General features: G+C 52.1%; 52 protein-coding genes and 2 pseudogenes (2 of these 54 running past the window's edge). 26 read left to right on the top strand and 28 right to left on the bottom strand.

The features are described 5' to 3' along the window. Together CRO74_RS22690 and CRO74_RS22685 are read right to left on the bottom strand one after the other, a co-directional pair. A protein-coding gene (locus CRO74_RS22690) for a DNA polymerase III subunit (RefSeq protein ID WP_097129205.1) crosses the window boundary here: on the bottom strand, positions 1-866 show its 5' portion. The gene continues 250 nt to the left of window position 1, outside the view; 866 of the gene's 1,116 nt are visible here — the first part of the coding sequence; it begins with the start codon at positions 864-866; its stop codon lies off the left edge, out of view. A gap of 9 nt (positions 867-875) precedes the next feature. Then, entirely contained in the window at positions 876-2,072 is a 1,197-nt protein-coding gene (locus CRO74_RS22685; protein WP_097129203.1) for a GlmU family protein, read from the bottom strand. Positions 2,073-2,157: 85 nt separating this feature from the next. Here CRO74_RS22685 and CRO74_RS22680 point away from each other — a divergent pair, with 85 nt between their 5' ends. The 3 genes from CRO74_RS22680 (at position 2,158) to CRO74_RS22670 (ending at position 6,213) form a co-directional block, all read left to right on the top strand. Further along, positions 2,158-3,216, top strand: a complete 1,059-nt coding sequence (locus CRO74_RS22680) for a hypothetical protein (protein ID WP_097129201.1) — start codon at positions 2,158-2,160, stop codon at positions 3,214-3,216. Between the two features lie 104 nt (positions 3,217-3,320). Further along, positions 3,321-5,768, top strand: a complete 2,448-nt coding sequence (locus tag CRO74_RS22675; RefSeq protein WP_097129199.1) for an alpha-L-rhamnosidase-related protein — start codon at positions 3,321-3,323, stop codon at positions 5,766-5,768. A gap of 43 nt (positions 5,769-5,811) precedes the next feature. Continuing rightward, positions 5,812-6,213 carry an iron chaperone gene (locus CRO74_RS22670; protein ID WP_097129197.1) on the top strand — a complete coding sequence of 134 codons (402 nt, stop codon included), beginning with the start codon at positions 5,812-5,814 and terminating at the stop codon, positions 6,211-6,213. Between the two features lie 96 nt (positions 6,214-6,309). On the opposite strand, the gene CRO74_RS22665 is transcribed toward CRO74_RS22670, so the two are convergent. Then, the gene (locus tag CRO74_RS22665) at positions 6,310-7,203 is read right to left on the bottom strand and encodes a ChaN family lipoprotein (protein WP_097129196.1); all 894 of its coding nucleotides are present in this window, start codon (positions 7,201-7,203) and stop codon (positions 6,310-6,312) included. A gap of 82 nt (positions 7,204-7,285) precedes the next feature. Here CRO74_RS22665 and CRO74_RS22660 point away from each other — a divergent pair, with 82 nt between their 5' ends. The 5 genes from CRO74_RS22660 to egtD all read left to right on the top strand — a co-directional run bounded on the left by CRO74_RS22660 (position 7,286) and on the right by egtD (position 13,126). Then, positions 7,286-8,695: a sensor histidine kinase gene (locus tag CRO74_RS22660; RefSeq protein ID WP_097129194.1), complete on the top strand. Its 1,410-nt coding sequence runs from the start codon at positions 7,286-7,288 to the stop codon at positions 8,693-8,695. Positions 8,696-8,764: 69 nt separating this feature from the next. Beyond that, positions 8,765-10,426 (top strand): FAD-dependent oxidoreductase, encoded by a 1,662-nt coding sequence (locus CRO74_RS22655; RefSeq protein ID WP_097129192.1) that lies wholly within the window; start codon positions 8,765-8,767, stop codon positions 10,424-10,426. A 101-nt stretch (positions 10,427-10,527) separates the two neighbouring features. After that, positions 10,528-10,800 carry a UBP-type zinc finger domain-containing protein gene (locus CRO74_RS22650; protein WP_097129190.1) on the top strand — a complete coding sequence of 91 codons (273 nt, stop codon included), beginning with the start codon at positions 10,528-10,530 and terminating at the stop codon, positions 10,798-10,800. A gap of 113 nt (positions 10,801-10,913) precedes the next feature. Continuing rightward, on the top strand, positions 10,914-12,110 hold the full coding sequence (egtB, locus tag CRO74_RS22645; protein WP_097129189.1) for an ergothioneine biosynthesis protein EgtB: 1,197 nt from the start codon (positions 10,914-10,916) through the stop codon (positions 12,108-12,110). Then, a complete protein-coding gene (gene egtD, locus CRO74_RS22640) occupies positions 12,071-13,126 on the top strand; it encodes an L-histidine N(alpha)-methyltransferase (protein ID WP_245877958.1) in 1,056 nt (351 codons plus the stop codon). The genes egtB and egtD overlap by 40 nt, the downstream gene beginning before the upstream one ends. A 47-nt stretch (positions 13,127-13,173) precedes the next feature. Here egtD and CRO74_RS22635 read toward each other — a convergent pair whose 3' ends face one another. From CRO74_RS22635 to CRO74_RS22625, 3 genes are all read right to left on the bottom strand, one after another. Beyond that, entirely contained in the window at positions 13,174-13,989 is an 816-nt protein-coding gene (locus CRO74_RS22635; RefSeq protein ID WP_097129187.1) for a polyprenol monophosphomannose synthase, read from the bottom strand. 72 nt (positions 13,990-14,061) lie between these two features. Further along, positions 14,062-15,426: a protoporphyrinogen oxidase gene (gene hemG, locus CRO74_RS22630; protein ID WP_097129185.1), complete on the bottom strand. Its 1,365-nt coding sequence runs from the start codon at positions 15,424-15,426 to the stop codon at positions 14,062-14,064. Continuing rightward, on the bottom strand, positions 15,423-15,797 hold the full coding sequence (locus CRO74_RS22625; RefSeq protein ID WP_179830272.1) for a DUF4296 domain-containing protein: 375 nt from the start codon (positions 15,795-15,797) through the stop codon (positions 15,423-15,425). The genes hemG and CRO74_RS22625 overlap by 4 nt, the downstream gene beginning before the upstream one ends. 83 nt (positions 15,798-15,880) lie before the next feature. Between CRO74_RS22625 and CRO74_RS22620 the strand changes: the two genes are divergently transcribed. From CRO74_RS22620 to CRO74_RS32105, 7 genes and pseudogenes are all read left to right on the top strand, one after another. Then, positions 15,881-16,744 carry a DUF58 domain-containing protein gene (locus tag CRO74_RS22620; protein WP_097129182.1) on the top strand — a complete coding sequence of 288 codons (864 nt, stop codon included), beginning with the start codon at positions 15,881-15,883 and terminating at the stop codon, positions 16,742-16,744. Continuing rightward, the gene (locus tag CRO74_RS22615; RefSeq protein ID WP_097129181.1) at positions 16,744-17,736 is read left to right on the top strand and encodes a hypothetical protein; all 993 of its coding nucleotides are present in this window, start codon (positions 16,744-16,746) and stop codon (positions 17,734-17,736) included. The genes CRO74_RS22620 and CRO74_RS22615 overlap by 1 nt, the downstream gene beginning before the upstream one ends. Positions 17,737-17,740: 4 nt before the next feature. Then, positions 17,741-18,814 carry a vWA domain-containing protein gene (locus tag CRO74_RS22610; protein ID WP_097129179.1) on the top strand — a complete coding sequence of 358 codons (1,074 nt, stop codon included), beginning with the start codon at positions 17,741-17,743 and terminating at the stop codon, positions 18,812-18,814. Between the two features lie 47 nt (positions 18,815-18,861). Further along, positions 18,862-19,437 carry a ribonuclease HII gene (locus CRO74_RS22605; RefSeq protein ID WP_097129177.1) on the top strand — a complete coding sequence of 192 codons (576 nt, stop codon included), beginning with the start codon at positions 18,862-18,864 and terminating at the stop codon, positions 19,435-19,437. 98 nt (positions 19,438-19,535) lie between these two features. Continuing rightward, positions 19,536-19,745 (top strand): hypothetical protein, encoded by a 210-nt coding sequence (locus tag CRO74_RS22600; protein WP_097129176.1) that lies wholly within the window; start codon positions 19,536-19,538, stop codon positions 19,743-19,745. Beyond that, positions 19,742-20,068 carry a type II toxin-antitoxin system RelE/ParE family toxin gene (locus CRO74_RS22595; RefSeq protein ID WP_097129174.1) on the top strand — a complete coding sequence of 109 codons (327 nt, stop codon included), beginning with the start codon at positions 19,742-19,744 and terminating at the stop codon, positions 20,066-20,068. The genes CRO74_RS22600 and CRO74_RS22595 overlap by 4 nt, the downstream gene beginning before the upstream one ends. Positions 20,069-20,078: 10 nt before the next feature. After that, positions 20,079-20,171 (top strand): annotated as a pseudogene (locus tag CRO74_RS32105) (ribonuclease HII); the annotation flags it as partial. 153 nt (positions 20,172-20,324) lie between these two features. Here the strand turns inward: CRO74_RS32105 and CRO74_RS22590 are convergent. Continuing rightward, positions 20,325-22,496 (bottom strand): 3-hydroxyacyl-CoA dehydrogenase NAD-binding domain-containing protein, encoded by a 2,172-nt coding sequence (locus tag CRO74_RS22590; protein WP_097129173.1) that lies wholly within the window; start codon positions 22,494-22,496, stop codon positions 20,325-20,327. 42 nt (positions 22,497-22,538) lie between these two features. Between CRO74_RS22590 and CRO74_RS22585 the strand changes: the two genes are divergently transcribed. Both CRO74_RS22585 and CRO74_RS32100 read left to right on the top strand, forming a co-directional pair. Next, the gene (locus CRO74_RS22585) at positions 22,539-22,766 is read left to right on the top strand and encodes a hypothetical protein (protein WP_097129171.1); all 228 of its coding nucleotides are present in this window, start codon (positions 22,539-22,541) and stop codon (positions 22,764-22,766) included. Between the two features lie 235 nt (positions 22,767-23,001). After that, positions 23,002-23,211, top strand: a complete 210-nt coding sequence (locus CRO74_RS32100; protein ID WP_262508243.1) for a PIN domain-containing protein — start codon at positions 23,002-23,004, stop codon at positions 23,209-23,211. Here the strand turns inward: CRO74_RS32100 and CRO74_RS22575 are convergent. Next, the gene (locus CRO74_RS22575) at positions 23,208-24,416 is read right to left on the bottom strand and encodes an acetyl-CoA C-acetyltransferase (RefSeq protein ID WP_097129170.1); all 1,209 of its coding nucleotides are present in this window, start codon (positions 24,414-24,416) and stop codon (positions 23,208-23,210) included. The two genes, CRO74_RS32100 and CRO74_RS22575, sit on opposite strands and share 4 nt — an antisense overlap. Before the next feature lie 189 nt (positions 24,417-24,605). Between CRO74_RS22575 and CRO74_RS32095 the strand changes: the two genes are divergently transcribed. Together CRO74_RS32095 and CRO74_RS32090 are read left to right on the top strand one after the other, a co-directional pair. After that, positions 24,606-24,866, top strand: coding sequence for a response regulator (locus CRO74_RS32095; RefSeq protein WP_245877956.1), 261 nt, complete (start codon positions 24,606-24,608; stop codon positions 24,864-24,866). 173 nt (positions 24,867-25,039) lie between these two features. Next, positions 25,040-25,087: pseudogene (locus CRO74_RS32090) on the top strand (hypothetical protein); the annotation flags it as partial. A 64-nt stretch (positions 25,088-25,151) separates the two neighbouring features. Here CRO74_RS32090 and CRO74_RS31695 read toward each other — a convergent pair. Next, the gene (locus CRO74_RS31695; RefSeq protein ID WP_179830266.1) at positions 25,152-25,322 is read right to left on the bottom strand and encodes a hypothetical protein; all 171 of its coding nucleotides are present in this window, start codon (positions 25,320-25,322) and stop codon (positions 25,152-25,154) included. On the opposite strand from CRO74_RS31695, the gene CRO74_RS22565 reads away from it, so the two are divergent. Continuing rightward, positions 25,317-25,628, top strand: coding sequence for a sensor histidine kinase (locus CRO74_RS22565; RefSeq protein WP_179830271.1), 312 nt, complete (start codon positions 25,317-25,319; stop codon positions 25,626-25,628). The genes CRO74_RS31695 and CRO74_RS22565 overlap by 6 nt on opposite strands. A 33-nt stretch (positions 25,629-25,661) precedes the next feature. On the opposite strand, the gene CRO74_RS32250 is transcribed toward CRO74_RS22565, so the two are convergent. The 12 genes from CRO74_RS32250 to CRO74_RS22510 all read right to left on the bottom strand — a co-directional run bounded on the left by CRO74_RS32250 (position 25,662) and on the right by CRO74_RS22510 (position 40,720). Further along, entirely contained in the window at positions 25,662-25,796 is a 135-nt protein-coding gene (locus CRO74_RS32250; protein ID WP_262508245.1) for a hypothetical protein, read from the bottom strand. A gap of 264 nt (positions 25,797-26,060) precedes the next feature. After that, positions 26,061-27,068, bottom strand: coding sequence for a Hint domain-containing protein (locus tag CRO74_RS22560; RefSeq protein ID WP_097129166.1), 1,008 nt, complete (start codon positions 27,066-27,068; stop codon positions 26,061-26,063). A gap of 75 nt (positions 27,069-27,143) precedes the next feature. Beyond that, on the bottom strand, positions 27,144-28,718 hold the full coding sequence (locus tag CRO74_RS22555; RefSeq protein ID WP_097129165.1) for a flavin monoamine oxidase family protein: 1,575 nt from the start codon (positions 28,716-28,718) through the stop codon (positions 27,144-27,146). Between the two features lie 96 nt (positions 28,719-28,814). Continuing rightward, the gene (locus CRO74_RS22550) at positions 28,815-29,987 is read right to left on the bottom strand and encodes a pyridoxal phosphate-dependent aminotransferase (RefSeq protein WP_097129163.1); all 1,173 of its coding nucleotides are present in this window, start codon (positions 29,985-29,987) and stop codon (positions 28,815-28,817) included. A 348-nt stretch (positions 29,988-30,335) separates the two neighbouring features. Next, positions 30,336-30,791, bottom strand: coding sequence for a hypothetical protein (locus tag CRO74_RS22545; RefSeq protein WP_097129162.1), 456 nt, complete (start codon positions 30,789-30,791; stop codon positions 30,336-30,338). Between the two features lie 121 nt (positions 30,792-30,912). Beyond that, positions 30,913-32,901 (bottom strand): S9 family peptidase, encoded by a 1,989-nt coding sequence (locus tag CRO74_RS22540; RefSeq protein WP_245877955.1) that lies wholly within the window; start codon positions 32,899-32,901, stop codon positions 30,913-30,915. 128 nt (positions 32,902-33,029) lie between these two features. Further along, positions 33,030-34,298 carry an aminotransferase class V-fold PLP-dependent enzyme gene (locus CRO74_RS22535; protein ID WP_097129160.1) on the bottom strand — a complete coding sequence of 423 codons (1,269 nt, stop codon included), beginning with the start codon at positions 34,296-34,298 and terminating at the stop codon, positions 33,030-33,032. A gap of 89 nt (positions 34,299-34,387) precedes the next feature. Next, positions 34,388-35,773: a M20/M25/M40 family metallo-hydrolase gene (locus tag CRO74_RS22530; RefSeq protein WP_097129159.1), complete on the bottom strand. Its 1,386-nt coding sequence runs from the start codon at positions 35,771-35,773 to the stop codon at positions 34,388-34,390. A gap of 198 nt (positions 35,774-35,971) precedes the next feature. Next, positions 35,972-36,505, bottom strand: coding sequence for a hypothetical protein (locus CRO74_RS22525; protein WP_097129157.1), 534 nt, complete (start codon positions 36,503-36,505; stop codon positions 35,972-35,974). A 96-nt stretch (positions 36,506-36,601) separates the two neighbouring features. Further along, on the bottom strand, positions 36,602-38,620 hold the full coding sequence (locus tag CRO74_RS22520) for a plastocyanin/azurin family copper-binding protein (protein ID WP_097129348.1): 2,019 nt from the start codon (positions 38,618-38,620) through the stop codon (positions 36,602-36,604). A 52-nt stretch (positions 38,621-38,672) separates the two neighbouring features. Beyond that, positions 38,673-39,011: a tRNA-binding protein gene (locus tag CRO74_RS22515; protein WP_097129346.1), complete on the bottom strand. Its 339-nt coding sequence runs from the start codon at positions 39,009-39,011 to the stop codon at positions 38,673-38,675. A 17-nt stretch (positions 39,012-39,028) separates the two neighbouring features. Next, the gene (locus CRO74_RS22510) at positions 39,029-40,720 is read right to left on the bottom strand and encodes a hypothetical protein (protein WP_097129156.1); all 1,692 of its coding nucleotides are present in this window, start codon (positions 40,718-40,720) and stop codon (positions 39,029-39,031) included. Between the two features lie 150 nt (positions 40,721-40,870). On the opposite strand from CRO74_RS22510, the gene CRO74_RS22505 reads away from it, so the two are divergent. Next, positions 40,871-42,244, top strand: coding sequence for a PQQ-dependent sugar dehydrogenase (locus CRO74_RS22505; RefSeq protein ID WP_097129154.1), 1,374 nt, complete (start codon positions 40,871-40,873; stop codon positions 42,242-42,244). Between the two features lie 178 nt (positions 42,245-42,422). Then, the gene (locus CRO74_RS22500; protein ID WP_144035966.1) at positions 42,423-44,081 is read left to right on the top strand and encodes a hypothetical protein; all 1,659 of its coding nucleotides are present in this window, start codon (positions 42,423-42,425) and stop codon (positions 44,079-44,081) included. A gap of 27 nt (positions 44,082-44,108) precedes the next feature. Here CRO74_RS22500 and CRO74_RS22495 read toward each other — a convergent pair whose 3' ends face one another. Continuing rightward, positions 44,109-46,685, bottom strand: coding sequence for a TonB-dependent receptor (locus CRO74_RS22495; protein ID WP_097129151.1), 2,577 nt, complete (start codon positions 46,683-46,685; stop codon positions 44,109-44,111). Positions 46,686-46,938: 253 nt separating this feature from the next. Between CRO74_RS22495 and CRO74_RS22490 the strand changes: the two genes are divergently transcribed. Continuing rightward, positions 46,939-47,454, top strand: coding sequence for a hypothetical protein (locus CRO74_RS22490; protein WP_097129149.1), 516 nt, complete (start codon positions 46,939-46,941; stop codon positions 47,452-47,454). 57 nt (positions 47,455-47,511) lie between these two features. On the opposite strand, the gene CRO74_RS22485 is transcribed toward CRO74_RS22490, so the two are convergent. Both CRO74_RS22485 and CRO74_RS22480 read right to left on the bottom strand, forming a co-directional pair. Then, positions 47,512-47,856, bottom strand: a complete 345-nt coding sequence (locus tag CRO74_RS22485) for a winged helix-turn-helix domain-containing protein (RefSeq protein ID WP_097129147.1) — start codon at positions 47,854-47,856, stop codon at positions 47,512-47,514. A 48-nt stretch (positions 47,857-47,904) separates the two neighbouring features. After that, on the bottom strand, positions 47,905-50,031 hold the full coding sequence (locus CRO74_RS22480) for a hypothetical protein (protein ID WP_245877954.1): 2,127 nt from the start codon (positions 50,029-50,031) through the stop codon (positions 47,905-47,907). 135 nt (positions 50,032-50,166) lie between these two features. Here CRO74_RS22480 and CRO74_RS22475 point away from each other — a divergent pair, with 135 nt between their 5' ends. Then, positions 50,167-50,376 carry an alkylphosphonate utilization protein gene (locus tag CRO74_RS22475; protein ID WP_097129146.1) on the top strand — a complete coding sequence of 70 codons (210 nt, stop codon included), beginning with the start codon at positions 50,167-50,169 and terminating at the stop codon, positions 50,374-50,376. 161 nt (positions 50,377-50,537) lie between these two features. Here the strand turns inward: CRO74_RS22475 and CRO74_RS22470 are convergent, their stop codons facing one another. The 4 genes from CRO74_RS22470 to CRO74_RS22455 all read right to left on the bottom strand — a co-directional run bounded on the left by CRO74_RS22470 (position 50,538) and on the right by CRO74_RS22455 (position 55,132). Continuing rightward, positions 50,538-51,551, bottom strand: a complete 1,014-nt coding sequence (locus CRO74_RS22470; RefSeq protein WP_097129144.1) for a sterol desaturase family protein — start codon at positions 51,549-51,551, stop codon at positions 50,538-50,540. 221 nt (positions 51,552-51,772) lie between these two features. Next, positions 51,773-52,465 carry a deoxyribonuclease V gene (nfi, locus tag CRO74_RS22465; RefSeq protein WP_097129142.1) on the bottom strand — a complete coding sequence of 231 codons (693 nt, stop codon included), beginning with the start codon at positions 52,463-52,465 and terminating at the stop codon, positions 51,773-51,775. 59 nt (positions 52,466-52,524) lie between these two features. Beyond that, positions 52,525-53,910 (bottom strand): serine hydrolase, encoded by a 1,386-nt coding sequence (locus tag CRO74_RS22460; RefSeq protein WP_097129141.1) that lies wholly within the window; start codon positions 53,908-53,910, stop codon positions 52,525-52,527. Positions 53,911-53,986: 76 nt separating this feature from the next. Continuing rightward, positions 53,987-55,132 carry a helix-turn-helix domain-containing protein gene (locus tag CRO74_RS22455; RefSeq protein ID WP_097129139.1) on the bottom strand — a complete coding sequence of 382 codons (1,146 nt, stop codon included), beginning with the start codon at positions 55,130-55,132 and terminating at the stop codon, positions 53,987-53,989. Between the two features lie 334 nt (positions 55,133-55,466). Between CRO74_RS22455 and CRO74_RS22450 the strand changes: the two genes are divergently transcribed. Both CRO74_RS22450 and CRO74_RS22445 read left to right on the top strand, forming a co-directional pair. Beyond that, positions 55,467-56,723, top strand: coding sequence for a hypothetical protein (locus CRO74_RS22450; protein WP_097129138.1), 1,257 nt, complete (start codon positions 55,467-55,469; stop codon positions 56,721-56,723). Between the two features lie 31 nt (positions 56,724-56,754). Then, positions 56,755-57,378, top strand: the 5' portion of a protein-coding gene (locus tag CRO74_RS22445) for a DUF8832 domain-containing protein (RefSeq protein WP_097129136.1). Its footprint extends 1,074 nt past the window's final position; the window shows 624 of its 1,698 coding nt (coding positions 1-624); its start codon is at positions 56,755-56,757; its stop codon lies off the right edge, out of view.

Here is a 57,378-nt window from a genome sequence, read left to right as displayed (position 1 = left end):
TTCTGCTTTTCCTTGCTGAAACCATCAAACTGGTCGGCCTGTTTAACGAGGTTGATCAAATCCTGCCGGTAACAGGTGCGCATCCAGTCGGCAAACCAGATGTGCTGGTCGGTGGAAGCGGTGTCCCGCTGGCTTAGCTGAAGGGCTTCGGCCAGGTTCCCATCCGCCAGGTACGCAAACCGGCGGGCGGTGGTTTCGTCGAGGTTCTGGTGCTGGCGCAGGTAGGTCGCCACTTCCTCATCGGTAAACGCCCGAACGGCCACCCGCTGCGTTCGCGACAGAATGGTGATCAGCAGCTTGTCGGACTGGTTGGTAACGAGCAGAAAAAGCGTTTGTGCCGGGGGCTCCTCCAGAACTTTCAGCAGGGCATTGGCGGAGGTTATGTTCATCAGCTCCGGGAGCCAGATGAGCATAATTTTGTAAGCCCCTTCGTACGATTTCAGCGAGAGTTTTTGCAGGATATTCCGGGCTTCTTCGGCCGAGATGTTGCCCTGTTTATTGTCGGCCCCCATCGTTTCCAGCCAGTTAGGCAGGGTTCGATACGGGGTGGCGAGCAGAAACTTACGCCAGTCGGTCAGGTACGCTTCCGATGTTTTTCCCTTTGCCAAATTCGCCACCGGAAAAACCATGTGCAAATCGGGATGCACGAATTTCTGGATTTTTATGCACGAAGCGCACCGGCCGCAGGCATCGTCTGCCTGCTTGTCTTCGCAGTTGACATACTGCGCCAGCGCCAGTGCCAGCGCGAGGTTGGCGCTTCCCGTTGGCCCATCGAACAGCAGCGCATGCGCGAGGTGGTTACGTTGGACCGCCTGCAGCAAAAACTGCTTCGTTCCGTCCAGACCGATTATTTCGTTAAATAACATAATCTTGTATCAGCGGCCTAGAAGGGCTGCTGTTACGGTAAAAATATGTTTTAAAATCCCTTCTTCAACCTCGTCAAATTCCATACCACGCCGGATAAAGGCTTCGCGGGCTACCTGTACGGCTTTGTCGATTCGGTAGGGCGTAAAGCCATCGTCCGCGCCACCCCACGAAAAAGAGGGAACGTGCTTTGGCTGGAAACCACCCCCGAATACGTTGGCGCTAACGCCCACCACCGTTCCCGTATTGAACATGGTACTGATACCGGCTTTCGTGAAATCGCCCATCGTCAGCCCGCAGAAGATCCGGCCGGTGTCTTCCAGCTGGCCGGTGGCGTAGGAGTGGATCTTCACGTTGGTGTAATCGTTTTTCAGGTTTGAATTATTGACATTGGCACCCAGGTTGCACCATTCGCCAATGACCGAATTGCCCAGAAAACCGTCGTGCGCTTTGTTACTGTACCCGAAAAAAACGGAGTTTCCCACCTCGCCACCTACTTTACAAAAGGGGCCAATGGTGGTGTTGCTACGCATTTTGCCGCCCCAGTTTACGGTTGAGCCTTCGCACAGGGCAAAGGGGCCGATCATAACCGTTCCTTCGCTGATGGTTGCGTTCCGGCCGATGTAAATAGGGCCACCTTCCGCATTGAGAACGGCCGCCCGAATGGTAGCGCCGGGTTCAATAAATATATTTTCGGGGGCGTAACAGCGGGTAAACGGATCGGTAATGGGCGCTGAGGTGCGTCCGGCGGTCAGATTCACAAAATCGGCCCGGATCTGGTCGCCGTTTTCCACGAAGATATCCCACAAATTACGAACAATGGTAAGTGGTTCGGTAAACGTGCGAAGCGGAAAGGCGTCGTTCAGGACCGGGGCCTCTGTCAATTGGGTGTTAGTATGAATAGCCAGAATCAGGCCATCATGGGTGATCAGTCCTGTGTTTTCCGGCAGGTTTTGGATCGCTTCGGCCAGGGCCGCCGTGGGGCAGACCGCTCCATTCACATACCAGTTCTCGATACCGCTCTGTTGCGGATATTTTGTTTGAAGGTAAGGCTCAACTAAGTACGATGGTGTGTGACCCAGCAGACTGGCCCATTTTTCGGCCAGCGTTAAAATGCCAATACGAATACCAGCCACCGGCCGGGTAAACGTTAGCGGTAGTAAGGCCGTACGGATGAGCGGGTCATCGAATAAAACTAAATTGGGCATTGATTGTAAGAGGAAAACCAGGCGGCAAATATCTAACCTTAATCTGTAAAAAGAGAACGTATGGAAAGGTACTTTTACGAAAAATATGGATGCTCTATCTATCGACGCTATTACTCAACGGGTTGCTGATTTACAGGACGAAACAGGTCTGTTCGCGTCATCCCGCCATAATAAACTGGTTTTTTACCGGCGCCCGGATACCAATATTTTCTTTACAGCGGTGACGGTCTTTACGTTGCAAAATCTGCGGGCTACGCTATCCCCCAAAAGTCGGCAACGGGTTGAGGACATCACCGAACGGGCCACCAAGGCGTATGCTCTCTTTAAGAACAAAGATGGGTTGAATACGTATAATTTCTGGCCTACTCGTCCCTCACAGCATTTCTCCAACGGCTATATTTTTCGCCATTTCGACCATTTTCGCATCCCCGACGACATTGACGATACGGCCATGGTCTACCTGACAACCACGCCTACAGCGGCCGATGGCCTTTGGCTCAAAGCGAAACTGGCGCAACACGCGAACGGAAGCCGGGGACGGCAGATCAACAACACCTATCCCGAATACCGGCAACTGCGGGCTTATTCAACCTGGTTTGGAAAGAACATGGGCATTGATTTCGACGCTTGTGCGCTGACCAACATCCTGTACTGCATTTACCAGTACAACTTACCCCGCGATCAGCACGACGCCGATTCACTAACGTATCTGCGTGCCATTGTGGCATCGGGCCGGTACGTAGTGGACCCGTTTCAGTGTGCGCCCCACTACGCCCGAACGTCGCTGATCATCTACCACCTGGCGCGGCTGATGAACGCTTTCGACATCCCCGAACTGGAACCCATCCGCCCGCGCCTGATTGCGGATGCACAACAGCTACTAAGCAAGGCGAACAATCGACTGGAGCAAATTCTGTTGGCAACGGCCCTGTTCCGCATGGGCGAGCGACTGCCAAACGTGGACTTAGAGAACATTGAGCGGGATTTCGACACCTTTCACTTTTTCATTGCGGGATTGCTGACGGCCTACCAGCAACCCTGGTTACGTCGTTTCGCCGACCGCCCCCTTATGCAGATGCGCTGGCAGTGCGAAGCCCACTGCTGGTCGCTGGTGGCGGAATACGTTGTTATGTATGATGTATGATGTATGAGTCTGTTAGTCTGTTGAGTTAGGTTGCCGTGGGGAAAGCGGGATTAAGCGAACAAGGTATAAAGACGTAACTTTACGAACGCATAAATGAGCAATTTATGAAAACACATGGCCAATCGGCTTTACTTACTCTTCGTAAAAATAAACTTGCTACGGCTAGCTTAGCTGCGGTTGTCCTTTTATCAACCTGTAGCCAAAAAACAGCCGCGCAGCCATCACTTCAGGGGCTTTTGACGCAGGTTGAACATATTTCCGGGAAGAAAGAATACCTGGCATCGCCCTTTGTAACGGCTGGCAATCGGTTGTACATGGTTGGGCATCAGGACGGAAAATTCCCCGATCTGGGCTGGCACATTACGGGCGAGATGGGCGGAATCTGGGACCATCCCATCAAATTAATGGACGGATTTACAGCGGCCATAACCATTGGTCAAAAAGAGGTTTGCCTGGATAAAGCCGATACGTTCATAAACTATCCCTTTGCCAATAAGCACCTGTACCAACAGGTTACCAACGGGCTGGACATCGAGCGACTTCAATTTGTTCCCGACAACAAAGAGGGCATGGTGGTGGAATACACGTTCATCAATAAGCAATCTAAGCCGCTCACGCTACAGTTTACCTGGACAGCCCACACGGATCTGCGACCGACCTGGCTGGGCGAACGAACCAACATGGTCGATGCACCGGATCAGGCAACCTGGCAGGCAAAAACGCAGTCCTGGGTCGCTAAAGATCAACAGAATGACTGGTTCGTTGTGTTTGGCGCCAATGTGCCCGCCCGCCAGCACCATCAGAACAAATCCTGCAACTTTGTGTCGGCCGGGAAAGGGTGCGCAGCTTCGCTGGTGTACACCATCACGGTGCCCGCCAACGGGAAAACACAACTCCCGATTACCATTGCCGGGTCCTACAAATCGGCGGAGTTAGCCAATCGGACCTTCGCTGACGTTCAGAAAAATGCCTATGCGTATCTGGCAAGTAAAAAAGATCGGTACGCCACCATCGACCAGCTTGCATCGGTACAGGTGCCGGATAAAAAACTGGAGCAGGCATTTCGCTGGGTGAAATACAATACCGATTGGCTGATTCGCGAAGTGCCCGAAATCGGGCGGGGACTGTCGGCGGGGTTACCTGATTACCCGTGGTGGTTTGGGGCCGATGGCTGTTACACCCTGTCGGGTCTGATCACAACGGGGAATAAACAACTCGTATATGACTCGGTCGACCTGCTGAATAAAATCTCCGAAAAGGAAAACGGCAACGGCCGGATTATCCACGAAGTATCGACGAACGGCTCGGTTTTCAACCCCGGCAACTTAAACGAAGTACCCCAGTTTGCCAGCATGATCGCCGAAGTGTACCGATGGACGGGCGATAAAGGTTTTCTTCGCAAGTACTTTCCGACGGTAAAAAAGGGGATGGCCTGGTTGCTGGCCGAAAATGACAAAGACAAAAACCTGCTTCCCGACGGTTTCGGCATGATGGAAATACACGGCATGAACAGCGAGATGATCGATGTGGCGGTGTACACGCAGGATGCCTTTGCCAGTGCGGCCTATATGGCATCCGAACTCGGCGACAAAACACTGGCGATGGACTACCAGCACAAAGCTGATCTGTTAAAAACGAAAATAAACACCGATTTCTGGGTGCCCGAGAGCGGTTCGTACGCCGATTTTATCGGGACAAAAGCCGAGGCTCTGGCGCTTGTCGAAGGAGCCATTATTCGGGCGGATACACTACACAAACCCTGGGCCGTTGAGGAACTGAAAGCCACCCGGCAAAAGCTGCGCTTATTGCCCGAGGGCACCAAAAAAGGCTTTGTGCTGCACCATAACTGGGTGGTCAACACGCCCATGGAAACGGGTGTCGCCGATCCCGATAAAGCAGCTATCGCGCTTCGGACAGCCAGCAAATTCACAAACCCCTTTGGTGTGTTTGTGACCGGTATCGACCGTGATGAATCGGCCGGAACGGACGAGGGGTCGTTTACCTTAAACAAAAAAGTATTTACCTACACCGGGGCGGTGATGACCTTACCAACGGGTGTGGTCACGATTGGTGAGAACAATTATGGGCATCCCGACGAAGCACTGGGTTATTTGAAACGAATGACCAAAACGTTCAGCTATGCCTTTCCGGGTTCTATTTACGAAGTGTCGCCCGACTACGGCATGGTCACACAGGCCTGGAATATGTACAGTTATGCCGTCCCGATCGTCAAACAGTTTTTTGGTATTCGCCCGGAAGCGTCCCGAAAATTAGTTGTTGTTCAACCGCAAATGCCCAGCACCTGGGACAAAGCCAGCATTGAAAAAGTGACCGTGGGCGACAATATGGTATCAATAGGTTATGTCAAAGCGGGTGAGCAGTTGACGCTGTCCATTACCCAAAAACAACCGAACTGGACCGTGCGGTTGGCCTTTCCCAAAGGCAAGTACCGGAACTGGCTGATAAATGGTAAAACAGTGCCCGTAAAGAGCGATGCTGACGCTGATTTTGTCGAGCTAAAAGGAAACGCCATACGCGTAAGTCTGCAGTAATCTCCTGCCGTAAATAGACCCTAGTTACTAAACTATATCCTATATGAATATAAACTCATCTAGCGACATTGATGCGTACATAGCTGCATTCCCGGCAGAAATCCAGGTGCTTCTGGAGCAAGTGCGGCAGACCATTCTGGATGCCGCCCCCGATGCTGACGAGGCTATCAGTTACGGGATTCCTACCCTCAAGTTGAATGGAAATCTGGTTCATTTTGCGGCTTTCAAAAACCACATTGGTTTCTATCCGGCACCGCAGGGCCTGGACGCGTTCAAGGAAGAATTGTCTGGATACAAAGGCGCGAAAGGATCGGTTCAGTTTCCGTTCGATCAACCCCTGCCGCTGGATCTGATTGCGAAAATCACCAAGTTTAGAATTTCCCAAAATCTGGCAAAAGCAGACGCAAAAGGGAAAAAGAAACCGTCTGGTGCGGGTAAGGGCTGACGTGAGTGAGGTCTGTGTAACGTACCCATGGACTTCAGTCCGTGTTTTAACCATTCTTACACAAGTAAAAAACACGGACTAAAGTCCATGGGTACGTTAATACGTCTTCGTCATATCGGCGGGGATGGCCAGCACGAAATTAGCCAGATTGCGGTTGTCGGTGGCGGGTTTGTCGATGTCCGACAGCTCGACAGACGAGAGGGTGAGAATCTTTAAGTCGGGCTGTTTCTGGCGCAGGTACCACACAATGCCTTCGAAGTTTTTGGAGTGATAATCGCCGTTAAAATGCAGGAGCGTCTGGCCCGGTTTCCAGTTTTGCAGAATGAAATAAGCCATCGTCGCATCTTTGGTCGCCTGAGCACGGGCAAAATTGGCCATCATATCGGTTTGGCCGCTATGTGGGTTTGCTGCGCCATGTCCCTCGTTGCCGCCCATCATCTCCATCATAGCTTTGTAGCCGGGCAGCGTCAGGTCAACGTTTATGGGCAGGGGAGCCAGCTGGCGTTTAGCGTCGGCCGTGATGGTGTCGAGGGCCGTTAACCCCTGTCGGGAAACCAGACGGGCGTACCGTCGGGGTACGTTCGTGGCAATGAACGGAATGTGCTGTTCCCTGGCGAAATCGGTAATCGGTTTGTAATCCGTGTCGAAATTGGGCCACAAACGGGCTTGTGTAGCTAGTTCTTTGGCCGTAGTTCGTCCCTGCACGTAATCGGTGAGGGCGGTCTGGTTATCCGTCTCAAACATTTCGGCACCTAGTACCAGGTTACCTTTTTTAGCCGCCTGAAGGTCTTTTGTCAGTTGAAATTCAAGCCAGTGGCAAATAGGGTTGTTGTGAAGTTCGCCGAACAGCACCACATCGGCCTCCGTGGCCTGCCGCAGCAACTGGGCATACGTGGTTGTTTTTAGCTTTGGCGTATAAAGACGGTAGGCAGGCTTATCGGCCCGGAAAGCAACGCTCAGAAAACAGAGAAATAGGAGGGTGAAACGCATCAGGCAGGAAGTTCTTTGGCATTGCTGTAACCAATTTAAGCGGCAATTAGTTACTCGTCTGATCAGCAACGCCTTCTCTCTCATGAATTTATTAGAAACGCTGCAACAGTTTCCTGCCTTTGCGAATGTTCCCGATGAGCAGCTCCAATGGGTGATCGACCGGGCCGACGAAGAGGCCTATCCCGAAGAAACCGTACTCTATAAACCCAACGAATCGATCCATCACCTGATTCTGCTGCTCGAAGGCCGGGTTCGGATTGATGGCGGAGTCAACGGGGCCGCCGATGAAATTCTGACGTACGAACCGCATTCGCTGCTGGGACTGCTTCCGTTTTCGCGCATGAAAAGCATCTCCAACCGGCTGATTTCGGTAACGCCTATCAAGGTACTCAAACTCCACCGCGACAAGCTGCCCGAGTTGATTCATGCGTGTTATGAACTGACCGAAGCTATGGTGCATCAGATGACTACCCGCGTTCGGGATTATACCAAACTGACGCAGCAGAACGAAAAAATGGCTTCGCTGGGGCGCTTGTCGGCGGGGCTGGCCCATGAGCTGAACAACCCCGTTGCGGCCGTGGTGCGCTCGGCCGATACGCTCAAAGTACACATGCGGGCTACCCCCGAGGCTTTCAAAGCCATCATGCACCTCAATTTGACCGATGAGCAGGTCGACTCGGTCAATACGGTTTTCTTCAAAAAGGTAGACCAGCAGCGGGCTGTCGATGCCCGCCCCTTAACTCTGCTCGAACGAACCAGCCTGGAGGATGAAGTGACCGACTGGCTGGATGATAACGGGGTGGACGACAGTATGGATCTCGCCAGCCCGCTGGTCGATTATGGCTTTACGGTCGATGATCTGGACTGGATTCTGGAGAAGATCGGGGATGAGAATCTGGCGGGTGTAATTAACTGGCTGGTCAATAATCTGGTCACGGAAAAGCTGGTTTCCGACATCAGCGAAGCTTCCAAACGCATCTCGACACTTACGGGCTCCATCAAGAATTACACGCACATGGACCGGGGCGTGGGCAAACAGCAGATTCCGCTCGCCGAAGGGCTGAGGAGTACGCTTATTTTGCTGGATCATAAGGTTAAAAGCAAGCATATTCAATTAAATTTGACTATCGCCGACGATCTGCCGCCCGTCTGCGGCTGGCCTGGCGAATTAAACCAGGTCTGGACCAATTTGATCGACAATGCCATCGATGCCTTACCCGACGGGGGAAAACTCGACATCATCAGTCAAGCCGACCGGCGGCCCGATGGGTCGGAGTTTGTCGTAACGAAAGTTATTGATAACGGAAGCGGTATTCCGGAGGACATAAAAGATAAAATATTTGAGCCTTTTTTTACCACTAAAGAAATTGGAAAAGGTACGGGCCTGGGTCTCGATATTGTGCAGGGAATCATTAAACACCACAATGGCTCCATCAAGCTCCAGTCGCAGCCAGGGCATACCGAATTTAGTGTTTGTTTACCAACTCAATAAAAAAAAGTGATTGATGGCTCACCCCCTCACTCGCTCTTTTAGTCTCTCATTCTTCCTTTTTTCGACTTTATGAAACTACCCATTATTTTTTCAATTGACGACGACCCGCAGGTATTGCAGGCTGTTCAGCATGATTTGCGTCAGCAGTACCGAAAAAAATACCGGATCGTATGTACCAGTTCGTCGCAGGAGGCACTGGCCACCTTGCCCGAATTAAAGAAAAAGGGGGAGGAGGTCGCCCTGTTTTTGTCGGACCAGCGCATGCCGAGTATGACGGGCGTTGAGTTTCTGATGGAGGCCCGGAAAGTATTCCCAAATGCCAAACGGGTGCTGCTAACGGCCTATTCGGACGTCGACGCAGCCGTACGGGCCATCAACGAGGTACAACTGGACTATTACATTGCCAAACCCTGGGACCCACCCGAAGAAAAGTTATACCCGGTGCTGGACGATCTGCTCAGCGACTGGCAGTCGAACTACCGGCCGCCGTTTGAGGGCCTGAAGCTGATCGGCTATCAGTTTTCGCCCCGTTCGCACGAGTTAAAGGATTTTCTGGCGGGCAATCTGTTTCCCTATCAATGGCTCGATATTGAAAGTGACCCGACGGCGCAGGAGATGCTCGACCTCCACGGCCTGAGCACAACTGACTTGCCCGTTATCCTGCTTGGCGATGGGACGGCGCTTACCCAGCCCTCACTGGCCGATTTGGGCGGAAAACTGGGGTTACAACCCAAAGCCTCCGAAGGGCTGTATGACCTGGCGATCATCGGTGCCGGTCCGGCCGGTCTGGCCGCTGCGGTGTATGGTGGCTCGGAAGGGCTAAAAACGATCCTGATCGACAAACGCGCTCCCGGCGGACAGGCCGGAACCAGCTCGCGCATTGAAAACTACCTGGGTTTTCCCAATGGTCTCAGCGGAGCCGACCTCACCCGGCGAGCCATTACCCAGGCGCAACGCTTCGGTGTGGAGTTTCTGGCTCCGCAGGAGGTGATGTCGATTACATCGCAGGGCCAATACAAGCACATTCGTCTGGGCGATGGAAATGAGGTGGTGGCGCGGTCCATTATTCTAAGCACGGGGGTATCCTACCACCAGTTAGACAACGAGAGCCTGCATAAATATACCGGCGCGGGAGTGTACTACGGAGCCGCCACCACCGAGGCCTTTGCGTTCAAAGGAAAGCCCGTTTACATTGTCGGGGGTGGTAATTCGGCCGGGCAGGGAGCTATGTATCTCTCCCGAACGGCTTCGGAAGTATGTATTTGCGTTCGTCGCCCCGACCTGTCCGAAACAATGTCGCAGTACCTGATCGACCAGATTGCTCAGACGCCCAACATTACCGTACTCGGCTGTACCGAAGTGGTGGAAGGGTTGGGTAACGAGCGGCTGGAATGCCTGGTGGTAGAAAACATGGATACCAAAGAACGCCGGACGGTAAAAGCCGCCGGGCTGTTCATCTTCATCGGCACCAAACCCCTCACCGACTGGATCGAGATGGACATCATCAAAGATCCTAAAGGGTTTATTGCTACCGGTCGCGATCTCGCCAAATACGCCGACTTCAAGCAGGTCTGGCGCTATAACCGGGAGCCGTTCTCCCTCGAAACCTGTAGCGCGGGCATCTTTGCGGCTGGTGACGTGCGGGCGGGGGCCATGAACCGCGTAGCATCGGCTGTGGGCGAAGGTGCTATGGCCGTAAGTTTTGTCCATAAATATTTAGCAGAAAACTAGCAGAGGGGCATAGGGTACGGGGCAAAGGGGTAAGGATACAACGCCATCCCTCTGCCATAAACCCTTTGCCCCACGCCCCCTGCCCAAACCCCCATATCCCCATGTCAAAACAAACCATATGCTCGCACCTCTCCGCCATAACGGAGCTTCGCGTGGCGAAGGAGTACGTCTGCGAAGAATGTATTAAAACGGGTGCTTCGTGGGTGCATTTGCGTACCTGTCAAACGTGTGGCACCACGCTCTGCTGCGATTCATCGCCCAATAAACACGCGACAAAGCATTTTCACGCGAGTAATCATCCCGTGGTGGCCTCGGCCGAGCCGGGCGAACGCTGGCTCTGGTGCTATGCCGATGAACAGATGGTTGGGTATTGAACAACAGCGTTCATATCCTGTTACTAGTCTATAGGGTTTTGCCTGTCATTTTCGCACAGCCGATAAACCTTTACTAGTCCCCGTGTCCTGAAACTAAACTACCACACGCCTGAATGATTGCCGAACAAACGCTTACCGAACACTACTTCCGCGTACGGCTGCATTCCGAAGCCATCTGTCGGGGCCTCGAAACCGAGGATTATGTCGTACAGCCCGTAGTGGATGTAAGTCCGCCCAAATGGCATCTGGGCCATACAACCTGGTTTTGGGAAACCTTTGTGCTGAAACCTAACGCGCCCGGTTACCGCATCTTTCACGAAGATTTTAGCTATGTTTTTAATAGCTATTACGAAACAGTAGGTAAGCGCGTGTTGCGCACCGACCGGGGCAACCTCAGTCGACCTACGGTGGCTGGCGTGTACGCTTACCGGGCATACGTTGATGAGCAGATGGGCCGGTTTCTGGATACAGCGGATCTTTCGCCCGATCTGCACGCGCTGATTCTGCTGGGTCTGAATCACGAGCAGCAACATCAGGAGTTGCTTATCACCGATATTAAATACATTCTGGGCCATAACCCGTTGCTGCCTGCCATCGAGATGCCTTTTCTGGAACACCAGCCGCAACGGAGTGGCAATTCGGTGTTTATTCCGGAAGGTATTTACACCGTTGGTTTTCAGCCAACAGATGGGCAGACCGATGGCGTATTCTATTTCGATAATGAAGTAGGCGCACACAAGGTATACCTGAATAATGCGACGCTGGCCGGTAAGCTGGTCACCAATGGGGAATACAGGGCGTTTATCGAAGCCGGTGGCTATCGTAACTTCCGCTACTGGCTTTCCGATGGCTGGGCCTGGGTAAACGCAAACAGCGTTCAGGCCCCTTTGTACTGGCACCAGGTCGATGGCGCGTGGTGGTATTATACTTTCGACGGCCTTAAACCGGTCGATCCGGATGCGCCCCTTTGCCACGTGAGTCAGTATGAAGCCGACGCTTACGCCCGCTGGAAAGGGCAGCGACTACCCACCGAGTTCGAATGGGAAGTGGCCGCGTCTACGGTGAACCCCGCCCTCAACTGGGGTGCCCGGTGGGAGTGGACCAATTCGGCTTACCTGCCTTATCCCGGCTTCCAGACCGCCGAAGGAGCCGTAGGCGAATACAACGGCAAATTTATGAGCGGACAGATGGTTTTGCGGGGAGCTTCCGTAGCTACACCCGACGGGCACTCCCGGACCACGTACCGTAATTTCTTTCAACCAGACAAACGATGGCAGTATACCGGAATACGTTTAGTAACGGAAGCATAGGGCATAGGGCAGAGGGTAAAGGGCAGAACGCATGGGCCGGGTCAGAAACGTCAACCAGTCTACTGTCGGCAGACGCAGACCCCCTGGCGGAAGAAGTACGAACCGGTTTGCAGAAAATGCCAAAGGCCCTGTCGTCACGGTTTTTCTACGATGCGGAAGGCAGTCGTCTTTTTGCCGAAATCATGCACTCGCCGGAGTACTACCTGACCCGGTCGGAATACGAAGTGCTGGACACGTACAAAGCGGATTTACTGCAACTGCTCACCCCCGATAACCGTCCGTTCGAACTGGTGGAGTTAGGCGCGGGAGATGGATTGAAAACAAAAATTCTGCTCGGTTTCTTCGAAAGCCAGAACGCCGATTTTACCTACGCGCCGGTCGATATTTCGGTGGATGCGCTTGAAGGGCTGGTAGTCGATGTGCGGAAGCAATGGCCTGATTTGCTGCTGAATCCGCGGCATGATGATTATTTCAGTGCACTGGAGCACCTGTCCAGCGAAACCGACAGCCGGAAAGTCGTTCTTTTTCTGGGGTCTAATATTGGCAACTTTGCCCCAGATGAAGCCGTTGAATTCTATCGCCAACTGCACGATCGGCTCAAACCCGGCGATATTGTGCTGACGGGCTTTGATTTACAGAAGAATCCGGCCATTATCCATGCGGCTTACAACGACCGTCAGGGGTTGACAAAAGCGTTCAACCTGAATTTACTGCGCCGAATCAATCGCGACCTCGACGCTGATTTTGATCTTGCCGCCTTTGATCACTACGAGACCTATAGCCCCGAAACAGGGGAAGCCCGTTCGTATCTGGTTAGTCAGAAAGCGCAGACTGTAGACATCAAGGCGCTTGGTATGCAGGTACCTTTTCAGGACGGTGAGATTATTCATACCGAAATCTCCCGCAAATTCAACCGAAGTCAAATCGAGCATCTGGCGCAGCAAACCGGCTTTTCGCTGGCGGGCTGGTTCACGGACAGTAAAGGCTATTTTGCCGATGTTATCTTTGAACGATAGAATAGGCCGGGGTGTTTTTCACCGGCCTGAATGGTAAACCGCTTGAATCAGATCGCGTCGACTGGTTCCTGCACGCGTTTGGGGGCTTCCCGGCGGGGAATATAATGCCGGAAGAAACTGCTGATTTTCATCTGTAACACTCCAAAAACCGCTTCCTTAAAGATTTTAGAGGACATTTTAGAAACGCCCCGCGTACGATCGGTGAAAATAATGGGTACCTCTTTGATCCGGAAACCGTATTTCCAGCAGGTGAATTTCATCTCGATCTGAAAGGCATACCCCACAAATTTGATTGGGTTGTGCAGAATTACTTCCAGCACATCAGCCCGGTAGCAAACAAAGCCCGCCGTAGGGTCCATAATGGACATGCCCGTAACAAACCGGACATAAACCCCCGCGAAGTACGACATCAACACCCGACCCATGGGCCAATTGACGACGTTGACCCCCCGAATATACCGGGAACCCACGGCCACATCGGCCCGCTCGGGTCCTTCGTCGGCGCAGGCGTGGTAAAGTTTGATCAGGTCGTCGGGATTATGCGAAAAGTCGGCGTCCATCTCGAACAGGTATTGGTACCCGCGCAACATCGCCCACTTGAATCCGTCAATGTAGGCGGTACCCAACCCAAGCTTACCCCGTCGTTCGAGCAAGTGGAGACGCGCCGTCGAACCACGCTGAGCCGCATCCGTAGCCGCAAACTCCTCCTGTATATCACGAACACGCTGAGCCGTACCGTCGGGGGAGCCGTCGTCTACGATGAGGACATCGAAGGGCTCCGGCAGGCTAAACACCTTTCGGATAATTGCTTCGATGTTTTCAATTTCATTATAGGTTGGAATAACGACTAAGCGCTCTTTCACAGGCTATTGAGTGAGTTAAAGTAGGGTTACTTCTATAACACCAAAGTACTCCAATTTTGTCTAATAAAATCATTAAAAATTCTTAATATCTTGCTTGACAGCCAGTTCGCCAGCTAATTTCCGGGCTTTCCCAATGCAGTCCGACAAGGATACGCCCCCATACCAGTTGGCACAAACAAACAGCTGGTCGGCCTCAGCGGCTTTGATCGGTTCTTTTATTGAGGCAATCGTCGCATCATACTGTGGAATGGCGCGCTCCCACCGGAAGATGGATTGATAAACCGGTTTAACTGCCGTAATACCGAAGCCATCGACCAGCTCTTTATGGACATTTTCAGCCAGTACGCTGTCCGGGTGCCGGGTGTTGCGCGCGCCGGTTTGCCCGCCCACAAACGTAGTGAAAAGAACTTCATCATCCGGGCATCGACCCGTAAAGATCGAGCTGCTCCAGATGTGCCCGGCGGCAAAACGCCCTTCAACGGCCGGGTTCAGCCCGCCAAAGCCATTGAGCGGATGCCGGACATCGGCGCGTTTGTAGGCGGAATGTACGGCCGTCATGGGTGGGTAAGTAACGGTCTGAAGTCTACGGGCCAGGTCGGGGTAACGTTCATCTACCAACCGGGCAGCCGCATCGGTACCAACCGCGAGTACCAGTTTGTCGACTGTTGCGTTACCGTTTTTTGTTTCAACCTGCCAGCCATTTGGTGTTGGGCTAATGCGGCTGACGGCGTCGTTGAGCGAAAGATCGGTCAGTTTGGTGCCCAGCGCGTTGGGTAACATCTGCATCCCTTCCCGGAAACTGAACGATTGCCGACGACCAACAGCCGACCCCCCAGCCGACTGGCTCTTGATCAGGCCACGCAGCACCGACCCGTATTCTTTTTCATACTGAAGCAGGCTGGGAAACGTTTCGGAAACCAGCAGCTGTTCCGGATCTCCGGCGTAAATACCCGCCACAAACGGCCCAAGGGCGTAATCGACAATCTCGCTGGAAAAACGGCGTCTGAAAAACTGCCCCAGCGTTTCGCCGGGGGGCGATACCGTTTTGTTGTTTCGTTCGCGGAGAATGGCCAGCTTGGTTTTCCAGCTGAAAAAGCTGCCGAACAGCAGCGAAGGCGGCCCCGACGGGAGTTGCCTGTATTTTCCGTCGCGAAAAATAAAGCGGGCTTTACTGACGGGCTGGCTAAAAGTCAGATCGGGTGTCAGGCCCAGTCCATCGAGCCAGTCCAGTAAATCGGCATCGCCAAGGAGGGAATTGGGACCGAGTTCACGTAGGTAACTACGTCCGGATGGGCCATCGGGCCAGTCTCGTTGCGAGCGGATGTAGCCCCCGGCCTGATCAGATGCTTCCCAGAGATGATAAGCAACACCCCGCCGTTGCAGTTCGTAGGCCAGCGTGAGTCCCGAAATGCCGGCCCCTATAATACCAACTGTCATGAAGTTTTTGGGGTATGCGCGTCAACTTTTTTCTTCAACCGTTCCGTAACCCGCTGATAAATGGCTTCCATATCGGCGGGGTGCGATGAGTAAAAGATGTAGCTCTTCCGATAAGTAGCCGTGTCGACGCCGTTCTTCTTGAAAATGGCGCTTTCCAGGTGTTTATAGACAATGTTCGATGAATCGATGGAACGCAGATTTATCCGGCTGATTTTGGCTTCGGCCATGTGTACCTCGGTCAGAATACTGGCCATTTGCTCCTCCGTTAGTAAATTTTCCGGTGGCTTGTTTTCGGGAGCTGTGCAGGCTGCAACCAGCCAGCCGCTTAGCAGCACACTCCACAGATGCCGTTGATATTGGTTTCGAAGCATACGCTTAAATGGGTAGCTTTGTAAGGCAATCCCTCGTGGCAAAGTTCGGGATTGGCTGTTAAAAAAATATAACGCCTGTTGATATGGACGAGTTCTTGGCCCGGCTCCGTAATTTCGATATTCGCATTCGCAAGGCGGTGAACTCGCAAATGCGTGGCAGCTTTCGGTCCGTCTTTAAGGGAACAGGTCTGGAGTTCAGTGATTTGCGTACCTACCAGTATGGCGATGATGTGCGGGCAATCGACTGGAACGTGTCGTCGAAAGGGCACGGTACGTTCGTAAAAGTTTTTCGGGAGGAGAAAGACCAGACCGTTTTCTTCGTTGTCGATGTGAGTGCCTCACAGGAGGTTGGCCCCCGGCAGCGTAATAAACTGGACACCACAAAAGAAGTGTGCGGAGTTCTGGCGCTGTCGGCCATTCGCGAAGCCAGCCACGTAGGCATGTACTGTTTTTCGGATCAGAAAGAGAAGTACATCAAGCCGGGCAATGGACTGAAAACGGGTTATCAGCTCATTATGAGCCTGTTTAAGCTGCACCCCGAGTCGACCCGCACCAGCATTGCCGATGCGCTGCTGTTTACGCTCAACGCCCTTAAACGCCGGAGTGTCGTAATTTTGTTGTCTGATTTTATTGACCTGAATTACGAACACAACCTCAAAGCCCTGGCCAAGAAGCACGATTTGGTGGTCATTCACCTGTACGACCAGCGGGAAGTGAAGCTGCCGAGATTGGGCATCATTCCGGTTCACGATACCGAAACCGGGCGGACGGTCTGGGTCAACACGTCGTCTGTTTCGTTCCGCAGCGGGTTGTATAACACCTTTAAACAGAATCAGGAGCGGCTGGAGCGGCTTTGTAAACAATACAACGCCAACTACCTCGCGCTCGATTCGCAGGAAGATTTTGTGCCGAAACTTGTCGAATTGTTCAGGGTCAGAAAATACTAATGAAGCAAGTTGTCCTCCTCTTTCTTGTTGGTTTCTGTTTGCTCTCCGGCCTTTGCCGGGGGCAGATGCCCCCCCGTCAGTTTCCGCCAACGGGGTACTTCCTGACCGATAGTATCGAAATTGGCCGCCCGTTTCGCTATTCGCTGACCTATCACCACGCCCCAACGGTCGATGTGCTGTTTCCGGATACCGCCCAATTCTTTGCGCCGTATCGGGTTCAGAAAGTGGCTGTTTTTGCGACACAAACAACCGGCGATGGGTCAAAGGCGATTAGCCGCGACAGTGCCGTGTACACGCTGGTATCCTTTGAAACGGATTCGGTGCAGTTACTGAGAGTTCCCGTTCGGACCATCAATGCCGTTGACTGTACGGCGCAGTGGACGCTGACTGATACGGTTTTCCTGCGGTCGAAGCTGGCCCAGGCACTACCGGATTCGCTCGCAGCGCGTTCGCTTACACTGGCTACCGAAACGTCATTGGCTCCGTTACAGCAGCAGTTCAATTATGGGGCACTGCTCATTGGCTTTTTGGGCATTAGCCTGGTTGTTGGCGCTTTATATCTGCTATTTGGGAATTTGGCCCGGCAACAGTGGCGATTGTATGTCTTAAATCGGCGGCACGCACGGTTTTTGCGGGAATACACACAGTTAAATGAGCGGATTAGTCCGCTAACAGCGGCCGAAATAGCCAATCAGGCCGTGGTGATGTGGAAAATGTATCTGGAGCAACTGGACCCTCAGCCGTATAGCTCCCTGACAACCTCCGAACTCGCCGACCGGTTTCACGACGAACGTGTAACGAATGCCCTGCGTGACGCCGACCAGATGATTTACGGCGGCACCTTTACGGCGCAGTCACAATCGGCGCTGCTTGTCTTGAGCGATGTCGCCACGCAGATGTACATTCGCAGCCGGGCTACCTTGCGTCCAGCTGGCCTCCAGAATGAGGTAAACACGACTACGGCTACGTCTTCTGAATCAGCTTCTTCCTGACCATATGAAACCCTGGTACTCACTTCATTGGTTTAGCCCATCACAATGGCAGCAGTTTCAACTGGCGCACCCACTGGCGCTCTGGCTGATTCCGGTTGTATTGTTGTTGATTGCTATACGGTATTACTTGTCCAGAAGGTCCCGGCAACAACTGAAAATGTCGATTGGGCAGATCTCATCCGATTCATGGACGGGTGTACAAACGGTTCAGTCCTTGCTTAGTCTGGGGCGGTATCTGCTGCCATTGAGTATGTTTCTGGGGATGGCTTGCCTGCTCATTGCGCTGGCTCGCCCGCAGATTATCCGGGAGCTCCGCGAAGAGCAGTCAGAAGGGATTGACATCATGCTGGCGATGGATGTATCGGTTTCGATGAGCGAATCGGATATTTCCCCTACCCGGTTAGCTGCTGCCCGACGGGTAGCGCAGACGTTTGTCAATGGCCGTAAGAACGACCGGATTGGCCTGGTTATTTTTGCCGGCGAAGCCTTTTCCCTTTGTCCACTCACGACAGATTATAAACTGCTAAATCAATACCTCAACGACCTGAACGATCACATGATCCGTACCTCGGGCACGGCCATTGGCGATGCGCTGGCGCGTTGCATAAACCGTATGCGCGACCGCTCTACGTCCTCGGCCGATACGACTCAGCTAAAAACTGAGCTGTGGAAGCCGGAGCGCAGCAAAGTAATTATTTTGTTGAGTGATGGCGATAATACGGCAGGTAATCTGGACCCAATTACGGCCGCAAGTTTGGCGAAGGCATTCAATATTAAAGTATATACCATTGCCGTTGGGCGGCCGGTGGTATCTGCATCGGAAGCGGCTACCGTCGATGAGGGCGTGCTGAAGAAAATAGCTACGATCGGTAAGGGAAGCTTTTTTCGGGCGGTAGACAGCGGACGGCTTAAGACCGTTTTTGCGCAGATCAGTCAGCTCGAAAAAGCCCCCGTTCGCGTTCGGGTGTATGAAGATATTCAGGATTACTACCGCATTTACATGTATTGGGGTATCGCTTTCCTACTGGTGACTCTGTTGTTGAAAAACACAATTTTTGGTAACGTGCTGGAGGATTGACGGGTTGTGGTAACTCATCCATCGTAAACCAGACACCTACGACACCTATGCTAAAATCGTATTACAATGCGGATGTCCTTGAAGCCGGACTGGACGAAGTTGGGCGGGGATGTCTGGCCGGGCCGGTGGTGGCGGCTGCGGTTATTTTGCCGAAAAACTACACGCATCCCATCCTGAATGACTCCAAACAGCTATCGCACCGGCAGCGGGAAATCCTGAAAAAAGACATTGAGCGCGATGCCATTGCCTGGGCGGTGGCCGAGGTATCGCACGAGGATATTGACCGGATCAACATTCTGAAAGCGAGTTTTCTGGCCATGCACCGGGCCGTCGATGCGCTGGCCGTCAAGCCAGAGCATTTGCTGGTTGATGGGAATCGCTTTGTGCCGTACCCAATGACTCCCCATACCTGCATCATCAAAGGCGACGCCCATTACTTATCTATTGCAGCCGCGTCGGTGCTGGCCAAAACCTACCGCGACGACCTGATGGCTCAACTCGGGCTGGAGTTTCCGGCCTATGGCTGGGCGCAGAATGTAGGCTATCCCACGCCCATTCACCGAGCTGCTATCCGGCAGTTTGGCCCAACCAAATACCACCGAATGAGTTTTCGATTGTTGTAGGCAACGTCATCCTTAGTTTGAACAACTAAAATGATTTTTGGCCAAACTAGTTATGGGGTAAATCCATTATCTTTAACTTAGTTACGAATTCTACAATTATGGCTGTTTTGACACTTGAAATAGATGATAAAGAAGTCAGTTTCTTCAAAGACCTGATTTACCATCTACCGTTTGTTCGTATCAAGAATGAAGAGGATTCGGATGATGCCGTTTTGGCGAACATTCGGCAAGGAGTAGAGGAGTTAAGAGCGGTTGAGCAGGGTAAGGCGAAATCAAGACCCGCACGCGATTTCCTTAACGACCTATGAGCTATAGGGTCGAAACGATAACTAATTTTGAGCGCGAAGCGCGACGACTCACAAAAAAGTATAAGTCCCTCAAGCTTGAGTTGGGACAACTTATCGATGACCTCACAGAAAACCCTTTTCGAGGTGTTGCCATGCAGCATGGATTTTACAAAATCAGGATGGGTATTCGCTCAAAAGGAAAAGGGAAGCGAGGAGGGGCACGCGTAGTTACCTGCGTTCGGGTGGTTGATGAGATTGTGTATCTTGTATCAATTTATGACAAGTCTGAGCAGACCGACATTAGCGATGAAACCTTGAACAACTTGCTCTCTGAAATACCTTAATTGCTGTAATTCGTATGGCTGGGCGCAGAATGTGGGCTATCCCACGCCCATCCGGCAGTTTGGCCCAACCAAATACCACCGAATGAGTTTTCGATTGTTGTAAGCGCTGAAGGGCGGTGCTTTTAAACGCCATATCTTTATGATATAGCGTTTAAAAGCACCGCCCTTCAGCGCTAGTTGTGAGTTATTTGTGTTTGCTTGCGTCAGTAAATACTGACTACACAAACCGTTACGAATACAGACTCGCGCCAGGTCGTTAGCTAGCCAGTTCCTGCTTTCCGGCCCGCTCCCGCAGGGACTCTGTTGGGCGGAAGCGTTCGCCGTACTGGTCCGCCAGGCGATCCAGTGTTTGAACGAAGGTGTCGACGCCAACGAAATCCACGAATGAGACGGCTCCACCGGTATAGGCAGGAAAGCCCCAGGCCAGAATAGAGCCGAGGTCAGCATCGAGCTTGGTGCGGACTACGTTTTCTTCGAAGCAGCGGACGGCTTCGATGGCCTGCCGGTAAAGCAAACGCGTTTTTACCTCCTCTACCGTAGGCTGTTGTCCAGCTTGTGGAAACAGGTCCTGCAAACCCGGCCATAGTTTCTTGCTTCGGTCGTCCGCGTAATCGTAAAACCCGGCTTTGGCCTTCTTACCCGTTCGGCCCAGCTCAACGAACTGCTTCGCCACCTGATAACTGGTATCGTCTTCGCGAACGGCTCCGTCTTTGATGCCCTGTCCGGCAATTTTATAGACCAGATCCAGTGCTACTTCGTCCGTTACGGCCAGCGGACCAACGGGCATCCCGGCATCTTTTCCGGCATTCTCGATCAGAATCGGGTTAACGCCCTCTTTAAGCAGCTCCATCCCCTCCGCCGAATAAGTGCCAAAACACCGCGATGTGTAGAACCCACGTGCGTCATTGACGACAATGGGTGTTTTGCGGATTTTTCGGGTAAAATCCATCGCAACGGCCAGCGCATAATCCGACGTTTCTTTACCCACAATGATCTCCACGAGCATCATCTTGTCGACGGGCGAGAAGAAGTGAATGCCGATGAAATTCTCGGGTTTTGCCGATGCCTGCGCCAGTCCGCTGATGGGTAGGGTGGAGGTGTTGGAGCCAAATACACCCAACCCGTTTTCGGCCAGCGTGGGTTCGGCTTCTTTCGTTACCTGTGCTTTTAACTCGCGGTTCTCAAAGACCGCTTCAATAATAAGGTCGCAGCCCTGCAAATCCTGCAAATCGGCGGTGGGTTTAATCAGGTTCAGAATGCCATCTACTTTGGTTGGGTCAACTTTACCACGTTCGACGCCTTTCTGAAGCAGGTTCCGTGAATAGTCTTTTCCTTTTTCGGCTGCCTCGACTGATACGTCTTTCAGGACAACTTCAATCCCGGCCTGAGCCGACACATAAGCAATGCCCGCGCCCATCATGCCCGCGCCCAGAATGCCAAGCTTTTTAACATCCGTCTTCTGTTGGTCTTTGGGGCGGCTGGCTCCTTTATTGGCTTCGTTCATGCCCAGAAACATTGTCTGGATAAGGCTCTTCGCCACTTTTGAGGTTGCCACCTTCACAAAATGCCGGGCTTCGATCATCAGTGCCCGGTCGATGTTAACCTGTAAGCCTTCGTAGACACACGCCATTATTTCGAGCGGGGCGGGGTAGTTGCCTTTGGTTTTATCCATGAGCATGGCCGTGCCAGCGGCAAAGGTCTGGGCACCTACCGGACTCTGAATGTTGCCGCCGGGAACCTTGAAATTGTCCTTACCAACAATCTTTCCCGTTTTCCGATCAATCTCGTCCCAGGGTTTCAGAGGCTTTGACCCGGCGGACGTTCCGTTTGCTTCTATCCAGGCGCGGGCTTTGGCCATCATCTCGTCGGGGCTGTCGGCGATGTCGTCGATCATGCCGAGGTTCTTGGCTTCCTGAACACCCACTTTTTTGCCTTCCAGAATAAGCGGCAAAGCGGCCTGGATGCCAAGCATACGGGGGAGCCGCTGGGTACCACCGGCACCCGGTAGCAGGCCAATGGTCACTTCGACCAGACCAATCTGGGTCTTTGGATTATTCAGGGCTATGCGGTAGTGGCAGGCCAGGCAGATTTCGTAGCCGCCACCCAGTGCGGTGCCGTTAATGGCGGCAACGGTTGGCTTGCCCGATGTCTCGATACTACGGAACACCCGGTTCAGTTCAGTCGAAACCTTCAGCATCTCGGCGGGGGGGCTATCGTTGGCGCGAAGAATCATTTTCAGATCGGCACCGGCCACAAATTCGGGCTTTTCGGACGTTATAATCAGGCCCTTAACGGATTCATCGGCAAAGGCGCGTTGCAGAGCCGCGTCAAATGCCGGAATCGATTCGTCGTTGAGGACGTTCATGGGCGAGGTGGTCATCGCCCACGAAATGATGGCTATATGTTGGTCAACGGTGTAGGTGATCATGCTTGAAAAGTTTGTTGTATTTTTACCAAAAACAAAGATGACATGGGCGCTATCAGACTGATTCAAAAGCCGCAGAACGGCCAGATTACCTTTAAGGTGCCAGACGAAATGCGCGACGAGCCTATTATTGTCGAATTCAGGCCAGCTAAAGAAGAATCGCAACCTGAGGAAACAACAACACTAGCGGAGGCTTCTCAAGCATTCTTTGCGAAGCTCAATCGGGTTAAAATTGACTTTTCGGAAGAGGATTATAATGTTTATGAGCAGTAGAATCTTCTTGGACAGTTCTATTCTGGTTGAAAGCACTAAAGGAAATCGGACCGATTTATTTGATTATTTAGTTCTGAACGATAAATATGAAATCTGTATTAGCCAGATTGTTCTAAGCGAATACACATTTTACTTACTTATCATTGAAGGTGGTAAAGCTCCACTGACACTAAAGCGGGATAAAACAATTCCTGCCATCATTGAGTAGCACAATCCGGTCGAATTTTTGAGCAAAATGATCTTTCTTGAACCGGGTCCAGGCGTCATTCCTCTTTACCTGCATTATATGGAACAGTACAATCTGCTTCCGAACGACGCTCTCATTCTCGCTACCTGTAAACTCAATGGAATTGAGAAAATCGCCAGTTACGATGCTGACTTTGCGCCCGCTTGTTTAGGCGAAGGCATTCAGCTTATCCGCTCGGTCAGTGATATTGCTTCCTAATTAATCCGTTCAAAAATGGTGGCAATGCCCATGCCGCCCCCAATACACAACGTCGACAGGCCAAACTGCTTCCCCGAACGTTCCAGTTCATCGATCAGTGTCGCCGAGATAATGGCTCCCGTTGCGCCCAGCGGATGGCCCAGCGCAATGGCTCCTCCATTTACATTCAGCTTGCTGTGATCCACGCCAAACTCTTCCATGAAGAGTAGCGGCACGGCGGCAAAGGCTTCGTTTACTTCAAACAGATCAATATCACTGATGTTCATACCTGCCCGTTTGAGCACTTTGCGCGTGGCAGGAACCGGTCCCGTCAGCATGATCGTTGGTTCAGAACCCACAATGGCAAAGGCTTTGATTCGAGCGCGGGCTTTCAAGCCTGTTTTCTCCCCGAATTCCTGGCTACCAATCAACACCCCGGCAGCTCCATCAACAATCTGTGAGGAATTACCTGCGTGGTGAACGTGGTTGATTTTATCATACTGGGCGTATTTGAGCAGCGCAAGTGCATCTAAGCCCATTTTGCCCATAGCCTCGAAAGCGGGTTTGAGTTTGCCCAGGCTTTCCACTGTAGTGCCGGGACGGACACCCTCGTCGCGGTCTAACAGCGTCATGCCGATCTCATCTTTGAGGGGAACGAGGGTTTTATGAAAGCGATTATCCGCCTGCGCGTCTACCGCCCGACGGTACGACTCAGCCGCGAACGTGTCGACATCTGAGCGGGAGTAGCCGTATTTTGTAGCAATTAAATCGGCCGAAATGCCTTGCGGGACGATGTTATGACGAGCCACAATCTGCGGATTCATGAAGATAGCGCCCCCATCGGAGCCCATCGGCACCCGCGACATCGACTCAACACCACCGGCCACAATCGCATCCACTTGCCCCGACATGACATAGGCCGCAGCCATATTGATGGCTTCCAGCCCCGATGAGCAAAATCGGTTGAGCTGCACCCCGGCTACCGATTCGTCGTAACCGGCTTCGAGCGCGGCCGTTCGGGCAATGTCGGCTCCTTGCTCGCCAATGGGCGTTACACAACCCATGATCACGTCATCCACGAGCGAGGTGTCGAGTTGGTTGCGGTCGCGGAGTTCGCGCAGAACGCTGGTGAGGAGTTGGATGGGCTGTACATCATGCAGCGAACCGTCGCTCTTGCCCCGGCCCCTGGGTGTGCGAACGGCATCATAAATGAAGGCTTCTGCCATATTCTGGTTGAAAAATTAGTATGCATGCATACGGTTTTCGGTCTGGCAAAAATACGGCAAAAGTTGAATGGGGCAATGAGCTAGTATTAAATAGATTATTTCGCTTTTCGGTCGCGTATCCAGAAGCGTATCATCAGTATCCCAACTATATAAAATCTATTAACCTACCATTTATATACATTTTCTTCTATGAAGATATATACCCTAGTTGTCGATAATAATGCCAGTTGGCGGAAGACCATTGGCAAATTTGTTGACATGCATCCACTCCTGGAATTAGTCGATACCTGCGATTCGGCCATGGATGCGTATGCCAAAATGAAAGTGCATGACATAGACCTGCTGGTCTGCGATATTGAAATGCCCGATAAGCATGGCTCGGAGTCTACAGAATGGTCCGTTGGTCATCTTTGTGACATCACACGCCGAATATGCCCTCGGCTGTTATGACGTATCGCCGGTTGATTTCCTGTTGAAACCCTGGACCCTGAGCGGTTTATGCTCAGTATTGAGAAAGTAAAAAAACGACTTACTCTGGCTCCCGAAACGATTGCGTTAGCGCCGTTTTTTTTATCCGGGAAAACAACAACTACGTTCAGATTGGCTACCATGATGTGCTCTATATGAAGGCCCAGGAGCATTTTTTACAGATCATTACCAAAGAGAAGTCATATCTGCCCATGCTCTCGATCAGCAAAATGGAAGAGCAGCTCAAAGGTGATGTGTTCCTCTGCGTTACGGCAGCAACTGGCCCGCGCTACGGCTGCTATCGGCCGTACAACTCAATGCGACTAAAAATAAACTGTTCGCTATTTTGTCGCACGACTTGCGGTCGCCGGTGCGGTAGATGCCAGCCTGAAGGCCGACAAAAACCACCTCTCCGTTATTTGTCGGAACTTGTTGCAAAATGCTCTGAAGTTTACCCATGCGGGGGGCAGCGTATTGGTAAACTTCCAGGAAGATAATGGCTTCGGCCAACTCATTATTCGGGACACCGGTATTGGCATGGAACCCCAACTAGTAGCGGATCTATTTCGCCTGGACAAGCAAACATCGCGTTTGGGAACGGGCCGCGAGCAAGGTACAGGGCCGGGGCTTGTGCTGGTTAATGAGCTGGTCGATGTTAATCAGGGGGCCTTACAGGCAGTAAGCGAAGCTGGTAAAGGCACGACTTTCACGCTGACATTTGTTGCCGTAGCAATTACCCTGTAAGTACTCAACCTTCTTAGCTCGGTTGTAAAGGAATCAGCCAAAGGTGCCGAATCCATCGACGGATGAGCCGGTTTTGAGTGTGAGGAATTTGACATTGCCCAGCGTCTTGAGTTTGGGCGATTGATAAGCCCGCTTGGGCTGAGGTGTGGCGTGGGATGGTTTTTTCACAAGATACATGAATAGGTTTACTATGAACGATGACCAAAAGAACAGGTATTTCTCATTTAGTGCCAATATATGTATTAGTATACAAAATCGTAAATAAAGTACTAAAAATTTACAGGTAAAGTCTTTCTTCCCAATCCATATATGGTCTTTGTGCCAAATTTATTCAGGATTACTCTCCATTTTTCTAGTTGATAGAGCTGCTTACAAATAAAAAGCCCGCTGACTTACAGAGCGGGCTTTTAAAAAGAATGTTTGTAGGAAGGGTTATTTGTCCAACACTACGGTCTCACCAATTAGATAAGCACCGGTTTCGGTAGCCAGATTGTACACGGCCCTCACCGACCGGATGGCCGATTCTGTCTGAACGACTTTGTAACCAATAACACGATTGGTGGCTGCTTCATACCGATACAGGACCTCGCCTGCTTTTACTTCGCCCAATGCTTTGCGGCCAGTAGCGGTTAAAACAGGGTGATTGGCCGTCGCTTCCAGTAACGTAGGGGCACCGAGTGTGCTACGGGTGTCGGCAGTGAGTTCATTGATCGACGCCAGCCACACACCAGTCAGCTTGTAATCGGCATTTTTATGAATGTCTATCTTCGTGACGTGGGTTGGCGTCAGGGTTTTTGTTTTGGCATCGTAACCTAGTACGACATCGCCCGTTTTTACGTCGCTGATCGCTTTTGACGAGCCATCGGCTAGTGTAACAGGCGCATCGGCAGCGAAGCAAAAGTTATATTCTTCCTTTTTCTTGCCACCTTCTTCGGTTTTGCCCGCCCCACCCGATAGCAGATTCGCCATCTCGCGCGACAGCACGAACGTTAGCGTCGACATCAGGCCGGGTTCTTTCTCACCAACGTATTTCAGGTCGTCGATGTACGCATCCCACGCTTTCCGGTCGCCCGTGGCACCGGGAATCACGAAGGGTTTCACCTCGTTGGTTTTTGTGTTCTGGTAAATGGCCAGTAAGCCAAGCTCCTTGGTATCCTCCACCGTGAACACTTTGTACAGGTAAATCTTGCGCGTGATGCCATCACTGTAGGTAAACACATAGGCAGGGCGCTCTTCGTAGCGGTCCAGGATAAAGCCGCCCGATTTGAAATAGGTGTCTTTGTCAAGGTTGGCTACTTTAATGGCTTTGATCGCTTTCAGTTGCTCAACGGTCATGCTGGCACTGGCCGTAGCCGTTTGCGCCGATACACGCTGACTGAGTAGCTGCGTTGCCAGAGCGCAACACAGGAAAATCATAATAGAGAGCAGGTTGTTTTTCATGATTGTCGTCTGGGCCAAGCTCCAGCTTGGCCCGTCAATAATTATACGGCCAAGCTGGAGCTTGGCCCAGACTATTTATTTCTTTGTGTATTCACCCACTCGGGCGTGAAGTGCCTCGACCGTTCGGCGGGCCGATGTAAAGGCCCCAGCCATCCAGGCGGTTAAGTAGGTGGTGTGTTCGCCCGCGAAATAAATGTTGCCATCCGGTTCGAGCAGGGTTGCGTAATATTTTTTACGGGTGGCATCGTCGTACGTAGCCCAGCCACCACCACTGTACGGTAGGCGGTGCCAGGCCAGCGAGAATGAATTTTCAAATTCGGATGGGTATTGTGGGTGAATTTTACCCCCCTGAGCCAGTGCCATCTTCTCGCGTTCGGCAACGGGTAAGGCACCAATGGCTTCGGCCCGGCTGTAAAAGTTGTAATAGCCAATCAACACACCTTTCTTACCCTGCAAGCCGAAAGATGGGTACCAGATCTGGTTGATATCCATGTTGGTACGCGAAATGCCGCCATAAATACCGTCATCCTCTTCCCAGAAACGACGCTTAAACTGAAGCCCGATTTTGCCGGTTTTCATGTAAGGGACAAAGTCGGCCGCCCGTTTTACCGTGCCGGAGAGGTCAGATTCGAGGTTTTTAAGCATGGGCAAGGGCAGCGTACAAACGCAGAACTCGCCGGTAATCTCAACCGGCTTGCCATCTTTCTGGTACACCACCCGAACGCCGTTTTCGGTTTTTCGCAACTCACTGACCGGTGCATTGAAGAGGATTTTTCCGGTCAGCTTTTTCTCCAGTGCTTTGGGAATGGCATCCATACCGCCAACGGGCTGCAAGAGCGTCGCCTGCTGTTCGTAGGCGTAATCACCCACGTTATAGAAAACGGGCTGCATGAACCCCGAGCGAAGTAAATCCGTCAGGCCGTAAGGGTCGGTCTGGGTGCCGGGTGTCTGGCCCGCACCAGGATCGCTCTTGGCTTTATAACCCCGTCGGTTGGTGCCTTTGTAGAGATGAGCCGTGTTCAGGTCACCTTCATTTTTCAGGAAATCAATGAGCTTCTCAACATCCTCTTTCGTGAGTTGCTGATCGAGCGACGATTGATCGAGGGCTTTTGCCAGCAGTTCGGACGTGTACCCGCGCATGTCGAAATGATAGTCGCTGATGCGCATGCGCCGGTTGGCTAAATCGCCGGTACCGCCCTCATTGTAGAGGTAAGCGGATTCGTTGGCACCGTTAAAGATTTCGAGGGGTACACCCAGCTCACGGCAGTATTGCAGGGTAATCTGGTGGTGGTGCGGAATACGGGCGGCTCCACCGTTGAAATAAAGACCGTTTTCGAACGAACAGGTTTGCGGGGTTCCTCCTGCCAGTTCGGTTTCTTTTGTACCACCCCGAACCGTCCAGACGCGCCCGCCGGAGCGGGACCGGGCTTCCAGTACGGTACAGTCGTAGCCTAGTTTACCCAGTTCATAGGCAGTGGTCATACCGGCCAAACCGGCCCCTAACACAATCACTTTACGTCCTTTTCCGTCACGCCCTTTCCCGTTGGCAGGTAAGTCGAGAGCCGATGCCGGTGCAGGATGCAACATTCCCCAGGCCAGCAAACTGGCATAACTGGCACTCGTTGAATTAATAAAGTCTCTTCGTGTCATTCCTTTTCAGTAATAGGAGCGAGGAGTTAGGAGCGAGAATAAGAACCTGCCTCAGCAAAACTCCTACCTCCTCGATCCTATCTCCTACCTCCTTTTTTAGCCAACTACCTTTTTAAATCCATCAATGAACATGGCCATTTCGTCCATGGTCCCCACACTAACGCGGCAATACGGCTGGCCGTTGAAGTCGCGGGTTTGAATACCGATGCCCTGTGCAAACATCTGATTGCTGAAGGCTCCCGTTTTCATTCGAATTGGGAAGAGAATGAAATTCGTATACGATGGAATGACCTCATAGCCCATGTTGGTCAGGGCTTTGGTGGTGTAATCGCGAGCTTTGGCGTTTTCGGTCCGGCAATGGTCCTGCCAGGCTACATCTTTATAGCTGGCGATACCGGCCATCAGGGTCGTAATGCTGACGTTACCTTCGGCACCGATGTACTGATGCAACGTTTTCAGCATTTCGGGCTGGGCCATGGCGTAGCCTAAACGCAGTCCGGCAAAGCCGTGAATCTTGGAGAAAGTACGGGCCTGGATAATATTCAGCCCTTCGGCCACCAGTTTGCCGAGCATGGGCCGGTCGGTAGGCGATAAAAAGTCAATGTAGGCTTCGTCGAGGAAGACGGGCACTTTGGGCGCCACTTCGCGACAGAACGCTTCAAGTTCGGCAGGCGACAGGATTGTACCCGTTGGGTTATTGGGGTTCACGATGTACACCAGCTTTACGTCGGGCGTAAGGGCGGCTTTCAGCGCGGGCAGATCAAACTTGAAATCCTTCGTTAAGGGGATGGGCTTGATGGTGGCGCCGAATTTGGTGGTTTTATCCAGCAGGTCGTCGTAGGTAGGGCGGCAGGTAAGGATCGTGCCTCCTCCTTTGGCGAAGTGTTCGGCGGCAGCCAGTAGGATGTCCGACGAACCCGGCGACATCAGAATATTTTGAGGTTTTACACCTTCATTGTCACTGATCAACTTCTTCATCGGACCAAACTCCATCCAGGCGTAACGATTGCCAATTTCGGCCGCTTTCATGATGGCATCTTTCGCACTCTGCGAGATTCCCAGCGGATTTTCATTGGCAAGTAACCGAACCTTCAGTTTGGACATTTTCTCAAATGGGTCGTCGGTAAAGGCAAACTCATTTGTAAATCCGGAAGCTAAAGGGGCGTTAGGACTGCCAGCGGTAGATGGTGTAAACCGGCTCAAACCAAGACCAGCAGTGAGAAGGCCGCTGGCGCGAAGCCAGTCCCGACGAGATAGTTGTGATGACATATTTGTAGGTTTTTGTACTTATCAGGGATAAAATAAAAGTAAAACAAAATCTAACTCTTTAGTAGATAGGGTTTTGTGAAAGTACGAATTAATGCCAATAAAAAGCTAGTTTTAATAGCGAATACCATTTAAAATATTTTGCTGATTGCGCATTAGTCAGAATTATAAATGACCTTGGGTAGGTTTGTTAGAATATTTAACGCTTATTCGGCTAAACTTCATTTTGCCGCCCCAGTCTACAAGAGGTGCATCGGCTTCGTATATATCAGTCTCGTAACAGCACAGAAAAAGGACAGTGTGTCGACACTGTCCTTTTTATAAAGAATGAATGAGTATGTAGAGAACGTCTTACTTTCTGTAAATCAACTGAACTTGACCAACAGCTGTAGCCGTCGACGATACGGGAAGAGTATAGCTAACGGGAGCTGATGCGGCCAGCTCCTCAATATTCTTGGTTTTAGAATACGTGTATGTTTCCTGACTACCCGCGTCGTATTTCAGGGTGAGTGTGTTGTCGGTGAATTCCCAGGTTCCACTGGCATCATCAACCGTTACACTTTTATAGTTTTCGTTAAAGGTGTTATCTGAATAAACATCGATGGTAGACCCGAATGACTCAAAATAATATAAGTCCAGGGCCGCTCCGTTTATGTTTGCTGAGGCAGGAAAGCCGCTCAACAAACCCCGGTTCAATTCCCAGCGCCCTACCACGGCTGGTGGTGGTGCCGGATCACTATTCTTATTACAGGAAGTCAGCCCTATGAATGAGACAACCAGGCAGAACACATATACATAATGCTTCATAAACAATTGATTTTCAGTAAAGTCAAAACGAAACAGGGACAAGTGATGGTAAGCTACAAAAAATAATAATAGAGCACTACCCTCAATACGCTAAAAACACACTTATTGATGCAATGAACACTTACATTGTTTTTGGCTTCAGGTACTTGTCGAACCATTGCAGGTACCGGTCAATCCGATCTTTCTGGTAACTGGGAACGGAGATGCCGTGAAACTGGCCCGGATAGATAATCAACTGAGTAGGGATTCCCAACGACCGGAGGGCCTGAAACATCTGCTCGCTGCCTGCCGTCGGTACGTTAAAGTCCTTTTCGCCTGCCATAAATAGCGTTGGGGTTTTGATGCGGTCGGCTTTTAAGAACGGGTACGATAATTTCAGCCATTTGTCGGTGTTTTTCCAAGGCGCACCCAGTTCTGTTTCGTACTGGTTGGTGTACTGGTCGATGCCGTACATGGACAGTTGCAGGGAGCTACCGGCTCCGCTGGCTGCGGCCTTAAACCGGGTGTCGGTGGCGATGGTGTAGTTGGTCAGGATGCCGCCGTAACTCCAGCCGCCAATGCCCAGCCGTTCGGGGTCAGCAATGCCTTTCTCAACCACATAATCAGTAGCGCCCAGAATATCCAGCACTTCTTTGTTGCCCCAGTCGGCATAAATGGCTTTGGTATAATCGAGGCCCCGGCCATTGCTGCCCCGGTAGTTGACCGCCACTACGGCATAGCCGCCAGCCGCCAGCAGTTGCCGGGTCAGGTCGAAGTTGAACTCATCCTGCGAGACGGGTCCGCCATGAATAAAGAAAATGGTAGGCATTTTCTTGTTGGCGGGTGCGTTGGCAGGCTTGTACAGTACATTGGAGACCTGCGCCCCGTCTTTGCTCTTCGACGTGAATCCTTCTACCGTGGCCAGTTCAAGCGGGGCCAGAAAGGCATCGTGCGCATGGGTAAGCCGACGTGGTGCGCCCGATTCAACGGCGTATAACTCGCCAGGCGTTTGCGGATCGCTCATTAGGGTGAGCCAACTGCCACTTGCCACGGGCTCCAACTCCGTAAATACCCGGTTGCCGGTGATAACTTTGGTAAACTTGCCATCCAGCGTATACTGGCCTACGTAGGTTTGTCGGTCGTCCTGCACCAGTACACCAATGGTCTGTCCGTCTTTCGCCCAGCGTGGATTACGAACGGGTCGGTCCAGTGCTTTCGAGAGGAGGGTCGGCTCACCACCATCGCGGCTGATCACGGCAAGAACAGGCTGGTCGTACATCAGGAAGTTGCCCGATGCCGTGGAGCGGGTGTAGGCAATACGCTTGCCGTCGGGGCTCCATTCGGGATTGTTGTCGGAGCCGGGCCAGGTGGTCAACTGCTTCATGGCAGCCCCTTTTTTTGCGTCGATGACGTAAATATCCGTGTTCTGATTCCGGTCGGGGTCTTCGGTCCGGTTACTGACAAACGCCAGCTGCGACCCATCCGGCGACCAAGTGGGCGATGTTTCGTCGTAGTTGCCCGTTGTCAGCGTATCCAGTTTCTTCGACGTTACATCGTAGATATAGAGGTGAACGGAGCCTTTTTCCAGATAGCCTTTCACGTCGGCCTTGAAGTGGTAGCGATCCAGCACATACGGCTTGCGGACTTTGGTTTTGGCCGAATCGGCATAGTCGGGGTCACGAAGTACCATCGCAATCTTCTTCCCATCCGGCGACCAGACGTAGTCTTCCAGATCGGTTTTAAGATCGGTCAGTTTCTTCGCTTCGCCACCCCGGCGGTCCATCAGCCATATTTGCCCTTTGGTAGCACCTTGCCGGGCAGATACGAACGAAAGGTATTTGCCGTCGGGGCTGAACCGCGCTCTCGACTCGCCCTCGGGGGTGTTGGTGAGTTGAACGGATTCTTTGCCGTCCCAGCTCACCATCCACAGGTCGGAGTTTCGTTTGTCTTTGGTCGTGTCAACGGTCGACAGGCCATACGCCACCCATTTGCCATCGGGCGAAATCTGGGGGTCGCTCAGGCTTTGGAGTCGATAAATATCTTTTGAGTTGATCGGCCGTTTTTTTACGGGCGTCTGGGCCACACTCATAAGCGATGAGAGGGCGAAAAGGAAAAAGAGAATTCGGTTCATGGGGTGATTAATTGAATGTACCCACGGATCGGGCCGCGTTCGGCTTTAGTCCGTGTATTGCTAAACATGGTTAACTACATTACGAGCTAAGGATTATAAAAGGTCATGGGCTGAAGCCCGTGGGTACGTTATATTGCCAGTTCGTTCAACGCTTTCACAAAAGCGTCTAACTCAGCGGTGGTAGTGTATACGTGGGGCGTTACGCGCACGCCCTGCACCGGGGGCGAGTCGATGGCGACGGTAAATATCCTGTATTTGTCGAGCAATACTTTCGCCAGTTCGGCGGGCGTTTTTCCAGCAATACCTACGTTGGCGATTGCGCAGGAACGGGCTGGTGCTTCGGGCGTGTTGAGGATGATTTTCGGGTTGTGGCGTACCTGATCGGTCCAGTAGCGTTGCAGATACCGCAGTCGGGCTTCCTTGCGTTCGATGCCAATGCGTTCGTGGAATTTAATGGCGTCCTGAATGGCAAGATCGGTAGCGACCGGGTGCGTTCCGGTATGATTCAGTTTGCGGATGTCGTTGTCGGGAACGCTGCTGTCGGCAAACATGGGCCAGATACCGGCAACTTTATCTTTGCGAACATACAGCATACCCGCACCCAATGGCGTACCGAGCCATTTGTGTAAACTGCTGGCGTAGTAATCGCAGTCACCGAGATCGGCTAGCTTAAAGTTCAACTGGGCAAAGGCGTGCGCTCCATCGACCAGCACCTCAACGCCGTGCTTATGCACCATCTCCGTGATCTGGCGAATGGGCAATATCTGACCGGTGATATTGACCATATGGCAAACCATCAGGAGCCGGGTTTTGGGGGTAATGGCTTTTTCGTACAGGCTGACCAGCTCTTCGTCAGATTTTGGGTGATTAGGCAACGAAAGCGTCCGGTTCACAATCCCGTGCCGCCGGGCCTGAAGCTTGAACATATCCTGCATGGCCCCATAATCCTGCTGCGCCATAATGGCCTCGTCGCCCGCTTTCCAGGTCAGTCCCCCAATAACGGTATCCAGCGATTCGGTGGTGTTTCGGGTAATAATCAGCTCGTCGGGCGAACAGCCCAGCAGCCTGGCCAGTTGCGTTTGGGATTCCCGTTTATCATCGAACTGGCGCGTCCGCATGTAATAGGACGATACCGAATTTATCCGCTGAATGTGTTTTAGGTAACTGTCCATCACGGGCTGTGCCGCCAGCGAATAGTACCCGTTTTCGAGCTGGATAAAGTCCTTCGTAACGGGGTAAGCCGCCCGAATATCAACCCAGAAATCCTCCTTCCGGGCCAGGGTTGCCGATGGCACGTTCGCCACCTTCGCCAGCGTTTCATCCAAGCCCGCCCAGGTTGATAAAGCGGCTGTTCTGGCGAGTGACTTCAGAAATTGACGTTTGGAGACAGTGGACATGGTTGATACGGAGCGGGTTAGGTGATAGGTATACAGTAGGGTCAACAGGAAAAACTATCAGCCACCGCTAAAGCGGTGGGCTGGATATATTACCGCAAATTCGGGACGGGTAATACCGGCAAGCTCTCATTCCCATCCTCACTCACGGCCTGCACGGCGAAATAATAATTGTCTTTCGAATAGGGGAGCGTCATGCCGAGTTTGGTGGTGAAGAATTTCTTCTGCCAGAACGGCCAATACGTTTCCCGCATGAGTACATAATAGCCTTTCACTTTGCCTGTTAAGGGTGCCTGCCAGTATAGCACCGTCGCGTTGGTGAGGTTCCGAACATCCACCGTCACTTTCTGGGGTACCGCCGGGGCTTTGGCCAGATTGGCGAGCGTGGCCAGGTTGATCGCCGTGTTTTTGCGGAGGTATTCGAAATCCATGAACTTCGGGTGGTCGCCGTATTCGATTCCATTTTCGGTGCGTAGGTCCTGGTGCTGGTGTTCATAGTTTTCGTTCATCTCGGTCAGACGAACGGCGGCAAAACCGCGTTGCACGTAGGGTGTATGGTCGCCCCCGCGCAGGTAACGGTCATTGCGGTACACCATCACGACTTCCAGATTTTCGACGTAGCGTTCACCCACTTCTTTTAGGTAACGCGCCAGGGTGCGGGCTTTGCCGTCGTTTTCATTGCCGAACTGACGGATTTGCCCGATACGGCCGGTGGTATCTTTCATCAGATTGCCCGGTAGCCCTTCGCTGAATACCCGGATGCGGGTGTTGTCGATGATACGGGTATCGCTGCTGTTGTTGCTGCCCATGATGTCGTTGTTGAGCACCGCTTCGAGGTTCCACTTCTCCTTGACGGCCCGTTCCGACAAGTGTTCGGCCCCTAACAAGCCCTGCTCTTCGCCCGTTAGCGTCACGAAAATGACCGTGGCGGGGAAAGACGATTTGCTCATAACCCGGCATAATTCAATCACGGCCGCCGTTCCCGATCCATCGTCGTTGGCACCCGGCGCGTCCGATTCGCGGTTCATCACGTTGGTTACGCGGCTGTCCATGTGGCCCTGCACAATGAAAACGCGGGTGTCGGTGGGATCAGTACCTTTCAGGGTGGCCATCACGTTGCCCATATTAGCGGGTTTATCTACCCGCCGACCGTCGGGCTGGAGTGTCCAGGTATCGAGCATGGCGGTCATTCGTCCGCCCGACTGTTTGGCATATTGGTTGAATTTGCCGAGAATCCACTGTCGGGCGGCACCCAGGCCTTTTTTGCCCACCTGCGTCGTGGCATCGGCGGGTACGCTCAGCGTATGGCGGGTGCCGAAACTGACGAGTCCATTGATATGAGCCCGGAGGCTATCGGCCGAGATCTGGCTGACGAGATCCGCGATTTGGGGGTCGCGGTTAACAATTGTTTGGGCGTTGAGTAGGGGTGAAAAAAGAATGAAAGCGATAAAAAGAAGACGCGATGGTTTTATTTGCATGAGTTTGCTGATTGAATCAGCGAAGCTACTAAAAAAGCGCAAACCAGCCTAGTTTGCGCTTTTTAGAATATCAGTGCCAACGAATATTTTGTAGATCAGTAATCAGGCCGAATAAAGTAAGAAGCCGTTTTCTTGTGGCTCCATTCGCATCCACGCTTTTTTGTTTGTATGTAATCGGTATATCCTGCGGATATCAACTTAAAACCCATACGAAACCCCTACCCCCGCAGCCAGTGAGCCCGTTAGGGGTACGGGAGCCAGCGACATGCCTATTCTGGGTTGGCGAAGTAAATCATTATACCGGGTTACGGCCTTGTTGATTTGCCCGTTGCCAACAATCGAGAGGGTTAGCGATGCTGCGATGGAGCCGCCATAAATGGTCCAATAGGTGCCCCCGGTGCGGTTACTGCTCAATAAAATATAGGCCAGCGGTAAGAGGGCCGTTAGTCGGCTCAGGGTGGTGAGGGTACGAAAGGTCTGAAACCGGTGGCTAACCGTTGGGTCGTTAAGTTCGTAGAACGGAATCTCCAGCGAATAGGGGGATGACAGGCGCTTGCCACCGTAAAAGTAGACGCTTCCCAGCGACGATGACCCATATGCCCGCTCAATAGGCAGCAGATGCGCCGGAATAGGCATGGCCCGGTAATGAGCAGTGTCTTCGTCGCGTCGGCGCTGGGCGTTGGCAACCTGTAAGCTAAAAAGCAGGACGATGAGTAGTAAAGTGGTTCGCATAGGGATAGAACGGAGAATCAGTCGATTAGACGTTCGGATTGGGTAAAATAATGACGCTCTCGACGAGAGCGTCATTATCTGGTACAAGCGGCAACCTTATTTCACCACTTTCAGTGTGCCCTGCATCAGTGACGAGTGGCCGGGGAAGGAGCAGACGAACTGGTAATCACCCGGCTCGGCAGGAGCCAGAAAATAGATCGTTTCCGAAGTTTCGGGCTGCAAGATATTCGTGTGATACAGCACGTTAGGCGTGGCGGGTACGTAGTTCATTTTCGGGCCATTAAGATTGAGCCGAAGGGCGGCATCGCCAACGGCATTGGCCGCGCCCGGTTTCGTGATCACGAAATTGTGCAGCATGTCGTCGTTGTTGTTGAACACGAGCTTGATCCGGCTGCCTGCTTTTACTTCCAGCTTATCCGTATCAAATTTCAGGCCGGGTTTCGTGCCCACCGTCAGCGTTTGGTCGGCACCGTTGGTCCAGTCGGCGGGCATGGCTACCGTCCGTTTGGCATTCACCGATTTAACGTTTTTGCTGGTTGTGGCGGCTGCTTTCTTTTCGGTCGCCATCATCTCCGCATGGTCGTGTTTGGCCATGGCCACCGCGCGTGCGGGCAGGGTCAGTTTTTCGCCAGGCGCAATGGCGTTGAGCGTATAATAACCAACCGAGTGCAACAGGGGCATACCCGACGCCGACCGGACGCCCTCGGCCTTTACTTCATGAATGTAGCCCTCACGCAGAACGGTGTCGGCCACGATTCGGGCACTCAGGCCATCGGGAGCCACTACAACACCCCGAATGGGCACCGGACGGGCATTTTCGATGGGGCTTCCGTAGGTTCTGTGGTACTTGTAGGTGAAACTGTTCAGGCTGTAGCTCTCGGGGCTTTCGGCGGCTTTCCGGTCGACGGGGGCGGTGAAGGTGACCTCGAAACCATCGGGTTTGGAGGTGATGGTCTTCATCTCGAACGGCATTTTACCCGTCCAGACCAGCCGCTGAATACCATACGGGTCTTTGCCCGTAGCGGCCCAGCCCCGGCTCGTCATACCCACGAACATCGAACCATCCTGACCCCAAACGGTGCGGATAATACCCGACTGAAATCCTTCGCGGAATGGGAAGCAGGCCCCCTGCCACTCCCCGTTGACTTTCTCCAGCGCTACCCGCATAATTTTACTGTGCCCCTGGTCGCCCACGAACAGTTGCCCGGCAAACGGGCCGAAAGCGCCTTTGGTGGTGTCTTCCTTAAAATCTGAGGTCGAAATACCCATCAGCGTGTGCGGAAACCAAACGGCGGGCACCTTTAATTCTTTAACAGTTTTGGCTACCTCAAACATGGGTTTGCCTGTGCTGGGTACCTCTTCCGGCTTGAGCGACAAAGGCGAACCCGGCTCGCCCGACCAGCGCAGACCGGCCGGATTACCGGCAAAAGCCCCTTTCGTCAGGTTGGTCATCCGCCCCGAGCCAACCCAGTCGCCCTGGTTTTCGGTGTAGAAAATGCTGCCGTCGTGCAGAATGCCGAATCCGGCGGGCGACCGAAGGCCCGTTGCCCAGGGCGTCATTTCGCCGTTTTCGGTGAGTTTAAGCATCCAGCCGCGCCATTTGGCCAGGCTGGCCCCATAGCCGATCCAGTCGAGGTTGAGGGTAATGATCATGTCGCCGTCGGGCAGCAGTACGGGCCCGTAGCTGTACTCGTGGTAATTGCCCGATAGCGGCCATTTGTAGAATGAACTGTATTCGTCGGCCACATCGTCGCCATCGTTATCGACCAGCTTGGTGACTTCACCCCGCTGCGTACAAAGGAAGTAGCCTTTTGGGTGCCACATGAGGCCCAGCGGCTCGTGCAAACCCGAGGCAAATTTTTTGTAGGTCGGTACGCGGCTTCCCTGCATGTAGGGGTTGCTGATGATCCAGACCTCGCCCCGGCGGGTACAAACGGCCAAACGGCCATCGGGCAGGGGAGCCAGTCCGCCTACTTCGAGTTTGATGGTTTCCGGAATCGGTAAGGTTACGATTCGGTAGTAATCCTCTTCCGTAGCCGGGCGCTGGGCCAGGGCGAAAGAGAGGGGAAATAAAAGCGCAAGAAGAAGACCGGGTAGGGTCAGTAATTTTTTCATAGTCTGATTGTGTTCAGGACGTATACTGGTAAGGCTGAAAAAGGCGGACAAGTCAGGCGATTCGTAAGCCATTCTGCGTTGGTCGTTCGGTCTGGAGCAGGGTTACCGTGCCGTCGTCGGCAACGGCACCCAGCACCAGACATTCGCTCATGAAGGTGGCAATTTGTTTGGGCGGAAAATTCACTACCGCCACCACCTGTTTCCCGATCAGATCGTCGGGCTGGTATAGTTTCGTGAGTTGTGCGGATGTTCGTTTGGTTCCTGACTCGCCGAAATCAATGGTTAGTTTATAAGCCGGTTTGCGCGCCTGTGGAAACGCTTCAACCGCTACGACGGTACCCGCTCGAATCTCTACTTTTTCGAAGTCAGCCCAGGTTATAGACTCATTCATCAGCATTCACGGAAACATTAAAAAACAATCGAATACTGCACCGATCCGGCACCGTTTTTCATATCGATGGGTAGTAAAACTTCCTGCTTTCCGTTGCTCTGCCGCACTTTTACTTTGGCTTTGGGGTCGAAACGGATGAAGTAATTACGGTCGTTGATGGCATAGACGCCCTTGCTCACTTCCTCTGCGGTGGTACCGGCGGCTACGCGGCAGTAGGGCGTTCCATCCGGCGAGCCTTTCAGGGTCAGTCTCCGCATCAGGGCGTTACCTTCCGGGCGGATCGCATCGGTAATGGCAGCACCGGCCAGGGTGTATTCCATAGTGGGCATGCCTTGTTTATCGACCGTAAGGCCTTTGTACTGCAGGACGTTTTCGCCGAGACTATCGGGCCAGGCGGTGGCCTCGTTGGTGAGCACCATCAGGGGCGACTGGGCTGGTAGCCGGACGGGTACGCCCATTGGGCTCAGCAACTGCGGCTCTCCCCGCTCGTACCACATTTCGGTCACGTCGGCAAAATCGCCTTTCCAGGTTTGCAGCAGCGCCATCTGGTTCAGGTCGACGGTATAGTGCAATCCCTCTGGCGAACCTACCGACAGGCTGTGGGTACGTTTCGTTTTTTCGCCCGGTAACTGCACGAAGGATCGAACCAGTTCCGCTTTTGTGGTCGGCTTAACGCTTACGACCGCTACGGGGTCGGGTTCGGGAAGTGACGACAAGGAATGAAGCGGCTGCGGGCGCGTACCCACCTGCGACACGAACAGCCCTAGTCCCGGCCGGAACCAGGAGCGCGAGAAGTAGACTTCTACCGTGTGTGGCCCCGCCGTGAGGGTTGCAGTGCCGAAGCTGGGCTGACCCAGTTCCCGGTGGTCGGTCGGGATAACTTCTTTCCCGTCGATCCAGACGCCCCCAACGCCACCCCGGTTCAGCTCAAACTGATAGTCGCCCGCCTGGAGCGCGTTCAGTTTGCCCGAAAACAGGATGGAGTACTGACGAGGCTGGCCATACGACACTTCGTAGGTTAGCAGGGTAGTGGTGTCTTGTTTCAAAACTTTCTTGCTGCGGGCCTCGTCGCGGCTGGTTACGTAGCCGCCTTCAACGATGGTGTAGCTAACCGGTGTGCTCCATTGCGCCACCGTTCGGGGCGACATGACCCGGTAGCCAACGTTACGGATGGCGACCGATCCGGTCTTGGTCATAATAGTCAGCGGCCCCAGTTTGGTGTTGTTCAGCGTTTGGCTCTCACGCACCGTTACGCCGTTGAGAGCCAGTTTTTCGAGCAGCGCAGGCCGGTTGGCAGTACCGGTTTTATACCACACATCAACGGTTTGCCACAAACCGGGTGCTTTGGTGAGTCGGGCGAGTTCCTGAGTACCGGCAAACGAAATTGCCTGACCCGTTGGCAAGGTCAGCACCAGATCGGCGTTGGCCGACAGGAGAACATCGAAGCGAAGACGAAAATCATCGGTGGGTGTCAACAGCGTGAGCGGTTCGGCGGAGCCGGTCAGGATGGTGCTGCCGGGCTGGGTTCGCATGGCTGACCCATCGGCTGTTGGGGACACCGAGCCGACCAACTGCCAGCCACCGGGTCGCGTTAACTGGGCGAGCGAAACGGCGGGTAACTCTTTCTGTGCATATAGCGGCAGGGCCAGGAGCCAGCCTAGCAAGAGAAGGGTACTTTGGTTGAAAAACAAGGTAATCCGTTTAGTCATATATCGATTCATGTAGAAATGGCTACTATTGTAGTCATCAAAAATACATAAACAAGCTTGTCTACTGACAGGCAACAAAAACTTTTGTCCGCTACCTCCCGTTTACCGGGTGTTATTGCGTGCAATGCGTAATCCAAGCAACTTTTAACCATGAAAGCAATCGTACTTTTAGTTATGGCAACAACGACCTTAGCACTGGCTGGCTCCGTAGCACCGGGACCCGGCAAGTCAACAAAATCAGTTCCTGCAAAGCCCCATACGGTGTTGGCAACCCGCGCGGCCATAGCACCTGATCCGGATAATGGCGGGCTTAAACTGACAAATGGATTTCGGGCATTAGTCTTTGCGGACAACCTCGGTAAAGCCCGCCATATTGCGGTGGATAACGCCGGAACGGTGTTCGTGAAACTCGAAAAACTCAATGAAGGCAAAGGCATCGTTGAACTGATCGACGCTAATGGTGATGGACGCGCCGACGAGACCATCAAGTTGGGTAACAACACCGGAACAGGCATGGCTATTTATAATGGCTACATGTATGCCTCGTCCGACACGTCGGTGTATCGGTACAAACTGACGAATGGCAAAGTGATGGAAACGACGCCTATGGAGCCGATCATTACGGGCCTGACACTCCAACGCCAGCACGCCAGTAAGTCGATGGCTATCTCGCCGGATGGTAAGCTGTTCGTTAATTTTGGTGCCCCCTCAAACGCCTGTCAGGAAAAAGACCGGCAGAAAGGCTCCAAAGGCATGGACCCCTGCCCAATTCTGGAAGAGTACGGCGGCATCTGGCAGTTCGACGCCAACAAACTGAATCAGCACAAAGCCGATGGTAAGCGCTATGCTACCGGCATTCGTAACGCCGTTGCCCTCGACTGGAATACGGCCAACAATACGCTTTATGCGATGCAGCACGGCCGCGATAACCTGAATAACTGGGGGGGTATCTTCACCGACGAATACAGCGCCGAGTTCCCTTCCGAAGAGATGTTAATGGTAAAAGAAGGGGCGGATTTTGGCTGGCCGTACTGCTATAACAACCACGAGAAAAACCAGAAACTGCTGGCCCCCGAATACGGTGGCGATGGTACGACAGTAGACCGCTGTGCCGGAAAAGAGAAGCCGATCATGGCATTTCCGGGACACTGGGCACCCAATGACCTGCTGTTTTACACCGGCAACGCTTTCCCGGCTCGGTACAAAAACGGCGCATTTGTGTGTTTTCACGGGTCCTGGAACCGCGCTCCGCTGAAACAGGGTGGCTATTTTGTGGCGTTTATTCCATTCGGAAAAGACGGACGGCCATCGGGTAAGTACGAAGTATTTGCCGAAAACTTTGCCGGTGTGGCCGAAGAGGGCAAGCCTGGTACTAATGTCAACGCGGGTAAGCTGGACCTGGCCAGCCCCGGCGATGCCAAAGCCCGTCCGGTTGGTCTGGCTCAGGGACCAGACGGCTCCTTATACATTTCCGACTCGGTAAAAGGTAAGGTTTGGCGGGTAATGTATATGGCCAAAAAATAAGTATATGTCGTATAGGTGCTTAATAGTCAGTTAGTTATTATTCGGAATAACGAATTGGTGCTAAGTGATTTGTTATATGTTTTTTCTTTGAAAAGCGTACTCTCCGGGCAGGGTACGCTTTTTTTATGCAGGCGGGATTACATCTATTTTTGTTAAGTAGTTGTCTTAACGCTAGTTAATGAAAAATAGACTCTTTGAGGGAATAAGTTTCCTGTTGATTCTTGTGGCCATCTATATCCTAAACCATCAGCTTACGACAATAGCGGATGTGCATATGGGCGATGAAGCGTTTTACCTGTATCAGGGAATCAGCAATTTTCGTCTGGGACTGCAAACCGACTGGGGACCGGCTTATTCGCTCTGGTATAAATTCCTCTCCTTCTTCCAGCCGGATACCATTCGGCTGTACTACCTGAATATGTTTCTGATGTCGTCGCTATCGACGATTGTTTTGTACGTGGCCCTCCGTGTTGCCCAATTTCGCTGGTACTGGGCGCTGTACTGTACGCTGGCGTTTCACTTTTCCCCGATAAATTTTCCGGAGGGTGTCAAGGTATCTATCCTGCTCTTTCTGCTGACCCTGCTGGTGTTTATTATGAGTGCCCGTTACCTGCGGCAACGGCTTCATCTAGCTTGCGCCCTGCTTACCCTCACGTATAGTGTGTTTGCGTATTTCCGACCGGAATATGTAGTGCCATTTGGGGTGTGTTTTGTCCTTTTTATTGGCGCTACGTTCTGGTTCAGGCAGTCATTTTATTTGGTTGCCGGGATTGCAGCGGTCGTTTTACTGCTTTTTTTTGGAGTAGGAAGCCCTCTGTCGGAGAAAGGGGAAAAGGCCTTCAAACAGGATTTTTCGTACAATTACACCATGCGTCATCCCGAAGACGCGCGGCTGCATGAGTATAATAACTGGGTCGATTCGGAGGTGATGTCGCAGCTTATTTTTGGCGAACGGGTGAGTGGGTTGAGTAATGCTTTGATCAGGCATCCTAAACTTGTTCTTGGCGATCACCTGCTGCCAAATATGTATAACCTGAGCGTGCAGCTTATCAGTATCCTTGGCACCTATTTTACTCCGCTTACATACCTGCGGGGGGTGTCGGCTCTCGAACCTTTACTGTATCGGAAACTAACCTGGCTTTTGCTGATGGCGGGCTTCCTGGCAGCGGTGTCTATCCGTAAAACGGCGCGTGTTGCCGCCCAAAGGGTGCTGGATAATCCGTGGCCGTACATCGTGGCAATCACGGCGGTTATTGCCCCCGTTGCTAGTTCGATCTATTCTATGGGTATCAAAATCCGCTACCTGCCGCCCTTTTACTTTTTTATTCCGGTGGTGGTGGGCGCATTGCTGGTGAGTATTCAGCTACGCCCCTGGCTGAGCCAGCGTATACCTGCTCCTAAACCGGTAAGCCCGCTCGTGCGGGCTGTATTGACATTACTATTTGTACTTGGTGTGGGGGGCTGGATGTTCCAGGAATCGCAACAGCAGACGCCAACCCGTGCAATAGACAGGAAATTGATTGAGTATACCCGGCAACTGACCGCTTCCGTAACCGATAGGGATCGTATACGGATGTTCGAAAATCCGGATGCGTTGACTACTTATCTTGGCGGTGTTGCCATCGCTTACGAACGCTATAAACGAAATTCCGATTTCCATGAATTCGTTAAGCAGAACGACATTAACCTCATCATCTTTAGGCCGGAGATTATGCATTATTATAGAAATGATACCAGTATGCAACGGTTTATCGAACATCCTCCCCAGGCATTTATCCGTAAACTTGGCTTTTACCCAAATACCTATACACTCGTTCGTCAGGATTTGCTGAAGTAGTGTTGGCTGTCGTACCGACGGTCGGCACTACAGCGCCGTCGCTATGACAGTAACGTAGTAAAACCCACCCACACCCGGGCCAGCGGTGAAGGTGGTATACGGGCGGTTCAGCAAATTGGTGCCGCCAAGTTTAATGGCAATAGGGGCAGGGGTGCGGGTGGAGCCTGGCAGCGTATAACTGAGTTGCGCATCGAAGGTGTTAATGGGGGGTACAACGCCCGTAGCCAGTGCCGACTGCCACAAAAACGAACTCTGGTATTTGTAGTTCACGGAAAATCCCACGTTTTGCCATAGTGCCTGATTCGAGATACCCAGGTTTAAAATCCATTTCGGGGTGTTAAACGCTTCTTCCAGCCCATCGCCCTGATCGGTGCGGGCAAGCCGGGCCAGGGAGGCATTGCCCGAAACAACCCAACTTCGACCTGCCGAATACCGTAAACCCAGGCTGGAACCGTAGTTATAAACCGTTGTGCTGGAGTTTGTCCAGAGTCGGTAGCGGTCCTGCTGGCTGCGGTCGGCAAGGTAATAGGCCAGCGAGTCCGGGTTCTTGCCTCTGGGAATGTTGGCTTCTACCTGAGCAATGAAATGCTGGTAGCTGTTGTAGTAAAAATCGATGTCTACGTACAGTTTTCTGGTAAAAAATAACCCTTTATAGCCTACCTCAATGCTGTTGACCTGCTCGGGTTTCAGATAGGTGTAGGTGTTTGGCCTAAGTAGCCCTTTGTTCTTCTGGATAGCCTGTTCAGTCGTTAGCTTATTCGTATTGACGTCGGCGTTGATGGCGGCCTGGAACGCATCAATGGACGTGCGGAAATACGAGCGCTCAAAAATCCCCTGCGACATGATCTTCAGCCCGCCAACGCGCTTTACTCCGCCTGAATTGACATTGGAAAAGGCTTCGAACAACGACGGAAACCGGTAGCCCGTTTGGTACGAAGCCCGAAAGTTGTGGTTCTCGACGGGCGAATACACGAGCGAGATACGTGGGTTTATCCGTGCGTTGAAATACCGGTTTTTATCGACCCGAAAGGAGCCGCGCAGGTTAAGTTTATCGCCGAATAACGACCGCGATGCCTGCACAAAACCACCCGTTTTATCATAGATCAGGTTATGGTCGGTCGACTGGTCGGGGTTGATAAAGTAGTTGCCATCGGGATAAACGGCATACCGCCGGTAGTCGAATCCGGCCAGTAGATCAATGCCGGTTTTCTGTTTGAAGCCCGACCATAAAACCCGCGTGGGCTCCACTTGTCCCTCCACATGATACAGCCACGATCTCACGCGCAAAGCCGCGCCAATGTCCCAGTTGTTGATGTCGCGGAGGGTAGCAACCTGCTCATTGAACGCAGCGGTACCCGGTTGTGGGCGACCGGCATCGGCTTGTGTACGAGCCTGGCGCAGGGCATCGGTTACGGACTGCCCGATTGCTGTACTGGCGGTGAACTGGTTCGTAAAATCGGCAAACCACTGGGTATCGCTTTTGTAGGATCGGTCGATGTTTTCGGCCATCGACCGGATATTATACGAGTTGCCCGTGTTCTCGCGGCTTCGATAGGCTCGAACTTGCACCGAGGGCGATTCTAGCGTCAGGCCATGCTGATCCAGCACGTAATTATCGAGCCGGAAGCGGTTGGTGCGTTGGTATACGTTATCGAGCGTGGCCGCTTTGTATCGGTAAGAAACCGTCAGGGTGGGCTTGATTCGCCAGAAAACAGCTATGTCGCCCCGCAGATTTCGAAGGCTCAAATCCGTAATGTCATTCTCAAAATAACCCGTTCGGGATACCACGTATTTTTTGCCCCCAATAGTCAGTGTTCGGCGGTTGGCCGACTCATCGCCGTAGTTATTGACCAGATCGCTGCCGGGATTGCCGGTGCCGGTCAGGCCGAGCGATGTATTGGCGTTTGGGTTCAGGTCGGTGGCGTTGCGGGCAATCCAGTCATAACCTTGCTGATACGTGAGATTAACTTTAACGGCTAATCGCGAGCCTATCCGCCGGGCATACCGCAGACTGGTTTCGCTGAACATTTTTGCCGACGAAAGAGCATCATTAACGTGGTTGACACCCGTCTTCTGGCTAACGCTCAGGCCCGTTGATGTAAACGGGTCTTTGGTAATCAACTGAACCAACCCGTTCAGAGCGTTGAGACCATATAATGCCGAAGCCGCCCCCGGCACAATTTCCATACGCTGAATGTCCAGATCCGACGGAGCCAATGCGTTGGCAATAGGTGCCCCAATGTGCGGAGCCTGATTATCCATGCCGTCTACGAGTTGCACAAACCGCACATTGGTCGGGTTCGCAAATCCCCGCGTGTTGTATACTTTAAATCCCAGACTTGGGGTCAACAACTGAACACCTTTGAGGTTTTCGATGGCGTCGAAATACGATGGCTGGGCGGAGAGACGGATTTGCCGCGCGTCGAGAAAGTCAATGCTTACGGGTGACTTAAGCACATTTTCGGGGATGCGTGAGGCTGTAACGACAATTTCGTTGAGCTGAATTTTACGTAACGAATCCTTCGGGCTGATGGTACTGTCGGGCAAAATACCGGCTTGCCCGTACAGATGATAACTAACAAGAATCAAAGAAAGGTGTTTCATGGCGAGCGCTATTTCCGAATAAATATAACGACCGATATGTTTCCAGGAAAATAACGATTATTGCGCTTTTTCGAAAATCGATAGTACGGACCTATTCGTAGTTATATCCGGTATGTAAGGCCGACCGAACAGAAGGGTGTTACAGAGAGCGACTATTTTAAAAAAAATGTCCGAAAAGGCTGAAATACAGGATGAATAGTAAAAAGTTAAGTATAGTTTTATAGATTTGTATACACAACTAATAGACTAATAAATGGAAGCCACACCATCAATAGATGTATTATTGGAAAATTACATATTACATGTTGCTGATAAGTACATTGTAGGACTGTCTCCGGAAAATCAAACAAGGCTTATTAAGCTAGTGAATCAGATTGGGAAGCTGCCTGCTGACGCGGGTGCGACAACCGATCGCCCGAATGAAATGGCTGACAAACGGTTGGTGAATAATCTTTTTAGTGGTTTGGAAGAGCAATGGATGGATGCTTTAGCCAGCCCGGCTGCTCTCACCAAGAAGCCGGTTTTATCAGAACTAACAGTGGAGCTTCTTCAGCGCACACTCGTACTGAACCAGCGAGAGATCGAGGCTACCCTGTTGTGCATTAAACGAATGGCTGAACTTATTGCACGCGCTGAAACGACTTGTCATGCATCTGGTCAGCAGGACAAACTGATTCAACATTACCGGACTGTTCAGGACGGTTATACCGCTCGCTTAGAGCAGCTGAAATCATTTGAGGGAAGAAGGACGCGTTCGCTATGCCTGTAACGTAATAAAGTAGAGCATGGGGCTGGCAGGTGCGGGCATTGGCCTGTGCCAGCCTTCTCAGGGTAAATTCGCCAACTCGTCGGCCAGAAACTTCTGAAACCGTTCCTGTAGCCCCCGGTAGTGATTGAGGTATTTTTCGCCTTCGGCCGTTACCAGAGTGCCCCCGCCTTTTTCGCCCCCCGTTTGCGTTACCACCAGTGGCGTGCTGGCCTGGATGTTCATCGAATGGACCATTTCCCAGGCTCGTTTGTACGACATGTTCATGGCTTTAGCGGCCTGATTAATGGAGCCGGTACGCTGAATATGGCCCAGTAATTCCAGTCGCCCGATACCCATGAAGCGTTCGGGTGTGTCGTTCGAAAGTGTTTCAAGCCAGATGCGGCCGTTGATGCGGAGGTTCATGCCGGAAACAAACAGTTTGTTTGAGAGGGCTAAAGTACAACGGATAAATTAGTTCACGACGCGCTTTACCCCTAATCGTCCAAAGGCTCTCTTAAGTCTTAACAGCTCCTTATTCTTCAGACTGATCGAATCTTTAGCCTGTTGCCCAATGCTCCGGGCTACGCTGTCGGACATGAACCAGCCGAGCGGGTATTTTTCGTTGTAAGCCAGTCGGAGGGCCAGGTAGTTGGTTTTGGGGTTGGTAAACCGATCCATGAACGAGTTGAACATATTGTCGCGGGTGACGGAGCCATTGTCCCACGAATTTAAAAACGCCAGTAACGGAATCTGTATTTCCTGCAAAATAGACCGCTTGTGTGGCAGATTGCCAATGGGGTTGCTGTTTTGAATAAAAAGAACGTACGGAATGATGGTAACCCGGTCTGCCGTGTCGAGCCGACGAATGGACGGTATGAGGTTGTTCAGCAACTGAATACAGGTTTCAACGCCCGAGTTATCGAAATAGCCGCCATCGACCACGTGGCCGCCGTACTGTTGGTTACGTCCATTGATCAACATGGTATCTTTCTGAATCAGTCCGCCATTGGTTACGATCGGGAAGCGGCTACACAGGGAGGCCGCCGTCTTAAGCGGGACATCGGTGCCCAGCACATCCAGCGTAGAGACTACATTTTTGAAATAGCGCGCATCCAGTTTCAGATTTGACGTGATGATTTTCTGTCCCGATTCGGCCAGAGTTCCGTTGAGCAGCAGCGAGGGCAGGTTGTAATTATAGCCCGACCGTGTCTGGTACAACTGCGTCAGCGATGAGTCGAGGGTAGATAGCTTTAGGTTGGTGTAATAGGAACCCGCCCAGGAATCTTCGAGCCACTTGGCGCGTTCCAGCGCGGGTATTGGAAACGGCACCAGTCGCTGGACGGATTCGGGAAATAACAGGGCCGACGATACGCCCGACAGGTAATCATCCCGAATTACTTTCCGAAATTGTTCGAAAGAGCGGGCACGGTCTGCCTCCGCAAAGTCGCGCAGGAAGGCCGTATAAAAAACCGTTCCAACGCCCCCGCCCGATACGCCACTCAGCGCGTACACATGCCGACTGAAGCCCGGAATGATGGAGTCGAGCCGGATGAGCGTCTCGGCCGTCCAGTTCAGGGCACGGATGCCCCCACCTTCGGCGGCTACCAGCACCAGCGGAATGGTGTCGCCATCTTCCTGCCTTCGGGCGTCCACCCACCGGGCAAAGTGCGCATCGACGGTGGGTCGTTGCGAAATGGGCGAGACCCCTATTCCCGTTGCCTGCCGAACCGCCGTATTGTCGTTGAACGCACTGATGAGAATCAGGTAGCCCAGCGTTATCAGCACGAGTGGCCGGTACCGGTAGTCATTGAAATACACCATAACGCTTCCCCAGAAGGTGTACATCGTAATACCGAAGATGATAATCGCCGTTGGTCGCAGCCGCTGGGCCAACTCCCATTGAACAGGCAGGCTAAAGAACGCAATCAGAAACAGCGTCAGTACAACGCCCGTTCGGATCACCAGCCGCCCAAGTGGGTGCCGCCACAATTCCCGTATGTCCTGTTTGAAATTGGTGTACCGGTCAGAAAAGTGCCAGCGGTCGGGTAGGGCAAATACGGACACGTTTTGTTCTACCCAACTAAACTGGACCAGCATCAGGCCACTTTCGAGAATAAGCAGGTACGGTTGCCATTGGTCTGGTGTCCAGAAGGCGTAGGCCAGAATGAGGGCTGGAATTATCCCGCCAACTTTCGGAAGCCATCGGAGCAATACGTCACATTCGTTATTGATCCGAAGGCCAACCGGCGAAATATGCAGGATCATGCGCGTACAGCCATACACGAACCAGCTCCAGACGAGCGTACTGAGCAATATGTACTGGAACAGGCGGTGAAAAACGCCATCGTCGATCACCGCATGGATCATGTCGGCTGCCTGGTCAGGAACGGTCAGAATATAGAGCGAAAGAAGCAGCGTAATGATAATGACAAAGGCGTTCCGCTGCGTCTGGTAAAACGCGATGGTGTAATTTCTGAGGTGCTCTGAAAAAGACGGCGGACTACTCGGCTGCACAGGAAACAGGATTGAATCGTCAATTGATGGAATGTACTCGTTTGCCGTTTTTCGGCGACGGGAACATTCGTTAAGTTCTAACAAAATCTATTCATATAACGTCTGTAGCCTCAATTCTGGTTATACTTTTCAGCCCATAGTTTCTTCGCCCGGCTCTTCATCGAACCCGCCATTTTCTTTTGTGTATCTTTGCGGAAAACCACCAGCTACATAACCTGAATGGACGCAAAAGACAGCAACGGAACAATCCTGGCCGAAGGTGATTCGGTAAAGTTGATCAAGGACTTAAAAGTAAGAGGGTCGTCGGCTACCCTGAAACGGGGAACGCTTGTCAAGAATATTCGACTCACCGACGATGCCGAAGAAATTGAAGGCAAAGTTGAGAAAACGGTAATGGTGCTGAAAACGATGTTTCTGCAGAAGGTATAATATATACAGAGGGCTGACGGGTTAAGGGGTCAAATGCCATATCTCCAAGATATGGCATTTGACCCCTTAACCCGTCAGCCTAAATCCGCCCGCCTGCCCGGCGCGCATTCCAATCAATTGATTAAGTAACGTATTACGCCGGCCGGTAGGAATACCTTACCTCAAGCCCTTTTGTCGAAGCTAAGCTCCTGCTGGTTCTCCCGGATATACTGGGCCTTGACAACTGTAGCGGTTTTATGATCGCCGGTATGGCTCCAGCCTGGAGGCATAAAGATGTAGAGGAGTTTATTTTTAAGACCCGGCGCTCTGTAAACATCCTTACCCAGAGCGACAATCTCGCCAAAATAAGCATCCAGAAAATCGCCTTTTTTCATGGGGCGGCTAATGCCGTATTCGATGTCCACCGTTGTTTTTTCATCCTGTAAGGTACCAAAGGCTCTATCCCATATGTTGAGGAGATTACAAAAGTTGGTGTCCATATACAGTGGATTGCGGGCATGATGGACGCGGTGATGCGATGGTGTAAGAATAACTCTATTCATAACGCCCAGCCGCCCGTCTTTAAGCAGATTCTCGCCAATATGAATAAACGATCCCCAGGTTCCGTCGATGAACATGATGAGGAACAGCAAGGGAGGGTTTACGCCCAGCAAAATACAGATGGTGGTTCGGATGATATCGGCATAGGGCGCTTCCAGAAAAAAGTGCGCGTAGGTTACGGAGAGGTTCATGTATTCCGGCGCGTGGTGGGTAGAGTGCAGGCACCAGAAAAGCCGAACTTTATGCCCGAAATAATGATAGACAAAATGGGCCAGCTCCCAAACTACGTACCCGTAAATAAACCAGTACCAAGTAAGCGAGGTTTTGATAAGTGCATAAGGCTCGAACAGCCCAATACAGAAAGCAACCATAGCAATCGACAGGAAGCTGGAAATAAAGCGGTTCAGAATATAGGTGAACACAGAAATCTTGTACTGATGATGCGAGTAACGCCGGTAAAACAGTCCGCGAATGATCTCAATCAACAGAAGTACCGGAACGACCGGTCTTAAAAAAGCCTGAATACCTTTCTGAGTGAGCAGTGCTTCGTAGTTCTGTGTGTGGATGATTTTCCAAAGTTGGTCAAACCCCCAGAAGCCGGTAAATTCGTTGTAAAGGGTCTCGAAAATATTCATAATGTACAGCCGGTTACCGATAGGAATAAGTTGGTATCTATTGCGCTACTGAATCAGGTAAATGCCCGCCCGGCAGTACCCAAACAAAATAAACAGTTTTTGCGCGTATTTATACCGTTCCTTACCGATAAAACGCCATACGTAGCCCTAAAACGAATGAGCATTCACTCTTCGTAAAGATTGGCTGATCGGTGCGTTGTGGCCCTGCCTCATCGTGTTTATTAACTGGCAAATACACGTTCGCCCCGCCGAATGGCATTCACCAGATTATGCGCCCTCCGGGTGGGCTCGGGAATTCGGTAGCCGCCATTGGTAGCTAGCGTCAGGGAAATAGCCGTTTCCAGATCAATTAAATGGCCGGGCGATATATAGACCGGGTTGACTTTGTTCTTTGTCCGCAACGCAGCTCCAATCACTTCATTGTAATGCCTCATCGGTGACCAGTTACCGCGTTCCAGTGCCGGTTCGTCGTACCTGCCCACCAGCACCGATTTTCCGCAGCCAAACGTCGGTCGGTTCAGGAACAGGCCCGCGTGCGAAGCAATCCCGATCCGGCGCGGGTGGGCCGTGCCGTGGCCATCGAACATCACTACGTCGGGTTCAATCTTGAGTTTCTGCCAGGCTTCGAGCAGAGACGGAATCTCGCGAAACGACAGCAGACCTGGAATATATGGGAACGGGGCGGTGCTCACCACGCCCGTTTCTTCGATGGTTTCGAGCGTATCGAGCCGCAACACCACAATGCCCGCGTAAACGGTTTCTTCAAATTTATTGAACGAAATGTCGCAGCCCGCAATGGTCTGGGCCGGTTTCGTTAACGGTTCAATCCGAATCTGCGTGCGCAATTGATTTTGCAGCGAGACGGCTTCGGCAGGAGAGACGTTCCAGTCGTGGAGGGGTTGGTAGTTGGCCATTTGGATACCTAACTAATATCCAATAAAACGGTTTGACTGAACCCGTCACAATTGCCCGGCTACGGTGCTGTTTGGGGCGTTAACGGAAGCTTTCTGACCGTTACGTCAATCCCATTTCCATGAACGACGGCTTTCGTAACCTGGCCTTTTCTATCCCGTTGAAATAGCCATTGCTCGTTAAAAGCTTTCAGGAAAAAGCTGTCTTCGGACTGAGCAAACAACTCAATTCGGGGCTCATCAGTCGCCTGAACAAACAGTTTACCGTTCTCCAGAGAAACCGTCAGAATTCGGTCGGGGACTATTTTGGGGTCGACCCGGTACCGACCGACGTATGGCTGAAGGGCAGTTTCCGGGAGGTTTATTTCCGTCCGTTGCTGCCAATTACTATACGGCTTTTTTAACAAAATGGCTGTCAGGGCCATACCGGTGGGGGTTAATGATTCGCCATAGTGGCCGGAGTTTTTCAGGAGTATAATGGTAATGTCGTCATCAGGATAATAGACAAAGCTGGACATGAAGCCCGGATAACCGCCATCGTGCCCAACATAGTGTCTCTTGAGGTGTCTACCCGTCATCCAGCCATACCCATAGTTGTTTAGTCGGGGTATAAATGCCTGTTTCCACGAATCGGCGGAGAGGAGTTGCCGGGTTGCCACGGCTCGACCCCATCTATACAGATCACCGGCAGTGCTGTACATGGCCCCTGCTGCGTAAGCTACTGTCGAATCAAAATGCGGGTAAGGCGATTGATAGGTTGTCGTGAGGGTGTCATAGCCCTGCGCTCGGGCGCTGGCAGGCAGGTTCAGATAATCAAAACCGGAATGAGCCATGCCCAGTGGTTTGAAAATCATCTCCTGAACGGCGTGCTCATACGGTTTGCCGGTTACTTTTTCGATTACCAGTCCCAGCAAAAAATAGCCGGAGTTACAATAGGCAAAGGTTGCCCCCGGCTTAAAGGCCAATGGTCTGTTTTTGAAAAAGTCCACTACCTGTTGTTTCCCCACAGGATGGCAAACGATGGCTGAATCCTCTTCGTCGATCAGCGACATATAATCGAACAGGCCGGACGTATGTGTCAGCAGGTGGTCAATCGTAATGGAATCGCCCTTGGGAAAGTCGGGAAAATAGGTCGTGAGTTTATTATGTACAGACAGTTTGCCCTGTTCCTGAAGCAGGAGAATTACTGTGGATGTAAAGGTTTTGGTAATCGACAGAATGGGGAAGCGGGTGATGGTGTCATTGGGTGTCTGACGAGCTGCGTTACTTAGCCCATACGCTTTGTGGAGGAGGGTGTTACCTTTCTGTGCCACCAGCGCCACACCCGTAAACTGATCCATCTGGTGGGCCGAGGTCAGGTATTCGTCTAATTTCTGGGATAGCGGTTGAGCTAGCAGGCCGGTTGTAACGGCCAAAAAGCTAATAAGGGTGAGGAGCAGAGGTTTCATTGTTCGTTGGTTTGAACCCAAAACAACTGGAAAACAGTGCGTCAATCTACTCAAATCCAGATTTGAGCGGTTATTTTCAGGATTCCGCCGTCTGCTGCTCGATGTATTGTTTAGGCGACAGACCCGTTGCCTGCCGGAAGGCCCGCTGAAACGTAGCCTGTGAATTGAATCCACATTCGAAGGCAATACCCGTCAGAGTCAGATGGCCGTTGGCTGGATTGGTCAATTGCTGCTTTAAGTACTCAATCCGATAATCATTGATAAAGGCATTGAAGCTTTTCCTGAGGTGCTGATTAAGCACGAACGAAATCGTTTTCGGAGGTAACTGCACATGCCGCCCTACCTTCTCAACGGTTAGCTCCGGGTCGAGGTACAACTTGTCAGTTTGCATGGCACGCGTCAATAAGCCAATCGCTTTCTCAACGATTTCGGCAGGCATAAACATTGTACCGGCTTTTGGAGGTACTACCTCGACCGGACTTTGCCGGGTGTGCAGATAGCCCTTCAGGCCCAGCCAGTAGATTAGAACGGCAATGGGGATATAAAGCGGGTACCAGCCAAATTTATCCAGCCAGGCCGACCGGGTGTCGGGAATGATGTAGGGCACCAGATGCACAAGCCATATCACCTGAAAGAAGAGAAAGACATTGACAAACTGCCAAAGCCAGCTCAGGTTCTGGCCCTTATTTCCCGTTTTTTCAGGGCTCTGAGCTTGTTTGTATTGGCTTAACCACTGTCTTGTCAAAATGAGGTAAGTGGTCATGGAGAGCCAGCGCGGAATGTCGGTGTAGGTATCATATTCATTCATGACATGCCCCCATATCGGGCCATCCGATGCCGGAACCAGGCCCAGTAACAATCCGCCCAGAAAAATCCAGCCAATAAGTTTGCTACCCCAGTCCAGTACAACAGGGTAAAAATGCCGCCGTTCCCGATGGCCCAGCCGAAAGGCAGGGTTGAGCATAGATTGGGTGTAGAAATAAATGAGCGGCCCGAGTGGCATGGCCATAATGAACGGAAAAAAATCCAGCGCGAACACTACCCAACGATTGGAAACAGGGACGGACATGGCCAGACTCATCAAGGCCAATAAACCGATCAATACGGCCAGTAGTCGATTCGACAGCCGATGACCCTTTGGGGTTGTCCAAAGGAGTGTGCCCAGAATAAATCCCTGGAGTGAGCCAAGCAGTAAGATTAGATCAAACGGAGAAATGGTCATGGACAGACGTACGTTTACTTACTTTAATCCACAATTTAGAGAACAGGCAGGCGTGTATCCCTGAAGATAGGGTTAGCAGGATAGCAGGGCACGAATTGTTGTGTAAATAACGCCATAAACCAATAAACTGAAGTCCCGTTGGCTCGTGGAGATAAGGCTCTTGTTGATCCATGCATTGGGCGGAAGTGATTTTGATTTCTGTATTAGTTGATTGACTTACAGGGTTATGTAAAACAGTCTACCATTTTCCGCTCGTAAACTTTTTCAAGAGCAGAGAGCAACCTTTTTGTATCTTTCCACATCATTTCGCTATTAAACCACTTCATCCATTCCTATGGAATCGGCATTTCCTTCTTCGTTTGAATCCGGTCGGGAGCAAGCGTCTACTCGCTCCGGTAGTTGGCGGCTGGGTATACCCACTTACGTTTACGCCGTCGTTTTTTCGTCCTTCTGTGTCATCATTGGCCTGCTTTGGGACATTATGTGGCACATGAGTATCGGGCGCGATGGGCTACTGGCTCCGCCCCATGTCGTTATTTACGTGGGTGCTATTGTGTCGGGGCTATTTTCTGCTTACCAGATTCTGAACCTGACCTTAACGAAAAATCACCCCGGCCGCGCACAGGCTGTTCCATTCTGGGGCGTTTTCTATGGTCCGCTAGGCGCGATGTTCTGTGTATGGGGTGCTCTGGCCATGCTTACGTCGGCTCCGTTCGATGATTGGTGGCACAACACCTACGGGCTCGACGTCCAGATCCTGACACCCCCACATACGATTCTGGCTATCGGTATCATGACGGTACAGTTTGGGGCTATCGTAGGTGTGCTGGCTTTGCAAAACAAATACCGAAATCCGGTGCAGTCGCTTCATCAATCGAACGACGATGCCCGACGGGGTGTGCGGCTCAAGTGGTTGTTTGCCATCTCCGCTGGTCTTTTGCTGATCATGCTATACACACTGATGTCCGAGTCGATGGGTATGCGCGAATCACATAGTTCTGTCTTTTACGCGACCGCTGCCATTGCCCTGCCATTTTACCTGCTGGCCGTTGGTCGGGCTTCCTTATTACGATGGCCCATTACGACCATCACAGCCATCTATATGGTGGGTATGCTGGTGCCGAGCTGGGTTTTGCAGAACTTCCCGGCAACACCCCGTCTTGGTCCCGTACTGAATCCCATTACCCAGTATCAGCCATTCTTATTTCCGGTGCTGCTGTTCATACCCGGACTCATGCTCGATTGGCTCATGCACCGGTTCGAAGCACCGGAAAATGGCAAACGTAAACTAAATGACTGGGTGTTGTCGCTCATCTATGCCGTTGGGTTTATGGTCGTTTTACTAGCTGTTCAGTGGCCGTTTGGTGAGTTTCTGCTGACGTCGCCCTATGCAAGAAACGGCATCTTCCTGTCTTATTCGTGGGTTTACGCCAACTCGCCCGACTGGGAATATCGCTACGCCTTCGCTCCCTGGGAAATACAATCTGCCACTGATTTCGGGATTGGCTTTGCCAAAACGCTCATCTATGCCACCCTCTCAACGCGGGTTGGCTTACTATGGGGCAACTGGATGAAACGTGTTGTTCGATAAGCCGTAACATAACTCAAAAAGAATCAGGTACATGGAGTCCACAACCCGTAAAAAGCAAAGTCGAATTAAGTGGTTTATCCTTCTTTATTCATTCATTCTATCCTTCGGTCATTCACTCATTGTCTCCGCTCACGTTGGCAGTTCGGGGGTGATTGTACAGAAACAAGCGGGTAAATACCAGCTATTGATCAGCGTACAGCCGCCTGACGTGGTGCCCGGAACGGCTAAAGTTATAGTGTATGTTGAACAGGGGAGGGTCAGTAGCATCGGTGCACGCCCAATCTATTTCCGCTCGGGTAATAAAGGTGCCCCCACGCACGACGAACTGGTCCTGATGGCCGATAACCGGTATGAAGCGGATTTATGGCTGATGAGTTCCGGTTCATCCAGCATCGAACTCACAATCGACGGACCCGATGGCAAAGAGCAGGTTATTGTCCCGGTCATGGCCATCGCCACCGCTCTGCGCGACATGCCTGCCGGAACGGGCTGGGGCCTTGCGGCTATGGGGCTGTTACTGGTGGTCATGCTGGTCACCATTATCGGGGCCAGTAATTCGGATGGCGTGGTGCTGCCAGGGCAACCCGCCCCGGCTAAACTCGGTCGTCGGCGATTGGTTGGTATGGGTGCTGGTCTGGTCGTCATCGCGCTGATC

It is taken from the genome of Spirosoma fluviale (assembly GCF_900230225.1).
Taxonomy (GTDB): Bacteria; Bacteroidota; Bacteroidia; order Cytophagales; family Spirosomataceae; genus Spirosoma; species Spirosoma fluviale.
This window is presented reverse-complemented; position numbering and strand designations above follow the sequence as displayed.

What these genes read in the sequence shown, in the direction of transcription:
- egtD (WP_245877958.1), top strand. Translation starts at nt 12,071, where the DNA reads ATGGCAGTATACCGGAATACGTTTAGTAACGGAAGCATAGGGCATAGG.
- CRO74_RS22540 (WP_245877955.1), bottom strand. Translation starts at nt 32,901, where the DNA reads ATGAACCGAATTCTCTTTTTCCTTTTCGCCCTCTCATCGCTTATGAGT.
- CRO74_RS22530 (WP_097129159.1), bottom strand. Translation starts at nt 35,773, where the DNA reads ATGCAAATAAAACCATCGCGTCTTCTTTTTATCGCTTTCATTCTTTTT.
- CRO74_RS22605 (WP_097129177.1), top strand. Translation starts at nt 18,862, where the DNA reads ATGCTAAAATCGTATTACAATGCGGATGTCCTTGAAGCCGGACTGGAC.
- CRO74_RS22670 (WP_097129197.1), top strand. Translation starts at nt 5,812, where the DNA reads ATGAATATAAACTCATCTAGCGACATTGATGCGTACATAGCTGCATTC.
- CRO74_RS22665 (WP_097129196.1), bottom strand. Translation starts at nt 7,203, where the DNA reads ATGCGTTTCACCCTCCTATTTCTCTGTTTTCTGAGCGTTGCTTTCCGG.
- CRO74_RS22660 (WP_097129194.1), top strand. Translation starts at nt 7,286, where the DNA reads ATGAATTTATTAGAAACGCTGCAACAGTTTCCTGCCTTTGCGAATGTT.
- CRO74_RS22560 (WP_097129166.1), bottom strand. Translation starts at nt 27,068, where the DNA reads ATGAAAAACAACCTGCTCTCTATTATGATTTTCCTGTGTTGCGCTCTG.
- CRO74_RS22455 (WP_097129139.1), bottom strand. Translation starts at nt 55,132, where the DNA reads ATGACCATTTCTCCGTTTGATCTAATCTTACTGCTTGGCTCACTCCAG.
- CRO74_RS22600 (WP_097129176.1), top strand. Translation starts at nt 19,536, where the DNA reads ATGGCTGTTTTGACACTTGAAATAGATGATAAAGAAGTCAGTTTCTTC.
- CRO74_RS22680 (WP_097129201.1), top strand. Translation starts at nt 2,158, where the DNA reads ATGGATGCTCTATCTATCGACGCTATTACTCAACGGGTTGCTGATTTA.
- CRO74_RS22535 (WP_097129160.1), bottom strand. Translation starts at nt 34,298, where the DNA reads ATGTCCACTGTCTCCAAACGTCAATTTCTGAAGTCACTCGCCAGAACA.
- nfi (WP_097129142.1), bottom strand. Translation starts at nt 52,465, where the DNA reads ATGGCCAACTACCAACCCCTCCACGACTGGAACGTCTCTCCTGCCGAA.
- CRO74_RS22475 (WP_097129146.1), top strand. Translation starts at nt 50,167, where the DNA reads ATGGACGCAAAAGACAGCAACGGAACAATCCTGGCCGAAGGTGATTCG.
- hemG (WP_097129185.1), bottom strand. Translation starts at nt 15,426, where the DNA reads ATGACAGTTGGTATTATAGGGGCCGGCATTTCGGGACTCACGCTGGCC.
- CRO74_RS22450 (WP_097129138.1), top strand. Translation starts at nt 55,467, where the DNA reads ATGGAATCGGCATTTCCTTCTTCGTTTGAATCCGGTCGGGAGCAAGCG.
- CRO74_RS22550 (WP_097129163.1), bottom strand. Translation starts at nt 29,987, where the DNA reads ATGTCATCACAACTATCTCGTCGGGACTGGCTTCGCGCCAGCGGCCTT.
- CRO74_RS22590 (WP_097129173.1), bottom strand. Translation starts at nt 22,496, where the DNA reads ATGATCACCTACACCGTTGACCAACATATAGCCATCATTTCGTGGGCG.
- CRO74_RS22585 (WP_097129171.1), top strand. Translation starts at nt 22,539, where the DNA reads ATGGGCGCTATCAGACTGATTCAAAAGCCGCAGAACGGCCAGATTACC.
- CRO74_RS32100 (WP_262508243.1), top strand. Translation starts at nt 23,002, where the DNA reads ATGATCTTTCTTGAACCGGGTCCAGGCGTCATTCCTCTTTACCTGCAT.
- CRO74_RS22515 (WP_097129346.1), bottom strand. Translation starts at nt 39,011, where the DNA reads ATGAATGAGTCTATAACCTGGGCTGACTTCGAAAAAGTAGAGATTCGA.
- CRO74_RS22615 (WP_097129181.1), top strand. Translation starts at nt 16,744, where the DNA reads ATGAAGCAAGTTGTCCTCCTCTTTCTTGTTGGTTTCTGTTTGCTCTCC.
- CRO74_RS22490 (WP_097129149.1), top strand. Translation starts at nt 46,939, where the DNA reads ATGGAAGCCACACCATCAATAGATGTATTATTGGAAAATTACATATTA.
- CRO74_RS22675 (WP_097129199.1), top strand. Translation starts at nt 3,321, where the DNA reads ATGAAAACACATGGCCAATCGGCTTTACTTACTCTTCGTAAAAATAAA.
- CRO74_RS22495 (WP_097129151.1), bottom strand. Translation starts at nt 46,685, where the DNA reads ATGAAACACCTTTCTTTGATTCTTGTTAGTTATCATCTGTACGGGCAA.
- CRO74_RS22525 (WP_097129157.1), bottom strand. Translation starts at nt 36,505, where the DNA reads ATGCGAACCACTTTACTACTCATCGTCCTGCTTTTTAGCTTACAGGTT.
- CRO74_RS22575 (WP_097129170.1), bottom strand. Translation starts at nt 24,416, where the DNA reads ATGGCAGAAGCCTTCATTTATGATGCCGTTCGCACACCCAGGGGCCGG.
- CRO74_RS22485 (WP_097129147.1), bottom strand. Translation starts at nt 47,856, where the DNA reads ATGAACCTCCGCATCAACGGCCGCATCTGGCTTGAAACACTTTCGAAC.
- CRO74_RS22500 (WP_144035966.1), top strand. Translation starts at nt 42,423, where the DNA reads ATGAAAAATAGACTCTTTGAGGGAATAAGTTTCCTGTTGATTCTTGTG.
- CRO74_RS22655 (WP_097129192.1), top strand. Translation starts at nt 8,765, where the DNA reads ATGAAACTACCCATTATTTTTTCAATTGACGACGACCCGCAGGTATTG.
- CRO74_RS22505 (WP_097129154.1), top strand. Translation starts at nt 40,871, where the DNA reads ATGAAAGCAATCGTACTTTTAGTTATGGCAACAACGACCTTAGCACTG.
- CRO74_RS22460 (WP_097129141.1), bottom strand. Translation starts at nt 53,910, where the DNA reads ATGAAACCTCTGCTCCTCACCCTTATTAGCTTTTTGGCCGTTACAACC.
- CRO74_RS22545 (WP_097129162.1), bottom strand. Translation starts at nt 30,791, where the DNA reads ATGAAGCATTATGTATATGTGTTCTGCCTGGTTGTCTCATTCATAGGG.
- CRO74_RS32095 (WP_245877956.1), top strand. Translation starts at nt 24,606, where the DNA reads ATGAAGATATATACCCTAGTTGTCGATAATAATGCCAGTTGGCGGAAG.
- CRO74_RS22610 (WP_097129179.1), top strand. Translation starts at nt 17,741, where the DNA reads ATGAAACCCTGGTACTCACTTCATTGGTTTAGCCCATCACAATGGCAG.
- CRO74_RS22685 (WP_097129203.1), bottom strand. Translation starts at nt 2,072, where the DNA reads ATGCCCAATTTAGTTTTATTCGATGACCCGCTCATCCGTACGGCCTTA.
- egtB (WP_097129189.1), top strand. Translation starts at nt 10,914, where the DNA reads ATGATTGCCGAACAAACGCTTACCGAACACTACTTCCGCGTACGGCTG.
- CRO74_RS22620 (WP_097129182.1), top strand. Translation starts at nt 15,881, where the DNA reads ATGGACGAGTTCTTGGCCCGGCTCCGTAATTTCGATATTCGCATTCGC.
- CRO74_RS22595 (WP_097129174.1), top strand. Translation starts at nt 19,742, where the DNA reads ATGAGCTATAGGGTCGAAACGATAACTAATTTTGAGCGCGAAGCGCGA.
- CRO74_RS22555 (WP_097129165.1), bottom strand. Translation starts at nt 28,718, where the DNA reads ATGACACGAAGAGACTTTATTAATTCAACGAGTGCCAGTTATGCCAGT.
- CRO74_RS22470 (WP_097129144.1), bottom strand. Translation starts at nt 51,551, where the DNA reads ATGAATATTTTCGAGACCCTTTACAACGAATTTACCGGCTTCTGGGGG.
- CRO74_RS22650 (WP_097129190.1), top strand. Translation starts at nt 10,528, where the DNA reads ATGTCAAAACAAACCATATGCTCGCACCTCTCCGCCATAACGGAGCTT.
- CRO74_RS22520 (WP_097129348.1), bottom strand. Translation starts at nt 38,620, where the DNA reads ATGAAAAAATTACTGACCCTACCCGGTCTTCTTCTTGCGCTTTTATTT.
- CRO74_RS22510 (WP_097129156.1), bottom strand. Translation starts at nt 40,720, where the DNA reads ATGACTAAACGGATTACCTTGTTTTTCAACCAAAGTACCCTTCTCTTG.
- CRO74_RS22625 (WP_179830272.1), bottom strand. Translation starts at nt 15,797, where the DNA reads ATGCTTCGAAACCAATATCAACGGCATCTGTGGAGTGTGCTGCTAAGC.